This window comes from Desertibacillus haloalkaliphilus (assembly GCF_019039105.1).
Taxonomy (GTDB): domain Bacteria; phylum Bacillota; class Bacilli; order Bacillales; family KJ1-10-99; genus Desertibacillus; species Desertibacillus haloalkaliphilus.
In genome coordinates, this window is the sequence record NZ_JAHPIV010000001.1 from 178,616 (window position 1) to 236,286 (window position 57,671).

At 40.4% G+C, this 57,671-nt stretch carries 56 protein-coding genes and 2 other annotated features (1 of these 58 cut by a window edge); of the genes, 7 read left to right on the plus strand and 49 right to left on the minus strand.

What is annotated here, in order from left to right; translation table 11 throughout:
- Nucleotides 1–183: 183 nt before the first annotated feature.
- From KH400_RS00830 to KH400_RS00960, 27 genes are all read right to left on the minus strand, one after another.
- Nucleotides 184–759 carry a TVP38/TMEM64 family protein gene (locus KH400_RS00830; RefSeq protein ID WP_217221286.1) on the minus strand — a complete coding sequence of 192 codons (576 nt, stop codon included), beginning with the start codon at nucleotides 757–759 and terminating at the stop codon, nucleotides 184–186.
- 42 nt (nucleotides 760–801) lie between these two features.
- Nucleotides 802–1,071, minus strand: a complete 270-nt coding sequence (locus tag KH400_RS00835) for a DUF1294 domain-containing protein (protein WP_246589107.1) — start codon at nucleotides 1,069–1,071, stop codon at nucleotides 802–804.
- A 219-nt stretch (nucleotides 1,072–1,290) separates the two neighbouring features.
- Nucleotides 1,291–1,650 (minus strand): 50S ribosomal protein L20, encoded by a 360-nt coding sequence (gene rplT, locus KH400_RS00840; protein ID WP_217221287.1) that lies wholly within the window; start codon nucleotides 1,648–1,650, stop codon nucleotides 1,291–1,293.
- Between the two features lie 56 nt (nucleotides 1,651–1,706).
- Nucleotides 1,707–1,907 (minus strand): 50S ribosomal protein L35, encoded by a 201-nt coding sequence (gene rpmI / locus KH400_RS00845; protein WP_217221288.1) that lies wholly within the window; start codon nucleotides 1,905–1,907, stop codon nucleotides 1,707–1,709.
- 40 nt (nucleotides 1,908–1,947) lie between these two features.
- Complete coding sequence (gene infC / locus KH400_RS00850) at nucleotides 1,948–2,451, minus strand: translation initiation factor IF-3 (protein ID WP_217221289.1); 504 nt, start codon at nucleotides 2,449–2,451, stop codon at nucleotides 1,948–1,950.
- Nucleotides 2,452–2,573: 122 nt separating this feature from the next.
- Nucleotides 2,574–2,698: a sequence feature (ribosomal protein L20 leader region), on the minus strand.
- A 61-nt stretch (nucleotides 2,699–2,759) separates the two neighbouring features.
- Nucleotides 2,760–4,922 (minus strand): sensor domain-containing protein, encoded by a 2,163-nt coding sequence (locus KH400_RS00855; protein WP_217221290.1) that lies wholly within the window; start codon nucleotides 4,920–4,922, stop codon nucleotides 2,760–2,762.
- Nucleotides 4,923–5,247: 325 nt separating this feature from the next.
- Nucleotides 5,248–7,188 carry a threonine--tRNA ligase gene (gene thrS / locus KH400_RS00860; protein WP_217221291.1) on the minus strand — a complete coding sequence of 647 codons (1,941 nt, stop codon included), beginning with the start codon at nucleotides 7,186–7,188 and terminating at the stop codon, nucleotides 5,248–5,250.
- Nucleotides 7,189–7,276: 88 nt separating this feature from the next.
- Nucleotides 7,277–7,507 (minus strand) — a binding site (T-box leader).
- A gap of 80 nt (nucleotides 7,508–7,587) precedes the next feature.
- A complete protein-coding gene (gene ytxC / locus KH400_RS00865) occupies nucleotides 7,588–8,469 on the minus strand; it encodes a putative sporulation protein YtxC (protein WP_217221292.1) in 882 nt (293 codons plus the stop codon).
- 423 nt (nucleotides 8,470–8,892) lie between these two features.
- Nucleotides 8,893–9,999 (minus strand): cyclic dehypoxanthinyl futalosine synthase, encoded by a 1,107-nt coding sequence (gene mqnC, locus KH400_RS00870; RefSeq protein WP_217221293.1) that lies wholly within the window; start codon nucleotides 9,997–9,999, stop codon nucleotides 8,893–8,895.
- A 156-nt stretch (nucleotides 10,000–10,155) separates the two neighbouring features.
- On the minus strand, nucleotides 10,156–11,082 hold the full coding sequence (gene dnaI / locus KH400_RS00875; protein WP_217221294.1) for a primosomal protein DnaI: 927 nt from the start codon (nucleotides 11,080–11,082) through the stop codon (nucleotides 10,156–10,158).
- A gap of 3 nt (nucleotides 11,083–11,085) precedes the next feature.
- Nucleotides 11,086–12,519, minus strand: coding sequence for a replication initiation and membrane attachment family protein (locus tag KH400_RS00880; protein WP_217221295.1), 1,434 nt, complete (start codon nucleotides 12,517–12,519; stop codon nucleotides 11,086–11,088).
- A 100-nt stretch (nucleotides 12,520–12,619) separates the two neighbouring features.
- Nucleotides 12,620–13,090 carry a transcriptional regulator NrdR gene (gene nrdR / locus KH400_RS00885; protein ID WP_217221296.1) on the minus strand — a complete coding sequence of 157 codons (471 nt, stop codon included), beginning with the start codon at nucleotides 13,088–13,090 and terminating at the stop codon, nucleotides 12,620–12,622.
- Entirely contained in the window at nucleotides 13,071–13,217 is a 147-nt protein-coding gene (locus KH400_RS00890; RefSeq protein WP_217221297.1) for a hypothetical protein, read from the minus strand. Before KH400_RS00890 ends, nrdR begins: the two co-directional genes overlap by 20 nt.
- A 99-nt stretch (nucleotides 13,218–13,316) precedes the next feature.
- Nucleotides 13,317–13,700, minus strand: a complete 384-nt coding sequence (speD, locus tag KH400_RS00895) for an adenosylmethionine decarboxylase (protein WP_246589108.1) — start codon at nucleotides 13,698–13,700, stop codon at nucleotides 13,317–13,319.
- Nucleotides 13,701–13,984: 284 nt separating this feature from the next.
- Nucleotides 13,985–15,016: a glyceraldehyde-3-phosphate dehydrogenase gene (locus tag KH400_RS00900; protein WP_217221298.1), complete on the minus strand. Its 1,032-nt coding sequence runs from the start codon at nucleotides 15,014–15,016 to the stop codon at nucleotides 13,985–13,987.
- 333 nt (nucleotides 15,017–15,349) lie between these two features.
- The gene (coaE, locus tag KH400_RS00905; protein WP_217221299.1) at nucleotides 15,350–15,958 is read right to left on the minus strand and encodes a dephospho-CoA kinase; all 609 of its coding nucleotides are present in this window, start codon (nucleotides 15,956–15,958) and stop codon (nucleotides 15,350–15,352) included.
- Between the two features lie 18 nt (nucleotides 15,959–15,976).
- The gene (ytaF, locus tag KH400_RS00910) at nucleotides 15,977–16,615 is read right to left on the minus strand and encodes a sporulation membrane protein YtaF (protein ID WP_217221300.1); all 639 of its coding nucleotides are present in this window, start codon (nucleotides 16,613–16,615) and stop codon (nucleotides 15,977–15,979) included.
- A 62-nt stretch (nucleotides 16,616–16,677) separates the two neighbouring features.
- Entirely contained in the window at nucleotides 16,678–17,502 is an 825-nt protein-coding gene (gene mutM, locus KH400_RS00915; RefSeq protein WP_217221301.1) for a DNA-formamidopyrimidine glycosylase, read from the minus strand.
- 42 nt (nucleotides 17,503–17,544) lie between these two features.
- Nucleotides 17,545–20,178: a DNA polymerase I gene (gene polA, locus KH400_RS00920; RefSeq protein WP_217221302.1), complete on the minus strand. Its 2,634-nt coding sequence runs from the start codon at nucleotides 20,176–20,178 to the stop codon at nucleotides 17,545–17,547.
- A 495-nt stretch (nucleotides 20,179–20,673) separates the two neighbouring features.
- Entirely contained in the window at nucleotides 20,674–21,606 is a 933-nt protein-coding gene (gene hflC / locus KH400_RS00925; RefSeq protein WP_217221303.1) for a protease modulator HflC, read from the minus strand.
- Nucleotides 21,607–22,560, minus strand: a complete 954-nt coding sequence (gene hflK / locus KH400_RS00930; protein ID WP_217221304.1) for an FtsH protease activity modulator HflK — start codon at nucleotides 22,558–22,560, stop codon at nucleotides 21,607–21,609.
- Between the two features lie 146 nt (nucleotides 22,561–22,706).
- Nucleotides 22,707–24,131, minus strand: coding sequence for a two-component system histidine kinase PnpS (pnpS, locus tag KH400_RS00935; protein WP_217221305.1), 1,425 nt, complete (start codon nucleotides 24,129–24,131; stop codon nucleotides 22,707–22,709).
- Nucleotides 24,124–24,843: a response regulator transcription factor gene (locus KH400_RS00940; protein WP_217221544.1), complete on the minus strand. Its 720-nt coding sequence runs from the start codon at nucleotides 24,841–24,843 to the stop codon at nucleotides 24,124–24,126. The genes pnpS and KH400_RS00940 overlap by 8 nt, the downstream gene beginning before the upstream one ends.
- Before the next feature lie 159 nt (nucleotides 24,844–25,002).
- On the minus strand, nucleotides 25,003–25,947 hold the full coding sequence (gene mdh, locus KH400_RS00945) for a malate dehydrogenase (RefSeq protein ID WP_217221306.1): 945 nt from the start codon (nucleotides 25,945–25,947) through the stop codon (nucleotides 25,003–25,005).
- Between the two features lie 36 nt (nucleotides 25,948–25,983).
- Entirely contained in the window at nucleotides 25,984–27,252 is a 1,269-nt protein-coding gene (gene icd / locus KH400_RS00950; RefSeq protein ID WP_217221307.1) for an NADP-dependent isocitrate dehydrogenase, read from the minus strand.
- Nucleotides 27,253–27,355: 103 nt separating this feature from the next.
- The gene (gene citZ, locus KH400_RS00955; protein ID WP_217221308.1) at nucleotides 27,356–28,471 is read right to left on the minus strand and encodes a citrate synthase; all 1,116 of its coding nucleotides are present in this window, start codon (nucleotides 28,469–28,471) and stop codon (nucleotides 27,356–27,358) included.
- Between the two features lie 225 nt (nucleotides 28,472–28,696).
- Nucleotides 28,697–29,170: a DUF441 domain-containing protein gene (locus tag KH400_RS00960; protein WP_246589109.1), complete on the minus strand. Its 474-nt coding sequence runs from the start codon at nucleotides 29,168–29,170 to the stop codon at nucleotides 28,697–28,699.
- A 223-nt stretch (nucleotides 29,171–29,393) separates the two neighbouring features.
- On the opposite strand from KH400_RS00960, the gene ytvI reads away from it, so the two are divergent.
- The gene (gene ytvI, locus KH400_RS00965) at nucleotides 29,394–30,506 is read left to right on the plus strand and encodes a sporulation integral membrane protein YtvI (RefSeq protein WP_246589110.1); all 1,113 of its coding nucleotides are present in this window, start codon (nucleotides 29,394–29,396) and stop codon (nucleotides 30,504–30,506) included.
- A 53-nt stretch (nucleotides 30,507–30,559) separates the two neighbouring features.
- On the opposite strand, the gene KH400_RS00970 is transcribed toward ytvI, so the two are convergent.
- From KH400_RS00970 to dnaE, 8 genes are all read right to left on the minus strand, one after another.
- A complete protein-coding gene (locus tag KH400_RS00970) occupies nucleotides 30,560–30,955 on the minus strand; it encodes an FxsA family protein (protein WP_217221309.1) in 396 nt (131 codons plus the stop codon).
- Nucleotides 30,956–31,016: 61 nt separating this feature from the next.
- Complete coding sequence (gene pyk / locus KH400_RS00975) at nucleotides 31,017–32,771, minus strand: pyruvate kinase (RefSeq protein ID WP_217221310.1); 1,755 nt, start codon at nucleotides 32,769–32,771, stop codon at nucleotides 31,017–31,019.
- Nucleotides 32,772–32,798: 27 nt separating this feature from the next.
- Nucleotides 32,799–33,758 carry a 6-phosphofructokinase gene (gene pfkA / locus KH400_RS00980; protein ID WP_217221311.1) on the minus strand — a complete coding sequence of 320 codons (960 nt, stop codon included), beginning with the start codon at nucleotides 33,756–33,758 and terminating at the stop codon, nucleotides 32,799–32,801.
- Nucleotides 33,759–33,876: 118 nt separating this feature from the next.
- The gene (gene accA / locus KH400_RS00985) at nucleotides 33,877–34,854 is read right to left on the minus strand and encodes an acetyl-CoA carboxylase carboxyl transferase subunit alpha (RefSeq protein WP_217221312.1); all 978 of its coding nucleotides are present in this window, start codon (nucleotides 34,852–34,854) and stop codon (nucleotides 33,877–33,879) included.
- A 25-nt stretch (nucleotides 34,855–34,879) separates the two neighbouring features.
- Nucleotides 34,880–35,722 (minus strand): acetyl-CoA carboxylase, carboxyltransferase subunit beta, encoded by an 843-nt coding sequence (gene accD / locus KH400_RS00990; protein ID WP_217221313.1) that lies wholly within the window; start codon nucleotides 35,720–35,722, stop codon nucleotides 34,880–34,882.
- Nucleotides 35,723–35,874: 152 nt separating this feature from the next.
- Nucleotides 35,875–36,540, minus strand: a complete 666-nt coding sequence (locus KH400_RS00995) for a FadR/GntR family transcriptional regulator (RefSeq protein ID WP_217221314.1) — start codon at nucleotides 36,538–36,540, stop codon at nucleotides 35,875–35,877.
- A gap of 21 nt (nucleotides 36,541–36,561) precedes the next feature.
- Complete coding sequence (gene ystJ, locus KH400_RS01000; protein WP_281418617.1) at nucleotides 36,562–37,797, minus strand: NADP-dependent malic enzyme; 1,236 nt, start codon at nucleotides 37,795–37,797, stop codon at nucleotides 36,562–36,564.
- A gap of 110 nt (nucleotides 37,798–37,907) precedes the next feature.
- Nucleotides 37,908–41,255, minus strand: coding sequence for a DNA polymerase III subunit alpha (gene dnaE, locus KH400_RS01005; RefSeq protein ID WP_217221315.1), 3,348 nt, complete (start codon nucleotides 41,253–41,255; stop codon nucleotides 37,908–37,910).
- A 574-nt stretch (nucleotides 41,256–41,829) separates the two neighbouring features.
- Between dnaE and ytrH the strand changes: the two genes are divergently transcribed.
- From ytrH to KH400_RS01020, 3 genes are all read left to right on the plus strand, one after another.
- Nucleotides 41,830–42,165: a sporulation membrane protein YtrH gene (gene ytrH / locus KH400_RS01010; RefSeq protein ID WP_217221316.1), complete on the plus strand. Its 336-nt coding sequence runs from the start codon at nucleotides 41,830–41,832 to the stop codon at nucleotides 42,163–42,165.
- Nucleotides 42,162–42,665 (plus strand): sporulation membrane protein YtrI, encoded by a 504-nt coding sequence (gene ytrI / locus KH400_RS01015; protein ID WP_217221317.1) that lies wholly within the window; start codon nucleotides 42,162–42,164, stop codon nucleotides 42,663–42,665. The genes ytrH and ytrI overlap by 4 nt, the downstream gene beginning before the upstream one ends.
- A 144-nt stretch (nucleotides 42,666–42,809) precedes the next feature.
- Complete coding sequence (locus tag KH400_RS01020) at nucleotides 42,810–43,019, plus strand: YtzJ family protein (RefSeq protein ID WP_246589111.1); 210 nt, start codon at nucleotides 42,810–42,812, stop codon at nucleotides 43,017–43,019.
- Between the two features lie 154 nt (nucleotides 43,020–43,173).
- On the opposite strand, the gene KH400_RS01025 is transcribed toward KH400_RS01020, so the two are convergent.
- The gene (locus KH400_RS01025; protein ID WP_217221318.1) at nucleotides 43,174–44,115 is read right to left on the minus strand and encodes a DHH family phosphoesterase; all 942 of its coding nucleotides are present in this window, start codon (nucleotides 44,113–44,115) and stop codon (nucleotides 43,174–43,176) included.
- A gap of 141 nt (nucleotides 44,116–44,256) precedes the next feature.
- Here KH400_RS01025 and KH400_RS01030 point away from each other — a divergent pair, with 141 nt between their 5' ends.
- Nucleotides 44,257–44,562 carry a YtpI family protein gene (locus tag KH400_RS01030; RefSeq protein ID WP_217221319.1) on the plus strand — a complete coding sequence of 102 codons (306 nt, stop codon included), beginning with the start codon at nucleotides 44,257–44,259 and terminating at the stop codon, nucleotides 44,560–44,562.
- Between the two features lie 136 nt (nucleotides 44,563–44,698).
- On the opposite strand, the gene KH400_RS01035 is transcribed toward KH400_RS01030, so the two are convergent.
- From KH400_RS01035 to KH400_RS01065, 7 genes are all read right to left on the minus strand, one after another.
- A complete protein-coding gene (locus KH400_RS01035) occupies nucleotides 44,699–46,009 on the minus strand; it encodes a CBS domain-containing protein (RefSeq protein WP_217221320.1) in 1,311 nt (436 codons plus the stop codon).
- Between the two features lie 96 nt (nucleotides 46,010–46,105).
- Nucleotides 46,106–46,354 carry a hypothetical protein gene (locus KH400_RS01040; protein ID WP_217221321.1) on the minus strand — a complete coding sequence of 83 codons (249 nt, stop codon included), beginning with the start codon at nucleotides 46,352–46,354 and terminating at the stop codon, nucleotides 46,106–46,108.
- 294 nt (nucleotides 46,355–46,648) lie between these two features.
- Nucleotides 46,649–47,332, minus strand: a complete 684-nt coding sequence (locus KH400_RS01045; protein ID WP_217221322.1) for a metal-dependent hydrolase — start codon at nucleotides 47,330–47,332, stop codon at nucleotides 46,649–46,651.
- A 622-nt stretch (nucleotides 47,333–47,954) separates the two neighbouring features.
- Complete coding sequence (ald, locus tag KH400_RS01050; protein WP_217221323.1) at nucleotides 47,955–49,073, minus strand: alanine dehydrogenase; 1,119 nt, start codon at nucleotides 49,071–49,073, stop codon at nucleotides 47,955–47,957.
- A 54-nt stretch (nucleotides 49,074–49,127) separates the two neighbouring features.
- Entirely contained in the window at nucleotides 49,128–49,493 is a 366-nt protein-coding gene (locus tag KH400_RS01055) for a hypothetical protein (protein ID WP_217221324.1), read from the minus strand.
- Nucleotides 49,494–49,591: 98 nt separating this feature from the next.
- On the minus strand, nucleotides 49,592–50,353 hold the full coding sequence (locus KH400_RS01060; RefSeq protein ID WP_217221325.1) for an SDR family oxidoreductase: 762 nt from the start codon (nucleotides 50,351–50,353) through the stop codon (nucleotides 49,592–49,594).
- Between the two features lie 242 nt (nucleotides 50,354–50,595).
- Nucleotides 50,596–50,736, minus strand: a complete 141-nt coding sequence (locus KH400_RS01065) for a hypothetical protein (protein WP_217221326.1) — start codon at nucleotides 50,734–50,736, stop codon at nucleotides 50,596–50,598.
- A 142-nt stretch (nucleotides 50,737–50,878) separates the two neighbouring features.
- Between KH400_RS01065 and KH400_RS01070 the strand changes: the two genes are divergently transcribed.
- On the plus strand, nucleotides 50,879–51,319 hold the full coding sequence (locus KH400_RS01070; protein WP_217221327.1) for a universal stress protein: 441 nt from the start codon (nucleotides 50,879–50,881) through the stop codon (nucleotides 51,317–51,319).
- A 38-nt stretch (nucleotides 51,320–51,357) separates the two neighbouring features.
- On the opposite strand, the gene argH is transcribed toward KH400_RS01070, so the two are convergent.
- Nucleotides 51,358–52,743, minus strand: a complete 1,386-nt coding sequence (argH, locus tag KH400_RS01075) for an argininosuccinate lyase (RefSeq protein ID WP_217221328.1) — start codon at nucleotides 52,741–52,743, stop codon at nucleotides 51,358–51,360.
- On the minus strand, nucleotides 52,743–53,957 hold the full coding sequence (locus KH400_RS01080; RefSeq protein WP_217221549.1) for an argininosuccinate synthase: 1,215 nt from the start codon (nucleotides 53,955–53,957) through the stop codon (nucleotides 52,743–52,745). The genes argH and KH400_RS01080 overlap by 1 nt, the downstream gene beginning before the upstream one ends.
- Nucleotides 53,958–54,346: 389 nt before the next feature.
- Between KH400_RS01080 and KH400_RS01085 the strand changes: the two genes are divergently transcribed.
- Nucleotides 54,347–54,664: a hypothetical protein gene (locus KH400_RS01085; RefSeq protein ID WP_217221329.1), complete on the plus strand. Its 318-nt coding sequence runs from the start codon at nucleotides 54,347–54,349 to the stop codon at nucleotides 54,662–54,664.
- 83 nt (nucleotides 54,665–54,747) lie between these two features.
- On the opposite strand, the gene KH400_RS01090 is transcribed toward KH400_RS01085, so the two are convergent.
- The 4 genes from KH400_RS01090 to KH400_RS01110 all read right to left on the minus strand — a co-directional run.
- Nucleotides 54,748–55,587, minus strand: a complete 840-nt coding sequence (locus KH400_RS01090) for an EcsC family protein (RefSeq protein WP_217221330.1) — start codon at nucleotides 55,585–55,587, stop codon at nucleotides 54,748–54,750.
- 17 nt (nucleotides 55,588–55,604) lie between these two features.
- Nucleotides 55,605–56,396 (minus strand): S16 family serine protease, encoded by a 792-nt coding sequence (locus KH400_RS01095; protein ID WP_246589113.1) that lies wholly within the window; start codon nucleotides 56,394–56,396, stop codon nucleotides 55,605–55,607.
- Between the two features lie 33 nt (nucleotides 56,397–56,429).
- Nucleotides 56,430–56,591: a hypothetical protein gene (locus KH400_RS01105; RefSeq protein ID WP_217221331.1), complete on the minus strand. Its 162-nt coding sequence runs from the start codon at nucleotides 56,589–56,591 to the stop codon at nucleotides 56,430–56,432.
- A gap of 254 nt (nucleotides 56,592–56,845) precedes the next feature.
- Nucleotides 56,846–57,671 carry the 3' portion of a 3'-5' exoribonuclease YhaM family protein gene (locus tag KH400_RS01110; RefSeq protein ID WP_246589114.1) on the minus strand. Its footprint extends 113 nt past the window's final position, so the window shows 826 of its 939 coding nt (coding positions 114–939); the start codon falls outside the window, past its right edge — the gene reads right to left on this strand; the stop codon is at nucleotides 56,846–56,848.

Consider the following 57,671-nt stretch of genomic DNA (forward strand, 5'->3'; position numbering starts at 1 on the left):
ACCCCAAACGGTGCTAACCGTTTGCGGCGACGTTAGTCGACGTAGTGGATATCAAGTTGAATGCGGTGTAAGCCTGTTTTCGGCTTACACAAGCAGGCAACATGATCTCCACGGATAGGGTCGAGCGAAGCACCAATAAAAAAGCTCGTTAAGCACCAAACGCCTAACAAGCTTTCTCACCCATCACGTCGAACGAATCGAGAAAAATTCATTCCATTTATAAATGGTATCTTTTCGACCAACAATATAAAACAGAGTTAGCAAAATAGCTAATAACATCAACCCGACACTTAAAGGCATTTCACTAATGATATGTCCAAATGCGGTATATAGGAACGCTGGTGGAATACTTGCTAAAAACGAAAGCCTCGTATATTCCTTAACATTATCGGTAATCTCGATCAAATAAAGAGAAACCAAATGAAAATGAATAAACGGCATTGTTCGTAAAATCATTAGTTGTGCAATATTCAGTGACTCACGCTCACCTAGCCATTTTTGTTGCATCGCTGATAATTTGTTCAGCCAAGTAGGAAACGCATGTACGAAGCTATAGAAAACGACACTCATGACAGTTAAACCAATTAGTGAATAAATCGTTCCTGGAATGACACCGAACAAATAACCACCAAGTAAACATATAAAGACAACAGGAATAAATAAAAACTGTCGAAAGACGTGCAGTAGGATAAAAAAGATTGGAGCCATCCAGCCACTGCCTTCAATAAATAACAAAATACTATCAAAAGAGTGTTCCACCTTGATCCCTCCTTTGTCTATATTATGAGATACTGTAATATCCTATGTCACTATAAAAAACAGAATCAAAGCGATCTGAAGGATGATGATAGTTGGAATGCCGATGGTAAACGTTACATGTTTCGTTTTATGTCGATACCGCTTCATCCCAATATAGATCCCCATCGCTCCACCGAACAGTGCTAGGAAGAATAAGCGCTTTTCAGGCACACGCCATTGGCTTTTTTTCGCTTGATGTTTATCAACTTTCATTGTGACAACGGCGATCATGTTGATGATCATAGCATAGACGAATAGGATCATTGTTACCATAGGTGTAGTACCAAATAGGTTGGATCAATGACGCCCAGCGCTAAACATTTTTCAATATACATGTATACTCTCTCACCCTTTTAAAAAGAAAAAGGCTGTCCGTCAAGTAACAAACACCCGATACAAAACATGTAGAACTTTATTTCAAAAGTTGTACTGTATCTTGTACCTCGGTGGTGTCACTTATGGGACAGCCTCCTATTTTTCTAGCTTCAGCTCTTATGAATTAAGACTTGCTTTAGCTTTTGATGCTAGTTCAGCAAATGCCTTTTCATCATTGATAGCAAGGTCTGCTAGGATTTTACGGTTTACATCAATACCAGCAACTTTTAATCCGTGCATCATACGGCTGTATGAAAGACCATTCATACGAGCAGCTGCATTGATACGAGTAATCCATAGCTTACGGAAGTCGCGTTTCTTTTGGCGACGATCACGGTAAGCATATAGTAATGATTTCATTACCTGACCTTGTGCTGTTTTAAATAATCTATGTTTCGAACCATGATACCCTTTTGCTAACTTTAATACTTTCTTACGACGACGACGAGCGACATAACCGCCTTTAACTCTTGGCATCGTGTTTCCCTCCTTAATACTTTAACAACTTGTATGTTAAAATTTCCAATTAATTATTATTTTTTGTACGTTAACATCTGACGAATACGTTTGAAATCTCCGCTGTGAACCATCGCAGCTTTACGTAGTTTACGCTTTTGCTTTGTTGATTTGTTAGCGAATAAGTGACTAGTGAAACCATGTGAACGTTTCAGTTTCCCACTTCCAGTTTTCTTAAAACGCTTTGCAGCGCCTTTATGTGTCTTCATTTTAGGCATTTCTAGTTCCTCCTTTAAAAATCTTCTAGTCGGGCCAACCTTATTTCTCGTTCTTCGGTGCTAAGATTAAGAACATGCTGCGGCCTTCCATTTTGGGTTTTGCTTCAATTGAGGCAATGTCTTCACATTCTTTAGCTAAACGTTCTAACACGCTTTTACCAATTTCTGAATGAGTGATCGCACGTCCGCGGAATCGAATTGCAGCCTTTACTTTATCCCCTTTTGAGAGGAACTTTCTTGCATTACGAAGCTTTGTATTGAAATCATGGTCCTCAATGTTTGGACTTAAACGTACTTCCTTCACATTAATGACCTTTTGCTTTTTACGAGCTTCTTTTTCTTTCTTTTGTTGTTCAAATCTAAACTTACCATAGTCCATAATGCGGCATACAGGTGGTTTAGCATTCGGTGCAACCATTACTAAATCTAGATTGGCGTTTTGCGCCATACTTAAAGCCTCTTGTTTCGACTTCACACCAATTTGATCACCATTCGCACCAATTAGACGTACTTCGCGGGCACGGATACCCTCGTTGACCATCATGTCTTTACTAATAATTAGCCACCTCCAAGGTTTTTAACGGATCAAAGCATTTGAAAAGCACGAGCGCCTCAGTCAGCCCCGACTAAATTGTTTTACATTTACGCAACCTATCGATGTTGAAGCAAATAAAAAAAGTGTCGGCACATACTTCGCCCACACTCTATTTTTCGATCATCTTACATCGTAAACCTGTCAACAACATGTTATGCGTCAAGCAGGTGAGAAGCGGGCGCTTCTGCTTGCTTTGTGTCCAATATTAAATTACTTAATCACTTTACCATAGCTATTTTACCCTGTCAAACGTTTTTTTAGTCTGAATCATTTACCTTTCTAATCAAACGCTTCGCCTCATCAGCTGCAACCGGCTTACTAAACAAATACCCTTGCATTTCATCACAGCCTTCACCCGTCAAAAAATCAAGCGCTTCGTTTGTTTCGACGCCTTCAGCAATCACTTTTAGACGCAAGTTTTTGGCCAAATTAATGATCGTCGTGACAATCGCACGGTCATCAAAATCAGTCGTCAAATCACGAACAAACGATTGATCAATTTTTAACGTTGAGATTGGGAATTTTTTCAGGTAAGCAAGTGACGAGTAACCTGTACCAAAATCGTCAATGGAAATTCGAATCCCTAGCTGATTTAACCTTTTTAAGATCGTTGTTGTTTCCGTCGAATACTCCATCAAACTATTTTCAGTAATCTCTAGTTCTAATGACTTTCCCTCGACACCTGTTTCAGCTAAAATCGCCTCAACCATCTCAACAAAGTCACGACGTTGAAAATGTGTCGTTGCAATATTTACACTAACACGAAGGTCTGTGATCCCCGCATCTTCCCAGCACTTCACCTGCTCGCATGCATGTTTAAGCACCCATTCTCCTAACGGGACAACAAGGCCTGTATCTTCAGCAACAGGGATGAACTCTCCTGGGGAAATAAATCCTTTCGTTGGGTGCTGCCAACGAATGAGCGCTTCTACTCCACATATTTTCTGATTGCGTAAATCAAGCTGCGGTTGATAATAAAGAATGAACTCATCATTTCGTAACGCCTTTCGCAGATCCATCTCGATTTGCAACTTTTTCAGCAAATTACGGTTCATCACAGATGTATACACTTGATACGTATTACGTCCACGTTCTTTAGCTGAAAACATCGCCGTATCTGCATTTTTTAATACTTCCTCTGGGTTTTGCCCATTTGTAGGAAATGAACTCACACCAACACTTGCGTTAAGAAAATATTCGATATCATTAACTTGAAATGGGCGTTTAAACACCGAAAATATCTCATCAATCATGGCTGAAAGCTTGCTTTGAGTATAACCCTCCACTACGAAGACAAATTCATCTCCACCTAAATGAAATAGCGAGAAATCAGGACTATAGCGCTCTAACCCCACGATTTTTAAACGTTCGCTAACCCTTAAAAGAATTTCATCACCAACAGAATGACCTGAAGAATCGTTGATGTATTTAAAATGATCAAGATCGATCATCACAACAGTAAACGGCTCTTGACTGGCTTTAGCATCACTCATCCGATCCGTTAACTGGCAGAGCAACTGGCTTCGATTGGGCAAGTCTGTTAACGGATGATGGTACGCCATATGCTCAACAGTCGACTCGTACCTCTTTACTTCCGTGATGTCATTGATGGTCCCAACCACCTCTGTAACATCTTCACCAGCAAACATCGGGGATAACGTCACATGAAAGTATTGGTCACCACTTGGGTATTCAAACGTGACCACCTCACCTAATAGAGCCTCATGAAGGTACTCTTTAAAAACTGTAACGACATCCGCCGGAAAGATCTCAGAAAGTTCCTTACCGTACACATTATTGGTTTTCAAACCAAATTTATTTGCGAGCTTTCCTTCGAAAAAGGTTAATGTAAATGGTTGATCTGCTTTTTTACGTACTTTAAAAACAGAATTACCAATATTCTTAATAACCTCCTCATAATCATTTCGTACGGATTGTCTAAGCCTTTCTTCTAGAGCCTTTCCCTTGGTAATATCAGATTGGATCGCTATATAATTGTAATCGTTCGTTGTCTGATCAAGATATGGGATAATTTTAGTTTTCACCCAATAATAACTTCCATCCTTTGCCTGGTTTTTCATTTCGCCTTCCCAGGCGTGGCCGCTTGAAATCGTCTGCCACATGTTTTGGTAGAATGCATCTGAATGGTAGCCAGATTTTAAAATTCGATGATTTTTCCCAAATAGCTCTTCTCTTTTATATTTTGAAATGGCACAAAACGTGTCATTTGCACTAATGATTGTTCCATTATGGTCCGTAATCGTGATAATCGTTGAATCATCAAGAGCATTGATGATATCTTTTAGTTCATTGAATGTGTGAAAGATAGATGAATCTGTAACATTTTCACTGAGCTGATTATGTAGTGTTGCAAAAATTTCTTTTAATCCTTTATCACTTACCTTAGGTCGATGCATCATCTACCCCCTTAACTCATTAACAAGAGGACATTCATCCTACTTTATCTAGCATACGAATGATCACTCACTCGTTTTATTTTACATCTTATCGCTTTTTTCTAGTACAAGCAACAACATTTGTAACATGCTACCTTTCATCATTGAGTTGAGAAGGATGCCCATTTAAGGAAACAAAAAAACTGCAAGCGTCATGCGAGACTGCTGAAAAAGTAACAGGCAGGTCAATTCAGGAAGAGTAATGGCTTCGCACATTACATAAAGGGCACTGAAAAAGTGAATTCCACACTTTTTCAGTGCCCTCCGTCATGCTTACGTTTTTTCGCAATTATTTTGAACGGTTAGCAATATCTGTTGTAATCGAGTCAATAAATGCATCTAATGTCATTGATTCAGATTTTTGCTCACCGTATTTTCGAACATTAACAGCTTGTCCTTCAATTTCTTTATCACCTAGGACGAGCATGTAAGGAACCTTTTGCATTTGTGCTTCACGGATTTTATAGCCGATTTTTTCATCACGCGTATCAACCTCAACACGAACACCAGCTTTTTGTAGCTGCTCTTGTACTTGTTTTGCATAATCAAGGTGAACATCAGCTGAAACAGGGATCACTTCCACTTGTACAGGTGCAAGCCACGTTGGGAAGGCCCCTTTGTACTCTTCAATTAAGAAGGCAACAAAACGCTCCATTGTTGAAACAACGCCGCGGTGAATGACGACTGGGCGATGCTCTTTGCCATCCTCACCGATGTACGTCATATCAAAACGGTTCGGCAGGTGGAAGTCTAGCTGTACGGTTGATAATGTTTCATCTTTTCCAAGTGCAGTACGAACTTGAACGTCAAGCTTCGGTCCATAGAACGCCGCCTCTCCTTCAGCCTCAACATAATCAAGACCCATGTCATCCATCGCTTCTTTTAACATATCTTGTGCCTTGTTCCACATTTCATCGTTATCAACATACTTTTCCTTATCTTCAGGATCGCGGTATGATAAACGGAAGTAATACTCATCTAAACCGAAGTCTTTGTATACTTCTTGAATGAGTTTCACGACTGAAATAAATTCTTCTTTGATTTGATCAGGGCGACAGAAGATGTGAGCATCATTTAACGTCATTGAACGTACACGTTGCAACCCTGCAAGAGCGCCTGACATTTCATAACGATGCATCGTACCAAGCTCTGCGACACGAAGTGGTAAGTTACGGTAACTACGGAGCTCGTTATTATAGATCATCATATGATGCGGACAGTTCATTGGACGAAGCACTAGCTCTTCATTATCAATTTGCATCGGTGGGTACATATTTTCTTGGTAATGATCCCAGTGACCCGATGTTTTATAAAGGTCGACATTCGCTAAGTGTGGTGTATACACATGCTCATAACCAAGGCGTTCCTCTAGATCAACAATATAGCGCTCGATCGTACGACGAACCGTTGACCCTTTTGGAAGCCACACCGGTAAACCTTGTCCAACTTGCTGTGAAATCATAAATAATCCAAGCTCTTTCCCTAGCTTACGATGATCCCTTTCTTTCGCCTCTTCTAACAAACGTAGGTACTCATCAAGCTCCCCTTGCTTCGGAAAAGCCGTTCCATATATACGTTGTAACATTTGATTGTCACTGTTTCCACGCCAGTACGCACCAGCAATGCTTAACAGCTTAATCGCTTTGATTTTACCTGTTGACGGTAAATGCGGCCCACGACAAAGATCGAAAAATTCACCCTGGTCATAAATGGTGATAAGTTCACCCTCAGGAAGCTCCTTGATCAATTCAATTTTTAAGTGATCTCCAATTTCCTCATAGATGCTTAACGCTTCTTCACGTGTGACGACACGACGCTTAATTTCAAGGTTCTCGCTAATAATTTTCTTCATTTCTTTTTCAATTTTAGGCAAGTCCTCAGGCGTAAGTGTGTGCTCCATATCAATATCATAATAGAAGCCATTTTCAATGACTGGTCCAATCCCGAGTTTTACATTTGGAAATAAACGTTTAATCGCTTGAGCCATCAGGTGAGCTGTACTATGTCTAAACACCTCTAAGCCCTCGTCAGAATCAAGTGTAACAATCTCAATGCTTGCATTTTCTTCAATGCTACGCTTAAGATCAACAACGTTGCCGTTCACTTTTCCGGCTACGGCTTTTTTCTTTAACCCTGGGCTAATTGAAGCGGCAATATCTTCTGTTGTTACTCCTTTTTCAAACTCCTTTACCGCCCCGTCTGGAAATGTAATTTTGACTGCTTCTGCCATGCTGCTTCCACTCCTTCTTATTAATTCAACTGTTCTTGATGTGCTCATTATTAAGTAAATGGACATTAAAAAACACCCATCCCTACAAAAAAGGGACGAGTGTTGATCTCGTGGTTCCACCCTTGTTCCCGTAGTTGATCAGTACGACCTCCTACGGCTCATGGATCAGAATAACGGTCTGTAGCCGTCAGCAGATACTAATGGTTCCCTGCTGAAGTTCTGAGGTGGTAAGTCAATATTCGTGTTAGGAAGCTCACAGCCTTAGACTCCCCTCTCTGAAAACCGTAACATTCACTCTTGTCCTCTTCAATACTTCTTATCATCTTAAATTCATTTACTATGTAGTATTATATGAATTTAAGATAATAAAATCAAGCGCACAATGAACTTTTTCCTAATTCATTGCAAAAGCGTATCTTGATGCTCACCATACGTAAACTCACGAAGGTGATGAAGAGATACTCTTTCTTGAAACACGGTTTGAATCGTCTGAATCACGCCATCATCAACCGTATTTGAATACAAGAAAATTTTCTTTGGTGACATACTCACAAGTGGGCTAATCACCATCTCTTCAATCGGCACCCCATCCTCAAAGCGCAGCTCCTCATCAAGATATTCACTAATTTCAGAAGGCGTCAGCTTTCTAAACTGCTGATCATAAAAGCTAAACGATTCCTTATGAACGAGGTGAATCACATCGACTTTGGCAGGCTTCACTTTAATAAAAAAGCGAAAACTCTCAACCATATTTTGATACTCTTGTTCGAGCATATATTCATCAATAGCAATTTCTACACAATCAATCAGCATTTCACCATACGCTTTCAACCGAAACGTTAAAAACGGATCATAATAAAGGGTAGAATCTTTCCTTAGGCATGACGCAAACGCTTCATAAATGAGCGATTCCCTAGCGTAGAACTTCTTAATGCTGCGGGGCAAATCTTCACGGTCACCTTCAATAATAGAACGCGCAATCGTTACGATCTGATTTTTCTCCTCGGGATCTTTAAAATAAAACATGGACTCTATAATATTTAATAACCACTCTTCTTCCTTCTCGGCAATGATGTGGTTCGTTAAGATCGATACAATTAATGGTTGTACGGTTTCATAGAAATGATCATCATGCTTATCATCCGTAATCGTAATGATTTGGTCATGCAAACATTCTACAGTACTGTGCAAGCCAAGTGATTTATATTTTTCAGTATGTAGCTTTAATTGTTCAAATACTTGTCTACACTCATCTTTTTCCTCAAAATGAATCGAAATCAATACAAACTCCTCCTTGTTACTTACTCGTCAATTGCATATATAGTTGATCGTTCGTTGGTTGGTCTCTTATCAAAATGTCTCTATTACATACCTATGAGGACAATGCAGAAAAATGATTTAAATTTTTTTGAATTAAAGGATAAAATCAGGACCTTGAGATTGTTAGTTTAGTTACTACGATTAGGAGTATGGCGATCCATGTTATTGCTTAGGAGGATCACCCATTCTCATCCAATAACGGAACCTAGATCCACTTCCCTTTGATAGTAAGCATTTTTATCACAAATAGAGGAACCAAGAACCACAAGATCCCTCTCCCCCTCCAAAGGCGGTGCGAGCAAGCACACTCCTCCACTTATCAGTTCAACACAAAAAACCCTGTTGGTTTTGCTCACCAACAGGGTTTTTACGCAAAGGTATTATTTAATTTTGCATAACAAAATCTTTTTCAGTCGCCTCTTCACTATCAAAACGGCGGACGACTTCATACTTTGTATTTCGTTGTACAGGTATTTTACCTGCTTCTCTAATTAATTGTAAGATCTGATTCGTATTGACTTTATGTGTTGTGCCGGCAGCTGAAACTACATTTTCTTCCATCATCGTTGAACCAAAATCGTTGCAGCCATAGTGAAGTGATTTCTTCCCTACTTCTGGCCCCATTGTCACCCAAGATGATTGGAAGTTTGCAACATTATCAAGGAAAATACGAGAGATCGCAACGTTTTTCAAATACTCTTCCGGTGGTGTCTTCTCACCAGGAAGGTTTGTATTTTCAGGCTGGAACGTCCATGAAATAAAGGCAAGGAAGCAATCTGATTCATCTTGAGCATCACGAATACGTTGCAAGTGAAGCGCACGTTCTTCATACGTTTCACCTAACCCTATCACCATAGTTGCTGTACCGTGCATACCGACTTTTTTCACCATCTTCATGCATTCAATCCATTCTTTCCACGAGCTCTTGATGCGACTCACACGCTTTCTTGTCTTGTCTGTTAAAATCTCAGCACCGCCTCCAGGAACAGAATCCAATCCTGCTTCTTTCAACTCTGTTAAAACTTCCTCTAGTGACAAGCCTGATACTTCAACAATCTTCCAAATTTCAGCTGGTGAGAATGAATGCATCGTAATATCAAAACGCTCTTTAATATTTCTTAATAAGTCCGTATAATAACTTAATGGAAGATCAGGGTTTGTCCCGCCTTGCATTAAGATCTCTGTTCCATTGACATCCATTGTTTCTTGAATCTTTTTATAAATTTCTTCATCGCTTAGGACATATCCATCTTCATGACCAGGTGGTCGGTAAAACGCACAAAAGCGGCAATACGTGTCACAAAAATTTGTATAGTTTACATTACGACCAATGACAAATGTTGTTTCTGGTTCTGGGTGCCATTTTTTCATAATTTCATTGGCAACTTCTCCGATTTTTTCAACTTCATCACTCTCATAGAGCTTGATTGCATCCTCTATCGTGATCCGCTCACCTGTACGTGCACGTTCTAAAATGTGATCTATGCTCATGTAGATAAACCCCCATTAATATAAAAAGCTAGTTTAATAGTATCACAGATTGGTGACGATTTCTTGTCTTAACCTCAAAAAATAAATTTGCAGAATCATCGAAAAAAGTGATTATAAAAGCTAAAAACCTTTACAATCACTTCTAGAATCATCCTACTATGAACGACGATTTCTACCTTTAATAAAAATCGGCTTCGTATAATGACGGATTCGTTCCATAATACGCTTGGCCTTGAGCTGTTCAATCCCACCTTTTTCCGAGTAGGAAAGATGTTCCTCCAACTCATCTAAATCATAATTTGATGTATACAGCGTTGGGAGCTTCTCCATCATACGATATTGTAAAATGACACCTAACACCTCATCACGAATCCAACTTGACATGTTTTCAGCGCCAATATCGTCAAGGATTAAAACTTGGGCACGTTTGACCTTTTCAATTTTCTCATTAAACGTTCCATCACCTAATGAATTCTTAATCTCCCTGAAAAAATCCGGCGTGTAGACAAGCAATGTTTCAATGTTACGATCAGCAAGCTCTTGAGCTATAGCACCCATAATATACGTTTTACCAACACCGAATTGACCATAAAAGTATAATCCGCGGCCATCTTCCCCAGGCTGGGCATTGATGGCGAATTCAAGTGCAGCAGCACTTGCTGTCATCCGTTCATTATCTTGATCGAGTTGGTCGAAGCTAGCCTGAAGAATTTCCTTCGGGACGTGCAAACTTTTAATCAGTTCTTGCTGTTGCTTCCGTTCGTCATACTTTCGCTTAAGCTCGCACGGGTTATATTGAAGCTCAATTCGACCGCGACCTTCGATTAATTCAGGTTGATAGCCTTGGATCATGTTTTTACAAGCGTCAAGTCCAGGGCACGCATCACAATTTGTGCGCTCACCTTTAAATTCAAATAGCTTAGTTAAGCTTCTTTCGATGACTTCTGTTGTCACGGTCGGGTGTTCTTTCAAAAAGGCTTGGATGCGCCGATCTTCATATAATTGCTCTTTTAACGTATCATACTGTTGCATGAAATCACGGTTTTTCATAAACTGTTCCATTGCTGACTTGATTGATTCCACATTTTACTCCTCCTTTTTCTTTTTTTGAGCACGAAGCTGATTCATCAACAACTCAAACCGCTCTTTCTCTTTTTGTAACTCACCGTCGTCTTTCTCTTCTTGTACAGGTTGTTGCCCTTGCTCTTCCGTATTAAACCATTTCGGTAATTTATCTTTTCGAACATTTTGTTTTCGGTTCGCTGAACGCTTCGGTTGATTCCCTTTGTTTTGTTTCCATTCCAAGGTTCGTCGATATTCTCGTTTTGCAAACTCCATCGCTTCACTTACAGTTTTCATATTTTTACGCGACCAATGCCCAGCAATTTTATCAACCAATGGTTTTGTTAATTTCATATCATTTGTCTTTAAAATATAATCGATCAGGACATTCGCTACACCTGGTAATAATTGATAATCCAACAGCAAACCCTCAACTAATTTTACATCAGGAAGTGGAACCTTCGCCCCATCTGAACGGTTCTCAAGCAATGATAATGGTGAAGTTGTTTCATACAACTTAATCATTTTCTCTTCTTCGGTGACAGGCACCTTATCATCCATAAGACGATGGTCTGCAGGCTGTGTTCGCAGCGCTAACGATGGTGGTTCATTTCCATATTCAATGCGATACCACTCCTGGACCCGTTTGCGAAGTTCCTCTACACTAATCTCATCATCATGAATCGCTGCTTGTTGGACAATCTTACTCATCTCTAATGGTTCGATTCGATAAACAAACGCAAGACGAATAATGGCGTCCTTTACTTCAGGTGTTAACATCGCTTCTGAGGCCACAAAATCAGATAAATCAGCAAGTAGTAAATCAAAATCAAAAGCTTGCTCAGCAAAGACGAGCTCACCTTGGCCATTTCTAGTAATAATATCTTTATTCTTGTCCAAAGAAATAGCTTCTGTGAGCTCAGATTGATGATTGGCGATAATTTCAGAATGGTGCAATGAAGAAAAGACTTCATCAAATCCATGTGTCACTTCTTCATACTCATCTTTATTTAGTTTGTCGACCATAAACCGCTCACGCGTCGCCCGATATTTGCTTTTCCCTAGCCGATTATATAAATAAACACTTAATACATCATTTGTAAAAAAATGCTGCGGAGACATCGGGGGCTGTAGCTCATATAAATAGCGCGTTGCATCTTCTTCTGTTTTCTTATAGGTCTTCACGAGACCGATCGCTTCTAGCTTTTTCCGTTCCTCAAAAATCGCATCAAGATCCATACCCATCATCGTCATTAGGCCACGATGAGTTTGGTCGTCACTCCAAAAGCTGTCCCTTTCAAGCTGCGAAAACAAGGTCATATATAGGCTATAGGCGAGAGCACCAATTAAAGGCTGGTACAATAATGTCAATACCTTTTGATCCAAATCCGTCAAATGGTCAACCGTCCGTACAGTATAACGATCAACGGGTAGTAAATGTTTCCAGTGCCAGTTCATGTTCCCCACCTTTCGTTCCAAACTTTCCGATTAACATGACTTATTCATATGATTTATTTGCAAAAAAAGAGCTTTAAGTCCTTTGCCTTAAGCTCATCTTTTACGAATGTTTTGATTCATCACGATTGATTAATTCTTTTAATTCTTTAATGAACACATTAATATCTTTAAACTGTCGGTAGACCGAGGCAAAACGTACATATGCCACATCATCAACGTGCGCCAGACGCTCCATCACCAATTCACCAACCTGGTGACTATTAACTTCTGATACCCCTTTATTACGGAGGTCACGTTCGACCCCATTGACTATGTCCTCTAATGTTTCTAGAGATACAGGACGCTTCTCGCACGCTCGAATGAGACCACGGAGAATTTTTTCACGGCTGAATTCTTCACGCGTCCCCTCCTTTTTGACAACAACCAATGGTAGCTCTTCGACAATTTCAAACGTTGTGAACCGATGCTGACATGATTCACATTCACGTCGTCGTCGAATCGAACGTCCTTCATTGCTTGGTCTCGAATCAAGTACTCGTGTTCCGTTATAGTTACATGTCGGACATCGCATTATAATCATCTCCACTTGAGTTCACTTCTACTTCTTCTACGGTTTTTATGAACATTAAACCTTCTTTAATTAATAATATAGAAAAAAGCACACCATGACAAGAAATCATTCGCAATCGAACGCTCATCTTGCAGGTCCTTATCAAATTCCTTTCTATCATTAATACCCACCTTTAAAACTAAACAAAAAAAGAGGTGTGACTCACACCTCTTTTTTGACTATACCATTATAATGCTTCAACTTTTGGTTTTCCAACTTTAATTGGTCCAATTCCCCTCGGCACCTCGACAACTTCAGACTTCTTTGCGCCTAGTGCCTTTGATATATAATTTGAAGCGACATTTGGGTCAATGATGTCTCCACACGTATAAACGTCTATGCTTGCATAGCCATGTTCCGGAAAACTGTGGATGGTTAAATGTGATTCTGAAATAATTACCACTCCACTTACTCCCTGCGGGGCAAACTTATGGAATGCGACTTCCCTTACTTCCGCTCCTGCCTCTAATGCAGCATCGACAAATGTTTGTTCAATGAAGTTCATGTTATTCAACTTTTCTATGTCACAATCCCATAACTCTGCAATGACGTGACGTCCCATCGTATCCATAAGTTGAATCCCCCTTGTTAAAAAATTTTCATGCCTTCTTAAGCATGCAGGAAGAGCGATTACCACGGGGGAAAGTTAGTCCTAAGAGGTCCTAACCCTTAGAGTAATATGCTCTTCCTATGTTGCTTTCGTCGAAGTTCACGAAAAATAGTATACTTGTTTTAGAATCGATTTGCAATCATCTTTTTCAAACAAGTAAATGATGCATTGTTACACAAACATAAATCATTCGTGTAGGGGAACAACCTTATTTTCTGTTACCTATACCTTTGTTATGCACGATGTTAAGAGATACCAATCTCTGCTTTTTTAGGGAGTGCTGTTGCCACGTGTTTCACTAAATCAACCACTCGGCAAGAATAACCCCATTCGTTGTCGTACCACGCTAACACTTTGATTTGTTTATCAGCCATGACCATCGTAGATAAGCCATCAATAATTGATGAATTTTCATCGCCGTTAAAATCGACAGATACGAGTGGGTCATTTGTAAACCCTAGAATACCTTTTAATTCACCTTGAGAGGCTTTTTCTAACTCAGCATTAATTTCTTCAACGGTTACATCGCGACGAACATTAACTACAAGGTCAACCAATGACACATTCGGTGTTGGCACGCGTAATGCCATTCCATTTAACTTTCCTTCTAATTGTGGAAGAACTTTTGAAATTGCTTTAGCTGCCCCTGTTGAAGTCGGAATAATCGATTGTCCGCAAGCACGTGCTCTTCGTAAATCTTTATGAGGATTATCAATATTTTTTTGATCATTAGTGTAGGCATGAACCGTTGTCATCATACCGCTTTCAATTCCGAACTTTTCATCAATGACTTTAGCTACTGGTGCCAAGCAGTTCGTTGTACATGATGCGTTAGAAATAACATCGTGTTGCTCCGGATTGTAATCCTTTTCATTCACGCCCATAACAATCGTAACATCTTCGTTTTTACCAGGAGCGGTAATCACAACTTTTTTGGCACCTGCTTCAATATGGTAGCCAGCTGTTTCTTTAGATTTAAATTTACCTGTTGCTTCAACAACAATATCTACACCTAATTCATCCCAAGGTAATTGCTTTGGATCACGTGAACTTAAAAGCTTAACCGCTTTATTATTGATAAGAATTTCGTCTCCATTTGGTTTAACTTCCCCAGAAAAAGTACCGTGAATACTATCGTACTTAATTAAATGAGCAAGAGTCTCTGCTGGATAACTTGCATTAATTGCAACGACATCTAATTTATCATCAAGAATTGCTTTTCTAAAAACCATTCTCCCAATTCGTCCAAATCCATTAATTGCTATTTTTGCGCTCATACTCACAAACTCCTCCTCGTCACCATTTATGTTATACTAAATGATTTTTTCTACGAATTAGTATAACATATAATATGCAATTGAAGTGAGAAATTTTAATAAAAGATGAAAAATTATTAACAATTAGGCAAACAATACCAACAATGACCTACTCAAACCTTTTCACAAGCAATTTAGTAAGCCTAATCGCAAAGTCGATTGTCCGTCCACGACTAGGACGAGTTAGACATCACTTCGCCTGCATGAATGTGTTATCCGAGTTAATAAAAAAACTGCCACAAAGGTATATTCCCTTCATGGCAGTTTAGCCTCACGCTTAGAAGCGACACTATTTCAGTCAACATCATGTACAGTAATGTTCCACTTTTTTAAAATCTCAAGAAGCTGCTGCTTCGTTTCATCTCGCGACCCATTATTATCAATTACCTCATCAGCAAGACTTAGCTTTTCTGCAATCGGCATTTGTGAACGAATACGACTTAATGCCTCCTCGCGTGTTGATTGATCGCGTTCCATAAGTCGCTGTAATTGGACATCAGCATCGACATAGACAAGAATAATTTTTTCAACCATATGTGTAAGCTCATTCTCAAATAATAAAGGAAGGTCATAAACAATCAGTTCCCTTCCTTCTTTTTCGTATGATTCTTTTTGCTCAAGCATTCGCTTACGAATCGCTGGATGTACAATGGCATTTAACGCATTTCGTTCCTCTTCATCGTTAAAAACAATTTCTCCCAACTTTTTTCTCGCAATGGTTTTATCCGAAGCTAAAATCGTTTCTCCAAAATGGTCCACGATTTTTTGGTACGCTTCTTCACCTGCCTCAACGACTTCACGTGCAACGAGATCAGCATCAATGACTGCAATCCCATATTCTTTGAGCAGGCGTGTGACCGAACTCTTCCCACTGGCAATACCGCCTGTTAACCCTACAATCATTTTCTTTTTTCCTCCGTTTTAAAATAAATTCCAACATCCTAATAAAATTAATAACACTCCTGGGATAAAGGAGAATTTTTTTACCCAATAGGAGTCAGCAAAGAAATTCCCGCTTTTCATACCAAATGTTACGAACAACGCACTCATGCACGCAACTGACACCGCCATCCATATCGGAGAAAAGCCGATTAATGCAGCACCAATCCCTGCACCAAAGGCGTCTAATGAAAGGGCAACACCTAATAAAAAAGCTTCGCGCCCTGTGATTGTTCCAGAATCATCAAAGTCAGCGACCATCGGTTTACGCAAAATTTTTACGACGACGCCGAGCATTTTTATTTCGAAATTGATAATCACTCGATCTTCCTTATTTTTCTTCTCTTGTTTCGCCGGTTTATACACTTGGTACAACGCCCATGCACCAATGAGGATAAGGATGATTCCCCCTAACGCTTCAGCAAATGCAGGCGATAAGTAGCTTTGAATCGCTGTGCCAAAACCCATGGCAATTAAAATCGAGATGGCGGAACATGAAGCGATAAATAAAAGTGATTTAAATGGCAATTTCATTTTTCGAAGTCCATACGTTAATCCGACACCGAAGCTATCTAAACTGACAGCAAGAGCTAGAAGTAATAAAGAAAGAATCTCTACCATAGTGAAAAGCTCCTTCCACCTACTGATACGATAGTATATGGTAGGAGCCTATCCAATGTACATTATTTTTGGCAATTCAAGCAATAATGCGTACCTCTCCCACCGACAACGGTTTTCGCTATAATCGTGCCACATAGCTTGCATGGCTCATCTTTTCGTCCGTATACATAGAGCTGTTGCTGAAACATCCCCATTTCTCCTTGACCATTTACATAGGACTTAATGGAGCTTCCACCTTGGTCAACAGCCTCTTGTAATGTGGCAATGACCTGCTGGTGAAGCTTAGTAATCTCAGCAAACGTCAACTCATTCGCTAGACGTTCAGGGTGAATACCCGCATGAAACAGTGCTTCATCGACATAGATATTACCAAGACCAACCACCGTTTTTTGATCAAGTAAGGCCACTTTCACTTTTCTTGTTGTCTTCTTGAAAGCATGAGCGAGGAGCTCGGGTGTAAACTCCGAAGAAAATGGCTCAACCCCTAGCTGTTTAAGTGGAAGGTAATCTTCCTCTGTTCCTTTCTTAAATATATGCATCGTTCCAAACTTTCTAACATCTGAATAACGAAGCTCACTCCCATCTTCAAGTTGAAAAACAACATGGGTATGCTTATCAAGCGGGTCATTGGGCTGATAAACGCCATAGCGACCTTCCATTCGTAAATGAGACACTAACACATCGTCAGCAAAAATGAACTTAAGGAACTTACCGCGTCGCTCGATCGATTCGATCGTCTGTGCTTGAAGCGCGAGGCGAAACTCCTCGGTATCATCTGGTCGTTTAATGATTTTTGGCCAAAAAACTTGCACGTCACGAATCGTTTTCCCAACGACTAATTCCTGTAACGTTCGTTTAACCGTTTCTACTTCAGGTAATTCAGGCATATTTCGTTCTACCCCTTTATATGATCAGTTGCTACTCCAAGCCTACTTTGCGTCATACCATGTCGGTCCATAGTCTAGGTCGACCTTGAGTGGTACCGCAAGTTTGATTGCATGTTCCATCACTTCAGGAACAAGCGTTTTTACTTTTTCGATTTCATCTTCTGGTACTTCAAAGATTAATTCATCGTGTACTTGTAAAAGCATTTTTGTTTTCAACTGCTCTTCTTCAAGTCGTTCATTGATGTCAACCATCGCTTTTTTAATAATATCAGCGGCTGTCCCTTGAATCGGTGTATTCATCGCTGTACGTTCAGCAAAGCTACGTTGATTGAAATTACGGCTTGTAATCTCTGGTAAATAGCGGCGACGTTCAAGCATCGTCGTCACGTAGCCTTTTTCCCTAGCCTCTTCAACAATCGTATCCATATATTGTTTGACACGAGGGTAACTCTCAAAGTAACGTTCAATAAACTCAGCCGCTTCTTTCCGTGTAATCTGTAGATTTTGAGAAAGGCCATAATCACTAATCCCATAAACGATCCCAAAGTTAACTGCTTTTGCGCTACGTCGCATCAAAGATGTGACCTCTTCTTCACTCACATGAAAGACATCCATCGCCGTCTTCGTATGAATATCCATATCCTCATTAAACGCAGTGATCAACTTCTCATCATTAGCGATATGGGCAAGCACACGCAATTCAATTTGCGAATAATCAGCAGCAAGAATGACCGAATCTTGCTCAGTTGGTACGAATGCACGACGAATCTTTCTACCTTCCTCAAGGCGAATCGGGATATTCTGCAGGTTTGGCTCAGTTGAACTTAGACGGCCCGTTTGCGTGATCGCCTGATTAAACATCGTATGGATTTTATTTGTATCGTTATGAACAACCTTTAGTAACCCATCAATATATGTCGACTTAAGCTTGCCGAGCTGACGATAGTGAAGGATTAACGAAATAATCTCATGTTCGTCTTTGAGCTTTTCTAACACATCCGCAGACGTTGAGTAACCGGTCTTGGTTTTTTTGATAATGGGTAACTCTAATGTCTCAAACAACACCTTACCCAATTGTTTTGGTGAATTTATGTTAAAATCTTCACCCGCTAACGTATGGATCTCCTCCTGGAATTTAGTTAGACGCTCGTCTAATTCCTCACCCATCTGTTTGAGTATCTCAACATCGACCGTTACACCGGTTGATTCCATCTTTGCTAGAACGATCGACAATGGCATCTCCAAATCAAAGAACAACTCATATTGTTTATTATCCCGTAACTCCTGTTCTAAATCAGCTCGCAATGAGTAGAGAACATTCGCCTTACGAACAAGATGATCTGACAACTCCTCTTCATTTGGTACGTGACGCTTAGCTCCCTTTCCGTAGACTGCTTCATCTTCATGGACCTGCTGCTTACTTCCTTTTCGTTTCGCGATGGACGCAATTTCATGGGTCGATACAGATGGATCTAACACATAGGAAGCGATTAATAAATCGAATACCACCCCTTCTAAAGCGACACCTTTCCAGCCAAGTGCAACGATTGCGCGTTTCGCATCAAAAATATATTTTTCCGCTTTTGGATCACGTGCCCAATCAAGAAACACTTGTGATGATAACGCCACATCAGTCGCAATAAAATAGCGGCCCGTTTCGTTCACAATCGACATCCCTAGAATATCTGCCTCATGGTAATTTTCATCTAGCACCTCAACGACCATCGCAGCAGGCTTACGAAGGTGCTCTTCTTTAACTTCTGTGACGATTTCAAAGTTAAGTTCATCAAATGACGCTTCTACTTCGTCTTCATCTTCGCCTGAGAATTTAGTGAGCAATGATTTAAATTCCAGCTCTTTAAATAGCTCAACTACCTTATCGGTATCATATTCGCCGAAAGATAACGTTTCAAGATCAACATCAACGGGAGCCTCACGAAAGATTGTCGCTAGCTCCTTACTCATCAATGCTTGCTCACGATTTTCTTCGAGCTTCTCCTTCATTTTCTTACCAGAGACTTGATCAATCGACTCAAGAACAGCTTCCACAGAGCCAAATTGTTTAAGAAGTTTCAATGCTGTTTTTTCACCGACTCCAGGTACACCCGGAATATTATCGGAGTTATCCCCCATCAATCCTTTCATATCAATGATTTGCTCTGGACGAATCCCATACGTTTCATCGATCAACGCCAGGTCATATGTATCAACATTTGTAATTCCTTTTCGTGTAAGGGCAACGGTCACATTTGATGAAACAAGTTGTAGCAAGTCTTTGTCTCCTGAATAGACTTTTACCTCCCAACCTTTTTCTTCCGCCTCTTTCGCAAGCGTTCCGATAATATCATCGGCCTCATAGTTCTCAATCTCGACACGTGAAATATTAAAGGCATCTAATAGCTCGCGTAATAACGGAAGCTGTTCTGATAATTCACCAGGCGTTTTTTGACGACCGCTTTTATACTCACCATACGTTTCGTGACGGAACGTCGTTTTGCCCGCATCAAAAGCGACAAGCATATGGGTTGGCTTCTCTTCTTCAATTACTTTCAATAGCATTGTTGTAAACCCTAGGACGGCATTGGTGTATACACCCTTTTCATTGTTCAACAACGGCAATGCAAAAAACGCACGGTAGGCAATGCTATTCCCATCAATTAAAACTAATTTATTCAATCGTAAACCCCTCTCTCTTCTGAACAAAAGATTAGTACTAGTATTTTATCATATTTCCATATAGAAATGCGTAAGGCGCCCGTTTATCGGCGACCAGCACTGGAGGGCCGGCAATTTGAAGCGCTTTTTTGCTTCAATTGACGGACCGAAGTGACCTCGAGACGATGGCGCCTGCAGCTAGACCATATAGAAATGCGCAAGGCGCCCGCTTCAATTGACGGACCGAAGTGACCTCGAGACGATGGCGCCTGCAGCTAGACCATATAGAAATGCGCAAGGCGCCCGTTTATCGGCGACCAGCACTGGAGGGCCGGCAATTTGAAGCGCTTTTTTGCTTCAATTGACGGACCGAAGTGACCTCGAGACGATGGCGCCTGCAGCTAGACCAAAAAAAGCTAGGACAAAAGGTAAACAGCCTTTTGTCCCAGCCTCGATTTTACTAGCTTTGTCCCGAGTCCTTCTTGGACAGTCCAATTCATTTGCAAAGGTGAGGTGTTAATCTACATACCCCATAAGGATACGTGCATATGGTGAATCTGACGGTAAGACGATAACCGTTTCGCCATCAATGGTTTCTTCATATGTTTGCAGCGTACGATACAAATTATAAAACTCTGGGTCTTTTCCAAATGCTTCATTATAGATTTGGGCCGCACGTGCTTCCCCTTCACCGATAATCTCATTTGCATCAGCTGTTGCTGTTGCTTCGATTTCTTGTACTTCACGATCGGTATTCGCACGGATTCGGTTCGCTTCCGCATCCCCTTGCGATAAATAATCCTGTGCCGTCGATTGCCGCTCTGAAATCATTCGACGATAAACCGCTTGCTCGTTCTCTTCTGGTAAATCTGTTCGTTTCATTCGAACATCTGTTAATGAAACACCATAATTATCTCGGGCTAACAACTCATTCACTTGCTCAAGGACACGCTCATTAAAGTTTCCACGTGCTGATTTTTCCTCATTAATAATTTCATCATAGTCTAATTGCCCTAACTCAGCTCGAATCACAGAAAAAATAAAATTCGCCATGATCGATTCTGCATTTTGCAACGAACGGGCATTGGAAATCATTAAACGCGGGTCATCGACTTTCCATACCGCATAATTATCAACTAGCATTCGCTTTTTATCACGTGTATTAATCTCAGCAGGAGTCACATCATAAACCATTTGATACTTTGGAATTGAGGTGACTGATTGGATAAACGGAATTTTATAGCTTAAGCCAGGTTCCTCTTCAATTCGAACAACCTCACCGAATTGTCGAACAACTTTGTATTCACCTTGCTCTACAATAAAGAGGTTACTGATGATCGTTGCTACAATGGCAATAATAATAACAAGAACAATCCCAGCACGAATGTAAGGTTTCCACTCGTCTCCTGATCGACGTTCATTGATATCAACAATGTTATCATCACTCATTTAATTCGCACCCCCATCAGTCGCTCCAGCATTTCTTTCGAGCGGTCGTATCGGTAAATAACTTACCGTATCATTATTGCTATCCATAATATAGATTTCGGTTCCTGGTAGAACGCGCTCTAACGTTTCGAGAACAAGGCGCTGGCGTGTCACTTCTGGGCTAGCAATATATTCGTCATACAACGCCTCAAACATAGCGACATCCCCGCGCGCTCGTTCAATACGTTCGGCTCGTGTCCCCTGTGCCCGAGACATAATCGCATCTTTTTCCCCTTCTGCTTCATTAATTAACTGATTTCGATATCGCTCCGCTTCATTAATCTTCGTCAGACGCTCTTCACGCGCATCGGTCACCTCTGTAAATGCACGGCGAACCTCTTCAGTTGGCAATTCTACATCTTGCAGTTTAACATCCATAATTGTGATCCCAATCTCATAGGTATCAATGAGCTCGGTTAACCCCTCACGAACACTTGCCTCAATTTCTGGACGCTGATCTGTTAAGGCATCATCAATTCCTGAACTTCCGATCACACTCCTCAGTGAGGCCGAGGTTGCATTGTACAACACTTCTGTCGGTTGGTTTGTATTAAATAAGTATTGTTCCGGATTCGTGATCCGCCACTGAACAACGAGATCTGCGAATAAGATATTTTCATCACCTGTAATCATTTTCGCTTCATCTGTGTATGACGTCACCTCACCATCGCTTTCATCATAACCAACGCGCAAGCTAAATGTTTCTCGCGAAAGAACTTCAACCTTTTGAATCGGCCAAGGTAATTTAAAATGCAGTCCTGGTTCACTCACTTCCTCATCAACTTTACCAAATGTAATTAGTGCTGCTTGTTCTGATTCATCGACTGTATACCAACCGGTTACTAAAAATAAACCGAGAATGGCCACACCGATTAATGCAACAAACCCAATAATGATTTGCTTGATGCTTACCATCTATTTCCCTCCTTAAATCCTTCCATCTCTATGTACGTTTAGATAGAGCAGTATGTTTCAAAAACTTTTATTCTAACACTCTTTAATTATAGTATAGTTTATTTCCAAAACATAGGAATAATTAACAAAAATGGTAAGAGGGAACCTCATTTGTCTTGATGTTGCTGCTTTTGAAAACTGATACTAAATGTTGTTCCATTCCCTAACTCACTTTCAACATCAATTTTGGCCTGATGAGCTTCTACTAAGTGTTTGACGATCGCTAACCCAAGTCCCGTTCCGCCAGAGTTGCGGCTACGGGCACGGTCGACACGATAAAATCGTTCAAAAATTCGTGGCAATTCCGTATTGCTAATACCAATCCCAGTGTCAGTCACGGTTAGCACTACATCACTTGCCACTTCATGAACAGAGACATGAATCTTTCCTTCTGACGGTGTGTACATAATACTGTTATTAACTAAATTAATGACAATTTGTTTTATACGAGTTGGATCGCCATCAATAACAGCATTGCCCTCATACGTGTGTGTTAGCTCAATGTTTTTCTCTTTAGCTTTGGCCTCTAATAAAAGGACAGCGTCCTTGACGATGGTAATTACATTTGTTTTCTGAAATTCCAGCTTAAAGTAGTCTTGTTCAATTCTGGACAACTCAAGTAAATCCTGTATTAAATTTTGAAGCCGTTCACTTTCTTTCAAAATAATTGTAATAAATTGCTCACGAACATCCTTCTGGTGGATCGCACCATCTATTAACGTTTCAGAAAACCCTTTAATCGAGGTTACCGGCGTCTTTAACTCATGTGAGACGTTTGCTACAAAGTCTCGACGAACTTGTTCTAATTTTTTCAACTCGGTTATATCATGGAAAACAAGTACGAGACCACGAAGTCGGGAATCGTCACCAACAACCGGAGCGCCATATACTTCCACATGGCGAACCTCTATGTGCGAGGTCAATTCCACTTGTTTGCGACATTTCTCCTCAGTCATAAAAATATCTTGAACCATTTTTATAATTTCTTTTTGTTTGATCACTTTATAATAAAGTTGATTCACCCATTGGTCTGTTTTTTCTGAAAACATCTCCTTACAAGAGCGGTTCATTAACGTAATGTCACCTCGCACATTGATAAACAATAAACCACTTCCCATGTTCTCAATTAACGTTTCTAACTCTGCTTGTTGCGACTGATGACTTTTAGTGATCTGGCCTAAATTTTGTGCTAACACATTGATCGATTGACTTAACTGTCCAACCTCATCATTTTTCCATTCATGGATTCTTGCCTTAAAATCCCCTTTCGCTAATTGTTGAGCCACCGTCTTCGTCTCTTCAATCGGCTCGATCATTTGTTTAAAGATTTTCACACAAAGTGATGAAATGACGAGAAACGCAAACGTAAAACTACTAATAATGACAACCCACAGCAGTTGCTCGCTATAGAGAGATGCTTCATTAATATAAAAATCGTTAACAATTAGCCCAATAATTAGCCCTAGTGCTACTAATACTAGAAAAATCACTGTTAAGAAGGCAATAATCAAACGATTTCCAAATTTATTCATCTCGTTTTGGCTCCTCGAGTTTATATCCTAATCCACGAATCGTTTTAATATAGATTGGTTTCCTTGTATTAGGCTCTATTTTTTCTCGTAAATGACTTATATGGACATCAACAATTCTTGTATCACCAACAAACTCATAATTCCAAACCGCATTTAATAGTTGATCTCTTGTTAACACTTTCCCTTTATATGTAGCAAGGTAAAGTAATAACTCAAATTCCTTTGGGGTTAATTCTAACGGTTCATTCTTAAGTAACACTTCAAAGTTTTCAGGATAAATCGTCACATCTCCAAATGTAAATGTCGTTGTTTTCGGTTTTTCTGGTACTGGAGCTTGTTGAGTATGTCCGACTCTTCGTAAAATTGCTCTCACTCTCGCAACAACTTCCCGCGGACTAAATGGTTTTGTCATATAATCATCAGCACCTAGCTCTAAGCCGAGTACTTTATCAAATTCATCATCCTTAGCTGTCAGCATTAAAATCGGTGTTAAGACATGATTTTGCCTCATTTGTTTACATACTTCTAACCCATCCATTTCAGGAATCATCAAATCTAAGATCGCCAAATCAAAACCTTGTGTCTGTGCAAGTTCGAGTGCAGTCACTCCATCAGAAGCCGTTACAACTTCATAGCCTTCTTTTTCTAAATTAAAGGTTAGCAACGTAACAATGGACTCTTCATCATCAACAACTAATAATCTTTTTGTCATCATATTCACCTGCTTTTTCTATTTATAATTCTCCCTTGAACTTATCTTTTTTATTATATCAAATCAACATGGCTATGCTAGAAAATGGGAACCTTTACTAGAATAAAAGCCAAACTGAAAAAAGAAGAAAGGTACGCTGACCTTCCTTCTTTCTTTCCTTTATTCTTTTGGTAAAGCTTCCATTACACTCCGAACGGAAGCGACAGATTTGTCTAAAGCCGCTTTTTCATCATCAGTTAATTCTAACTCAATGACTTTTTCAATTCCGTCTCCACCTAGAATAGTTGGGACACCAAGATATAAATCTTTATATCCATATTCACCTTCTAGGTAAGCAATGGTCGGTAGAACGCGCTTTTTATCTTTGATAATTGCTTCTACCATTTGTGTAAGTGAAGCTGCTGGAGCGTAGTAAGCACTTCCGTTTCCAAGAAGACCAACAATTTCGCCCCCACCTTTACGAGTGCGCTCAACGATTTCATCAAGACGCTCTTGTGGAATTAATTTTTCAAGTGGAATACCGCCTGCATATGAATAACGTACGAGTGGTACCATGTCATCACCGTGTCCACCAAGAACAAACCCAGTAATATCTTCAACGGAAAGGTTCAATTCTTGTGAAATAAACGTACGGAAACGAGCTGTATCTAACACACCAGATTGACCGATTACACGGTTTTTCGAAAAACCAGACTCTTTATAAACCGCATATGTCATCGCATCAGCTGGATTAGTCAATACGATAATGTAACAATCTGGAGAGTGCTTGACGACTTCTTTTGTTACAGACTTCATAATACCAGCATTTGTGCTCACAAGGTCATCACGGCTCATGCCCGGCTTGCGCGCAATTCCAGCTGTTATAACAACAACATCAGAACCAGCTGTGTCTTCATAGTTAGCTGTTCCAATTATGTTAGCATCCACACCTTGAACTGGGGTAGATTCTAACATATCTAAGGCTTTCCCTTTCGTTGGGTCTTCCATTTGTGGAATATCAACTAGTACGACATCTCCTAGTTCCTTTTGCGCAACCATTAGTGCCGTCGTAGCACCTGTAAAACCACCGCCAATAACCGAGATTTTTCTACGTTTAATAGCCATGCGTTTCCACTCCTTTCAATCGTTGTTCATTCCATATTAAAGGTTCTTGATTAACTCATCTGCAAACTCAGAACACTTCACTTCTGTTGCACCGTCCATGAGACGTGCAAAGTCATAAGTAACAACTTTACTTGCAATCGTCTTGTCCATTGAAGCCATAACCTTATCTGCAGCCTCATGCCAACCAAGGTGACGAAGCATTAATTCACCAGATAATAGAACTGATGATGGGTTCACTTTATCAAGACCTGCATATTTAGGTGCAGTTCCATGTGTAGCTTCAAAGATAGCATGTCCGCTTTCATAGTTGATGTTCGCCCCTGGAGCGATACCTATACCACCTACTTGAGCAGCTAATGCATCAGAAATGTAATCACCATTTAGATTCATTGTTGCAACAACATCAAACTCAGCAGGACGAGTTAAGATTTGTTGTAAGAAGATATCAGCAATCGCATCTTTAACGATGATTTTCCCTGCAGCTTCCGCTTCATCTTGTGCTTTATTCGCTGCATCTTTTCCTTCTTTTTCAACGATTTCATCATATTGAGCCCACGTAAATACTTTATCTCCGTATTCTCTTTCCGCAAGTTCATAACCCCAGTTCTTGAAGGCACCTTCTGTAAATTTCATGATATTCCCTTTATGAACTAATGTTACGCTCTTACGGCCTTCATCGATTGCATACTGAATCGCAGCACGAACAAGACGCTCAGTACCCTCTTTTGATACTGGTTTAACCCCGATACCAGATGTTTCAGGGAAACGGATATTTGTCGCTCCCATTTCATTTTGAAGGAAGTCGATTAATTTCTTTACTTCTTCAGAACCTTCTTTAAACTCAATCCCCGCATAGATATCTTCTGTATTTTCACGGAAAATAACCATGTCAGTATCTTCTGGACGTTTAACAGGAGAAGGTACACCTGTGAAATAACGTACTGGACGCAGACAAGTAAATAGATCTAGTTTTTGACGTAAGGCAACGTTTAATGAACGAATACCTCCACCAATTGGAGTTGTTAAAGGTCCTTTAATTGCAATTAAATATTCACGAATTGCTTCTAGTGATTCTTCTGGTAACCATTCGCCTGTTTGGTTATATGCCTTTTCCCCTACTAAGATTTCTTTCCATTCGATTTGCTTTTCACCGTTATACGCCTTCTCAACCGCAGCATCAATAACACGTGAAGCAGCAGCCCAAATGTCAGGACCGATCCCATCTCCTTCAATGTAAGGAATCACTGGTTTATTCGGTACATCTAGTTTCCCATTATTAACCTGAATTTTTTCTCCATTTGCCATAACTAATTACCTCCCTACTAAAATTACGTACGACAACGATATGCTCGTCTATCGTTACGATTTATATGTACAAGGAGGGAAAATCCCTCCTAGCTACCACTAATTATCGTTGGTCGATTGGCACATATACTTGCTTTTCTGGACCAACGTACTCTGCGCGAGGACGGATTAAGCGGTTGTTGCTATACTGTTCTAAAATATGTGCTAACCATCCTGATACACGACTCATTGCAAAAATTGGTGTGAATAAATCATGTTTAATACCAAGACTATGGTATACGGAAGCAGAGTAAAAATCAACATTTGGCAATAGACCTTTCTCGCTAGTCACCATGTTATCAACTTTCGTTGACATCTCATACCATTTTGTTTCACCGGTAATTGTCGTTAATTGTTTAGACATTTCTTTTAAATGCTTCGCACGAGGGTCTCCATTTTTATAAACTCTATGGCCAAATCCCATAATTTTCTCTTTGTTATCTAGAGCTTTGCGGATATATGGTTCAACGTTATCCACGTCACCAATTTCCATCAGTGTTGCCATTACAGCTTCATTTGCACCACCGTGTAATGGTCCTTTTAACGCTCCGATCGCTGCTGTAACCCCGGAATAGACATCCGATAATGTTGCTACACACACACGAGCAGTAAATGTTGAGGCGTTCAACTCGTGATCTGCATGAAGTACGAGCGCTTTATTGATTGCATTTTCTGAAATTTCGTCAGGCTCCTTATCGTTTAGCATGTAAAGAAAGTTCGCAGAAAAGCTTAAATCTTTACGAGGTGATACAGGCTCTTTCCCTTCTCGAATTCGAGAAAACGCAGCAATGATTGTTGGCACCTTCGCCTGTAGACGAATTGCTTTCTGACGATTTGCCTCTTCACTCATATCATCAGCAGCTTCATCATATAACCCTAAGCTTGAAACTGCTGTACGAAGAGCAGCCATCGGATGTACTTTCTCGATCGGATACGCTTTCATTTGTTCGAAAATTTCTTGAGGCACTTCTGCATTTTCAGCAAGCTGTTGTGTCAGCTCAGTAAGCTCAGCTTGTTTCGGAAGTCTCCCATTCCAAAGCAAGAAGATTACCTCTTCAAAGCTTGCATTGTTAGCCAAATCATCAATATTATAGCCTTGATACGTTAAAACGTTATCAATAATAGAACTTACACTTGACGTTGTTGCAACAATCCCTTCGAGACCACGAGTTGTACTCATTTCAACCTCTCCTTTACCCTAATTTACTTTAGCTCCCACAGCAACATTTGTGAAAACTATTATGCAAACAATCTTTCATTAACGCTATGTAGGAAGGAAGTCTTTCAATCAACTTAATTATAAACATTTTTTAAAGTTTTGTGAACGTTTTCCTGAAAATCTTTGTTGTATTTCTAAAAATTAGATAAGTTATATTTTTCAGAAAATAATTTAGAAGGATGAGAGTTATCCCCCCATCGATCCGAAAAACTCAACGACTCTCATTGCTAAATATGCGATACCCGCGCCAATTAGTGGACCAACTGCAACTCCATTAAATAAAGCTACCGCTAATATCGTACCAAATACTAACGCCGCAGTAATATGAGGGTCATTTTGCAATAATTCAATCCCGTTTGAGGCAATTAACGCAACAAGTATTCCCGAGCCAAGTGCAATCCACGCATATGAAGATTTAACTGCCTCGGTTAATTGTTTAAAGCCAATTTCACCAGTTACAATCGGGACTAGCACTGCAATCGTAATCACTGTTACTCCCCAATTAATTCCTTTTTGTTGAATAAGAGGGAATAATTTATCGCCAATTCCAATCCATTTGATTACTAATAAGGCCATAACAGCAACCATTAAAGATTGATTTTTCACAATCAAGCTGATTGCTAGTAAGACAAACATAAATAGTGTTGCTTGTGATATCAAGTTAACTGTCCATCCTTCCTCATAGGCAATCCCTTTTATAGAATACCATATTTTTTATCGATTAGCTATGTTTTGTATTAGGTGATAATCCACGCCTATTATAGTACAGACTCCTTACACACATATCCTTTGCTGTACAAGCATAAACATGAATATTGGAATCGTACATGTGCATCACCGTCTCGATCAACGGACACTTTTTAGGTTGAGGAGGTACAAAGAATTGAACCACCATATCCTCACATTAAGCATGAGGCTAATCATTGTCGTTGGTACAGTGATTGTCGTTATTACCGGAGGCTACTTTCTTGCAAGTATCACATACCCTTTTATCATTGGCTTTATTGTTGCATTTCTCATGAATCCGTTTGTTAATTTTTTGGAAGGTCGCTTGCAAATCCCACGGGTTTTAGCTGTTATTATTACTCTCTGCCTTCTCTTTGCTGTCGTTACAGCGATGGTAACGTTACTCGTTGCAGAAATCATTTCAGGATCAAATTATTTAGCACAGTCTGTTCCCAATCACTTTCAAACATTAGTGCACTACCTTGAGACATTTTTTGTCGCCGAAATCTTACCGATCTATCATCAGTTTTTAAGTTTATTTAACACGTTAGACATTGGTCAAAAAACGACTGTCATGAATTATATCCAATCGTTTAGTTCACAGATTGCTACAAATGTAAGCAACTGGATTCAACAAGTCTTAACTGGATTATCAGATCTGTTACTCTCTTTACCAAACCTGGCAACGGTTTTAATTTTTTCGTTTTTAGCAACATTTTTTATAAGTAAAGATTGGTACAGGTTGACAAGTATGATCGAAAAAACGACGCCTAAAAAAGTGGTGAAAAGCTTCAAACATGTATTGTATGATCTAAAACAAGCCTTTTTTGGTTTTATGCTCGCACAATTAACTCTGATTTCAATGACATGTATGATCGTGTTGATTGGTTTGTTTATCCTAAAAGTGGAGTACCCTGTCACCGTCGCACTCCTGATAGCGATTGTTGACCTTATTCCTTATTTAGGAACAGGGCTGATTTTTTTACCGTGGATGATTTATACATTCTTTTCAGGGCAATTGCCGTTAACGATTGGACTTGCCACCTTATATGCAATTGTTTTACTTCAACGGCAGTTAATGGAGCCGAAAATTCTGGCTCAAAACATTGGAATTGATCCGCTCGCTACTTTAGTTTCATTATTTGCTGGCTTCCAACTCTTCGGATTCCTTGGGCTACTCATTGGTCCAACCGTTCTTATTCTCATTCGAACCTTGCACCGCGCTAATGTTTTTATTGATCTAAAAAATTTTGTAATCGGAAAAAAATAAGGGCCCTCTTAAGCCGTTGAAGCTAAAAGGGTCCTTACTTTTTTTATATGAAGTTACCGCCTTGTAATAAAGACAAAGTTGCCATTTTTGATCATCTTCTCGAACAGTTTTTGCAAAAAGGCTTTAACAATCGCTCTTGTTTGCGGAACGAGTAAGAAAAATCCAAACAAGTCCGTGATAAATCCTGGAGTCAATAATACGACGCCACCTATTAGTATGCAAATTCCGTCTAGAATCATGCCACTTGGAATTTGTCCTTGCTGTGCTTGCACTTGCGCTAATTGAATCGCTTGCATCCCTTCTCGTTTGGCGAGCCACGCCCCTAATACACCAGTGAGAATAATTAACAGCACTGTTGGCCAAATCCCGATTAAGTTTCCTGAAAGAATTAACACACCAACTTCTGTTGCCGGTACGATAATTATCAATAATAAGAGAATACGTCCCATGAACTCTTTCCCCTTTTAGAAAAAAGAGAAGGAGATACATCTCCTTCTCTTTTTTTATTCATTATAAAACACTTGCTTGTCCTCTGTAAATATGGCCACGTGAGCTATCAACAGTCACCTGTTCACCATTAGAGAATGTTTCTGTCGCAGTCGTTACACCTACAATGACAGGTACACTAAGGTTTAGACCGACAACAGCTGCATGAGACGTTAAACCGCCTTCTTCTGTAATGACCGCTGCTGCCTTCTCAAAAGCAGGGACCATTTCACGATCCGTGCCAGGTGTAACTAGGATCGCACCTTCAACCATTTTCTCATTTGCTTCTTGTGCATCTTTGGCAACAATAACTTTACCTGTCGCTGTTTTACGGCCGATTCCTTGACCTTTTGCAGCGACTTCGCCAATCACATGCACTTTCATGATATTAGTTGTTCCTGTTTCACCGACAGGTACACCAGCAGTAATTACAACAAGATCCCCGTGGTTCACCATATTTGACTGTAGGGATGTTTGTACTGTGACTTCTAACATTTCATCCGTTGACGTCGCGGTATGTCCTTGTAAAGGCATCACACCCCATACAAGCGCTAACTTACGAATTACCTTTTCCTGACTCGTTACCGCAATAATCGGTGAGCGCGGGCGATATTTTGCAACCACACGGGCCGTATAACCACTTTCCGTTGCTGTTAAAATCGCTGCTGCTTGAAGGTTGAATGCGGCATGGCTAACAGATTGACTGATCGCACTCGTAATTGATGTTTGACTCTCTTTGACGCGTTGATTTAACATCTGTTCATAATTAAGTGCTGTTTCTGTCTTTTTAGCAATGTTACTCATCGTTTGGACCGCTTCAACTGGATAGTCACCAGCCGCTGTCTCACCCGATAGCATAATTGCATCTGTGCCGTCAAAAATCGCATTGGCTACATCACTTGCTTCCGCCCTTGTAGGACGCGGATTACGCTGCATCGAATCGAGCATTTGTGTAGCTGTAATCACCGGTTTCGCGACCTCATTGCATCGTTTAATTAACATCTTTTGCACAAGCGGTACTTCTTCGGCTGGAATTTCAACACCAAGGTCACCACGTGCCACCATTAACCCGTCAGAAACTTCAAGAATTTCTTCGATATTATCGACACCTTCTTGGTTTTCGATCTTTGGAATAATATGGATATCTTCAGCGTTATGTTTTTCTAATAGCTCACGAATTTCGAGTACATCAGAAGCACGTCGTACAAATGAAGCGGCGATAAAATCAACACCTTGTTCAATCCCAAAACGAATATCATCAGCGTCTTTTTCAGTGATTCCTGGTAAGTTCACACTTACATTTGGAACGTTAACGCCTTTCTTATTTTTAAGCGTACCATTGTTTAAAACTTTTGTTTTCAGCTGGTCGCTTCCGACCTCAGTGACTTCTAGCTCAATGAGCCCATCATCAAGTAAAATTTTAGACCCGACATGAACATCATTGACTAGGCCTGGATAAGTAATCGAAATTTGGTTTTCATTTCCAACTACTTCATTCATTGAAACAATAAGATCTTGTCCTTGTTTAAGCTCTGCTGAACCACCTTCAAGGGTTTGAGTTCGAATTTCAGGGCCTTTCGTATCAAGAAGAATGGCAACGGTCTTCCCTACTTCTTCTGCTGCTTCACGAATGCTCTTAATGCGAGCACCATGCTCTTCAAAGTCTCCATGGGAAAAGTTTAAACGCGCCACATTCATACCGGATTCAATCAGTTGCTTTAACTTGTCTTTACTTTCACTCGCTGGGCCAATCGTACATACGATTTTCGTCTTTCTCATGAGTGTCCTCCTCGATCTTCGTAATATTTATATCGATAATTCTTGTGATAATTTATACATTTCACTGTCAATTTCATGCTTTTGCGAAAGTGCATCTGCAATGTCATGATAAACAAGTTTGTTGCTTTGAATACCAACCGTTTTACCTGCTTTTCCTTCTAATAAAAGTTCTACCGCCTTGGCGCCAAGTCGACTTGCAAGCACACGATCAACCCCAGTTGGAGATCCACCACGCTGAATATGCCCTAGTACGGTCACGCGTGTTTCAAAATCTGTTGCTTCTTGTATCTTTCGGCCGATATCAATACCACTGCCAACACCTTCAGCAACAAGTATAATACTGTGTTTTTTACCACGATTGCTCCCGCGCTGCAATCTTTTTACAATATCTTCCATTTGATAATCTTCTTCTGGAATGAGAATTGATTCAGCACCGTCTGCAAGACCTGCCCAAAGAGCGAGGTCACCAGCATCTCGTCCCATCACCTCAACAACATATGTACGTTCATGGGAGGTAGCCGTATCACGAATTTTATCAATCGCATCAATGACCGTATTTAGAGCGGTATCAAATCCAATTGTAAAATCAGTCCCCGGAATGTCATTATCGATTGTACCTGGTACACCGATTGTCGGGAAGCCGTGCTCTGTCAGTTTCTCCGCACCGCGGAATGAACCATCTCCACCAATAACAACTAACCCTTCGATACCAAATTTATTTAGCTGCTCAATCGCTTTCTTTTGGCCTTCTTCGGTCTGAAACTCTTTACACCTCGCCGTATATAACATCGTTCCGCCCCGATGGATAATATCGCCGACAGAACCGATTTCAAGCTTTTGAATGTCTCCAGAAATGAGTCCAGCATAACCGTAATAAATCCCATACACCTCAACATCATGATAAATGGCTTTACGAACAACTGCACGAATGGCTGCATTCATACCTGGAGAGTCTCCTCCACTCGTTAGGACACCAATTCGCTTCATAAGTTATCCTCCTCTACTATAAACTGCAATATTCAAAATACCACGTTCAAATTCGTAAAACAATAGCATTCATCACAAATAGGAAAAGTGCTTCCCTTATTTCAAGAAGCACTTTTCCTTATTTTGCGCCAATGATATCGTTTACAAACGCAAATTGTCCAATATTTTTGTATTTTTTATAACGTGATTCAACGAGCTCCTCTTTTGTCAGCTTTGACAGCTCATCGAGAGACTTTTTAAGAACACTATCAATACTTTTCGCTTGCTCATCTACATCACGATGTGCTCCACCCTTCACTTCGGGTATGATTTCATCGATGACATCCAATTTCTTTAGATCTGGAGCCGTAATTTTCATCGTTTCAGCGGCCTTTTGCGCCAGTGTTGCATCTTTCCAGAGGAGAGCGGCAGCGCCTTCTGGAGAAATAACTGAATATGTAGAATTTTCAAGCATGTGAATGTGGTTTCCAACACCAAGTGCTAATGCACCACCACTTCCACCTTCTCCTATGACAACACAAACAACCGGAACCGTAAGACCAGCCATTTCTAATAAATTCTTAGCAATCGCTTCACTTTGTCCGCGCTCTTCAGCTGCCATCCCTGGATAGGCCCCTTTAGTATCAATAAAGCAAATGATTGGACGGTCAAACTTTTCTGCTTGTTTCATTAAGCGTAATGCTTTACGGTATCCTTCGGGATGAGGCATTCCGAAATTACGTCTAATGTTTTCTTTGGTATCTTTTCCACGTTGATGGCCAATCACAGTGACTGGTGTACCATTATACTTGGCAATACCGGCAACAATCGCCTCATCATCACCATAGAAACGATCCCCATGCATCTCAAGGAAATCCGTAAACAGACGGTCGATATAATCGAGTGTCGTTGGTCGTTCGCCTTGACGCGCAATCTGCACCCGCTCCCATGGACGCAAGTTTCCATAAACATCCTTTTCAAGCTGCTGTAAGCGGTTCTCAAGCTTTGTAATCTCATCGGTAAGGTCAATATCCTTTTCCTCTGTAAATGCCTTTAATTCGGCAATCTTATCTCGTAATTCAATAATTGGTTTTTCAAATTCTAGTTCTCCTGGCATCTTGTTCACCTCCTACACTAAAACATTATTGATGAATATCTAATATCGTCGTTAATGTATCCTTCATTTCCGCACGTGGTATCACGCGGTCTAGTTGTCCATGCTTAAGTAAAAATTCTGCTGTTTGAAAGTCATCTGGCAACTCTTGACGGATCGTTTGCTCGATAATACGACGTCCCGCAAAACCAATTAACGCACCTGGTTCGGCAAAATTATAATCACCAAGGGAGGCAAAACTAGCAGATACCCCGCCTGTTGTCGGGTGTGTCATGATTGAAATAAATAACCCACCGTGGTTGCTTAACTTCTTTAAGGCTGCACTCGTTTTCGCCATTTGCATTAAACTAAGAACACCCTCCTGCATTCTAGCACCGCCAGAGGCTGAAAATAAAATAAACGGCATGTTATTTTCGATCGCCCGCTCAATCGCTCGTGCAATTTTCTCACCAACAACTGAACCCATGCTTCCCATCCGAAACCGTGAATCCATAACCCCAATGACAGCAGAGTAACCATTGAGCGTCCCTTCACCTGTTACAATCGCTTCATTTAGGTTCGTTTTTTCACGGTCCTTTTCGAGTTTCTCTTCATAGGTTGGAAACTCTAATGGATCGCGTGCAATCATACCTTGATCATATTCTATAAATGTACCCTCATCAAATAAACTATCGATTCGTTCATATGCCGTCATCCGGTGGTGGTAGCCACAAGAATCACAAACGAGCAAATTCTTTTTCAACTCTTTTGTATACATGATCGAACGACAAGATGGACATTTGCTCATTAGCCCTTCTGGAACTTCCTGTTTTGCCCGTTCAGAAGGTATCGTTGCATACTTTTTCTTTTTCGAAAAAAAGTCTTTTAACACAATCACACCTCTTAACTTTCGTTATATGAACTCTTGAATTTGCTAACAACAAAAAACGGTTCAGACAACCGTCTAAAATTATACCTTATCTTATCACAAGCATCTGCAACGCTTCAATCGGTTGCCACTTACGAACGTACAAGAAATTACGCTCAAAATCGACTATTTTCTAAATGGTATTCAAGCGAATTCAATGCCCTGCTTTTATCACCCGCCACTAATGCTTCATAAATCTCTTCGTGCTCTGCAATTGAAATCAGTGGTCTGCCTTCACGTTGCAGGGACGCTTTAATCGCCACTTTATTGTATTCAACTAACGGGATCCATAAATGAAGAAGCAATTGATTTTGCGACGACTCTACAATTGTTTTATGAAATAAATAGTCTTCTTCGACCGGAAAATCACCGTGACCCCACTCTTGCTTTGACCGTTTAATCAATGATCGGAGCTCCTCTAATTGTCCAGGTTTGATACGATCACAAGCCAAACGCAGAGCCTCTAATTCAACGATCTTCCTCGTTTCCGATAAGTCTTTACGCGCCTTTTCATCGGTCAGGATAAAGGATAGGATGACATCCACTAAACGATAGCTCCCACCTTTTTTAATAAACGTTCCTTCACCGCGTCTTGTTTCAATCAAATCTAAAAGCTCTAACGCCCTGAGTCCCTCCCGAACAGACGAACGTCCCACCTGAAGACGATCGCTTAGCTCTCGTTCAGATGGGAGTTTGTCACCACTTTTTAGCTGGTCATTATGAATGATTTGATTGATTTCTTTGATGATTTCAATATAGACTTTATCTGGTTTTGACGACATTTGTCGCTCAACACCTTCTCTCTACTCTTCAATAATTGCCAATTTTCTTGTTTTTTCAGCAACTTGTTGTGGATCAACCGTTTTACGAGCAACTCCTGTTTCCATGGCTGCTTTTGCAACAGCCGCTGCAACAGCAGGTGCCACCTCAGGATCAAACGGAGCAGGAATAACAAAGTCTTCCGAAAGTTTGTTCTCAGTGACTAAATCTGCAATGGCGTACACAGCAGCCACCTTCATTTCTTCGTTAATATGTGTCGCATGTGCGTCAAGTGCTCCTCGGAAAATCCCTGGGAAAGCAAGTACGTTATTCACTTGGTTCGGGAAGTCCGAACGTCCTGTTCCGATCACTTTTGCTCCTGCAGCCTTAGCGTCCTTGGGCATAATTTCTGGATCAGGATTAGCCATCGCAAAAATAATTGGATCATCATTCATGCTTTCGATCATTTCTTTTGTTAGCGCACCTGCAACAGATACACCAATAAATACGTCGGCACCCTCAATCACATCACCTAATTCACCTTCTAGACGATCACGGTTCGTTACAGCTGCCATTTCTGCTTTAATGTCATTCATTCCATACGGACGATCTGCATAGATGGCGCCTTTTGAGTCACATAAAATAATGTTTTGAACGCCCATGCTTCGCAGTAATTTGATAATTGCAACTCCTGCAGCACCAGCACCATTAGCAACAACTTTAATTTCTGACATTGATTTTCCTGTTAACTTAAGTGCGTTAATGAGTCCTGCTAACGTTACAATCGCTGTTCCATGTTGATCATCATGAAACACTGGAATATTCGTTTCACGCTTAAGACGCTCTTCAATCTCAAAGCAGTTAGGTGCGGCAATGTCTTCTAAGTTAACCCCACCGAACGTCGGCTCAAGCAGCTTAACCGTTTCAACGATTTTATCAACATCTGTTGTATCTAAACAAATCGGAAAGGCATCAACACCTGCAAATGATTTAAATAGAACAGATTTTCCTTCCATAACTGGAAGAGCTGCTTCTGGTCCAATATTTCCGAGCCCTAACACGGCTGTTCCATCAGATACAACAGCAACCATGTTACCCTTCATCGTATATTCGTAAACATTTTGTTTATCCTCAAAAATCTCCTTACAAGGTTCAGCAACTCCGGGTGAATATGCTAGGCTTAAATCACTAGCATTTCGTACTGGAATTTTTGATTTTGATTCTAATTTCCCTCGGTTCACGCGATGCATATGTAGTGCTTCTTCTCTTGTCGTTGACAACAGAGTCACTCTCCTTCTTCATTCGGTTTAGTATATCTTTACAATGGTGATTGGTCTGACCACCCATAAACTTCTTTTATTATAACAAATCACTGATAGCTGTACACCCTTTATCCCCTATTTAAAACAACATTTTTTTCCCCCAAAAGCCTCTGTAACTGTTCCAGACAAGCCGCTGTTCCACTGACACGATAATCGTCCGACAAACGTCGTAGTTGACGATCATGATCATAGTAGAGTACAACCTCAATCGTGCCTGGAAATTGTTTTAACGTCTTCTGTACGTTTAGTAAAATTCCTTCCTGTTCATGTCTAGGTTCAATCTTTAAAAACAAGCGCTCAGGCTTTGCTGATAACTGTGACACTGCACCAACTTTTTCGGCAAAGAACTTCAATGCTTGCCCTTGCTGTTCACGTTTACCTTCAATAAAGACAAGTTCCCCTTTCTTGATCACATTTCGATACGCCTGATAGCTTCGCGGAAAGATGACAACCTCAAGCTCCGCAGACTCATCACTGACCACGGCAAATGCCATTTCTTCTCCCTTTTTCGTATTAATTTTCTTCAGTTGATCAATGAGCCCTGCAATACGTTGGGTAGATCGCCCTGTTTGTTGTTTTACAGCTGCGATCGTGCTACGGGAATAAGAAGCAAGAATTTCCTCATATTCACTAATTGGGTGACCTGATAGATAAAATCCAAGAACCGATTTTTCATAGTCTAGCATTTCAATATGTTGAAAGGGCGGGACATCAATATATATTGGCTTGTCATCATCTGAGCGAAATAACTCACCTTTGCTTTTTGACTCTTGCTTACGCTGACCGAATTCAATCGCTTCTTCTAGTGTTGCAAGTAACTGTGCCCGGTGGTACCCAAATTCATCAAAGCAACCAGCAATGATCAAGGACTCAAGGGCCCGTCGGTTGACATGCCGCAAGTCAACACGAGTACAGAAGTCAAATAAATCACGGTAAGGAGACGTCCGCTTTTGAATAATTTCTGCAACTGCACGGCTACCAACACCTTTGATCGCAGCTAATCCAAATTGAATCGAGTGTTCCTTGACCATAAATGCCCCTTGACTCCCATTAATCGATGGCGCTACTAGCGGGATCCCCTGTTGTTTTGCTTCAAACACATATTGCGAAATCTTATCATCAAGCCCAATCGCATTCGTTAAAAGCGAACTGTAAAAGGCTAATGGGTAATTGGCTTTCATATATGCAAGCTGATAGGCAATCACACTGTAGGCGACTGCATGACTGCGGTTAAAACCATAATTAGCAAATCGAACAATTAAGTCATAGACAGCCTCAGCCGTTGCCTGTTCGTATCCTTTATTTATTGCTCCTTGAACAAAGTGAACACGTTCCTCTTCAAGAACCTCACGTTTTTTCTTGCTAACCGCACGCCGTAATAAATCGGCCTCCCCTAATGAAAAGCCAGCCATTGTGGCTGCTATCTGCATAATTTGTTCTTGATAAACAATAACCCCATACGTGTCTGCCAAGATCGGCTTAAGGTCAGGATGTGGATACGTCACTTGTCGTCGCCCGTGTTTACCTTCAATGTAATCAGGAATGTGCTCCATTGGACCCGGACGGTAGAGGGCATTAACGGCAACAATATCTTCAAACCGGTTAGGCTTTAGTTTTTGAAGTACACTACGCATCCCTGCTGATTCTAGTTGAAAAACACCCGTCGTCTCTCCTCTACCTAGAAGCTCGAACGTCTTCGGATCATCAAGCGGGAGATCTTGAATGATGACCGTTTCCCCTGTTTGCTGTTCAATCATTGTGACCATTTGTTCTAAAAGAGTTAAATTTTTCAACCCTAAAAAATCCATCTTTACTAATCCTAATTCCTCTAATACATCCATCGGGTACTGCGTTAGACGAACCCGGTCATGTCCACTTTGAAGGGGAACAACTGCTGTCAACGGATCTTGACTAATAACGATCCCTGCTGCATGTGTTGAAGCATGGCGTGGGATGCCTTCAATTTTCGATGCCAATTGAAACAATCGTTTCAATTCCTCAGACCGACTGATCATCTTTTTCAGCTCAACATTCCCTCTGACCGCTTCACTGAGGGTAATCCCCGGGGAACTCGGGATTTGTTTAGCTGCCGAATCGATTAATCGTTGCTCAAGCCCGAGCACACGCCCAACGTCACGCAAGGCCGCTTTAGCTGCCAAGGTACCAAAGGTAATAATTTGAGCGACATGGCTATGTCCATATTTATTGACGACATAATCAATCACTTCCTCACGCCTACGGTCAGGAAAATCGATATCAATATCAGGCATGGAAATTCGCTCAGGATTCAGGAACCTTTCAAACAATAAGCGATAACGAATTGGATCGACGTTCGTAATCTCTAACACATATGCCACTAGTGAGCCTGCCGCAGAACCACGTCCTGGTCCAGTGATCATCCCTTGTTGGTGGGCATAATTCATAAAATCCCAGACGATTAAAAAATAATCAGTATAATTCATGTCATTAATGATGCTAAGTTCGTAGTTAAGTCGTGCCCTAATTTCTTCTGTAATTACCGAATATCGTTTCTTAAGGCCTTGTTCACACAGATGTTGTAAGTATTCTTTGGCACTACCCTCCATAGGAAGCGGATACTTCGGTAACACCTCCTGACCGAATGGAATCGTTACATGACAACGGTCAGCTATTTCACCACTACGTTGACATGCTTCAGGGACGTCTTGTAAATTCTGTTCGATCTCACTCTCTGACATCAAATAATCGAGACTAGCAACTTCCCGGTGTTGATCAGTGACTTGCCTTCCTTCACCAATCGCTAGTAAACATTCATAGGCAACATGATCGCCTTTATCTACATAATGAACATGATTTGAAGCCACGAGCAAACAGTTTGTCCGATTCGACAACGCTGCAAGGTCACTGATCAGTTGTTTTTCGATCGCTGTTTTCGAAGGCTGAATTTCAAGGTAAACATTCTCCTCACCAAAAAGAGACTGATAATTGCTAACACATTCATTAGCTTGTTGAAAGTCACCATTCATCAAGTGCCCTTGTGGTTCACCACCATGAAACGAAGCGAGCGCAATTACGTTCTTTGTAGGTATGAGCTGTTCCTTTTTTAAAGTTGGCTCATGATATTCATTTGTTTGCGCAAGACTTGCAAACTTCATCAATTGCTCATACCCTTGATTATTTTTGGCTAGGAGAACGAGTTTGTGTCTACGGTCTCCTTTCTCCGTTGTCGTCACATCAACTTCAATACCAATGATCGGCTTTATTCCAGCCTCTATACACGCTTTATAAAACGGGACCACACCGTACATGACATTTTGGTCGGTAAGTGCTAGCGCTGAAAAGCCCAACTGCTTCGCTCGAGCAACTAAATCATCAACCCTTGCTGCCGCTTTTAACAAACTATATTCACTATGAACATGTAAATGGACAAACCCCACTTGCATCTTCCCCTTTTTTTCTTCTCTATATTTTATAGATTATGCTTTCTTTTCCTTCTTAATTGTTACCGTTCCACACGAAATGGCTCAGCCATTACCCAAAATCACTTTTCCAGCCACCATTTTCTTGAAAGGCTCTGTTATCGTTGAATGTTGATATTGGGCTCATTTTATGGAAGATATGAATGAAATCCTATGAGAAAATAAATTTTCTCCATGATTTCATTCATATCTTCCAACTTTCAGTCCCTGAAAGGCGTGCGAAACTATGCTTTCGCACGAAATGAGCCCAATATCAACGAGCATCAACACTAAACTTTAACACAGCCTCTTGAAAAATCGATACCACTCCTTGGAGTGCGCTAGCATACAAGGGTGAGTACACTGAAGTGAGAGAGGTCTTTCGTGATGTACTACTTATTAGTATGAAGAGGCTTGGTTATGAAAACAAGCATATCTTCCTGAGAGATTCAATATAAATAGATAAAGAGATAAACCTTCTAGATCGTTCGCATGACTAAGGAGTTTTAAGATGAACTAGCAACCAAACCACTTGTAAGTGAGGTGTTTTTGTATGGACCGAGACTTTATCGCGACCCTTGTCATAGACTTTTTTGTTGCTTTTGGTGTCATTATCGGAGGGGCTTTAATTGGTGGAATTGGTGCGTTTTTAATCGGCAACCCCCCATTAAAAACGATACATGATCTAGCCGCCAGCCTAAAAATCTGGGCACTCGTTGCAGCGATCGGAGGAACATTCGATGCGATTACTAGCTTAGAACGTGGTCTATTTTACGGAACACATGATGATATTTTCAAAACATTATTTATGATCTTCGCTGCCCTTTGTGGTGCTCATACAGGTACAACTCTCATTCAATGGATCACGCAGGAGCATATCGGTCAATGAGGATCCCCCCATATTATCAGCACCCGGGATGGCAACGGTTTCTCGCCGGGGTCGTGATCGGCATGCTTATTGGCTGGTTATTTTTTCTTTATCATTTTGGTCACGTACACGAGAAGCTAGTCATAGAAATAAGGAAGCAACAGATGACAATCGAAAATCAAAAGAAAGATATCGAAACATTGCGCAGTGATCAAAGAAGGTTAAATGAGGAAAATCAGAAGAAACTAACGATCCAGGACATAGAGATCGAATTTACGAACGAGCGCAAATTAAGGTTAAACGAATTAACACTCTATGAACTCAGACAAAAAGCGATTGATGAATTAAACTTTCTAAAAAACAAAGACATCGAAACTGTCGCTGAAACAAAAGATTTAATGATTCGAACGATTGAAAATAAGGTGTTTGAAATTGAAGATAGCCGCTATCAGCTCAATGTGGAGGAGCTTTATTTATTTACAACACTTGAAATGCACATGAAAATAGAACTCGTTAACTAAAAGAAATGGTATAAAAATAAATATTATTTTTGAATTTTGTTAAAAATAAACTCATTCGCATTCATTTTCCGTTATAATATAAGGAAGTTGATTACTGATCCATATGGCTTTATAATCCATCTATTCTTTTGGGAGGTGTTACAATTGGATGTAACAGGTAAAGAAATGATCATTAATCGCAAAGAAATGGCTCTAAAAAAAGTAGACAAAATCAAAGCGGGGTACTCTGCGTTTGCCGAAACTAAAGAAGTCGCTGATTTTATTAAAAAAGAATTAGCTAAAGAAAATATCGAAGTATACGAAGACAATACGGAATTAGGTTCTTGGTTTATCCCCAAAAACAAAAAGGACTAAAATAATAGAGGCTGTCCCATAAGTGACTTCTCATCTACAACAATATGTATAACTTTCCAATCAAGTTATACATATTGTTCAGATGGCTGTTTCTTAACCGGGAGAGCCTCTATCGTCTTTTATTATTGGCATCCTCTAAACGACGAACAAATGGTTACCCCTGTAAACATAGTTCATCTAATTCACGAATGATTTCTTCTGTCTCTTCCCATGATGATGCTTTAGCTCCTGAGGCTAATGGATGTCCACCACCACGATAACGAGTTGCGATTTCATTTACATGCGGCCCCTTTGAGCGTAAACGTACACGTATGTTTCCATCTGGCTCCTCAACAAAGAAGACCCATGCGCGCATTCCTTCGACATCTGAAAAGGCATTAACTAATTGTGACGATTCACTTGTAGTAACATCAAATTGTTGTAAGATATCCTTTGTAAGCGACATAATCCCTAACCCCGAGTCTAAGACATGGAAATGTTGCAAAACATACCCCTCAAGTCGAGTCAGTTTTAACTCCTTCCGGTAAAGGCTGGAATAAAATGCCGTTTGATCAAAGTTTTCCTTCACTAGCTCACTCGTATACCGCAACGTTTTTGCTGTCGTATTCGGATAGCGAAAGCGTCCTGTATCTCCAACAATTCCAGCATACAGCAACAGTGCTGTTTCTTGACTTAAACGAAAACCGTCCTTCATACCATGCTCGAATAATTCATAAATCATTTCACTTGTGGAACTCGCTTGCGTATCGACCCAAACGAGATCGCCATATGGTTCTTCATTGGGGTGATGATCAATTTTGATAAGATAGTCCGCAGATTGATAGCGTTTGTCACTAATTCTTTCCGAATTGGCGGTATCACAAACAATTACTAAGGCACCGTCATAAACAGCGTCTGAGATTGTGTCCATAGTCGCTAAAAAAGTTAACGATGGCTCTTCTTCACCGACAACGTAAACGTTTTTGGTAGCATCATAGTCTTTGATAAGTGTAGCGAGAGCGACTTGTGATCCAATCGCATCAGGATCTGGTCGTTCGTGCCGATGGATAATGATTGTGTCATAGTCGTTAATTTTAGAGATAATCTGTTCATGCATGGCTAATATAACTCCTTATCTTTTCATTAGTAAAATACAACCTCATCGGAGGAATCACCATTTGATTCCGCTAGCAATTCAGTATAAGACAAGGTACAATGGATGTATATCTATGTATGCTAGCAACGGGAGGAATGTAGGATGGCTTTTACGATTTTAATCGTTTTTTCAGCAGTATTCTTTTTCTTTTATAAAATTAAACATTGGCGTTCTAAAGCACCTGTTGAAAAAAGATGGCTGCAAACGAAAGCAAATATGGCATTGGGATCGTTTCTTGTTGCCTTTGGATTAAACTTACTCGTCTATACACGAGGGACAATTGATATTGTCATCGGGTCAATCTTCACACTGTTAGGCCTTGCAAATGTTATCTTAGGTTACAAAGCCTATCGCCACTATTTACCGCAAGTTATTGCCGAAGCAGAACAAGCAACAAAGAACGCTTAACCTCTAAAAAAGGGCTACCCCATTAGTGGCTGCTCACCTCGAGTAAGGATTCTTATGACTCCTAAGGTGACGGTTCCTTGACTTGGGACGGCCCTTTTTTTGTACAAGCAATCACGCATCATCATGTATATATGAGCTATGCACGATCTAACAATTGTGCCATCATTAAAGCCTTTCCAACAATAGCACCATCATGATAGATTTCAACATCAATTTTTCCATGCTTACGTCCAATTTCTAACACTTTCGGTTCGATTTGAATCATGCTTTCAATTTGGACAGGTTTTATGAAATAAATCGTAATGTTCTCAACGACAAGGTCACCTTTTTTATACTTTCGTAATACACGGCTCCCTGCCTCTGTAACTAATGTAGTTAACACACCGTATGAAATCGTCCCGAGCTGATTGGTCATTTGTGGGGTCACTTCACACTGGTACGTATAGTTTTCTTCACTTGAATCTTGAAAGCGGCTCGTAATTAAATCATCAATCGTATCTCCAACATGCGGCTGACGTTGAATCATTTGCAACGCTTTTAAGACATCTTGGCGACTAATCACCCCAATTAATTTTCGGTACTGATCAACAACAGGCAATAATTCAATCCCTTCCCAAACCATCACATGTGCAACAGAAGCGACCGATGTTTGCCCATGAACAGTAATTGGGTTTTTCGTCATCACCTTCTCTATCGGCGTTTGCCGGTTTTCTCCCATGACATCTTTAGCTGCAATCATCCCTTGAATTTTCATTTTGTCATCGATCACAGGATATCGACTATGGCCAGTTCTTTCATTAAGCTCATGCCATTTTTCCACGGTGTTATCCGTCGTTAAGTAAAACGTGTCTTGTAGGGAAATAAGCACATCATCAACAAGAACAATTTCCTTTTTAATTAATTGGTCATAGATGGCGCGGTTGATCATCGCGGCAACGGTAAATGTATCATAAGTCGTAGAAATGATCGGTAATTCAAGCTCGTCAGCTAACTTAATTACTTCATCACTCGTCTCAAAGCCTCCAGTGATCAATACCGCTGATCCTGCTTCAAGCGCAAGCTTATGGACTTGATCACGGTTCCCTACAATTAATAGATTTCCCGCTTCAACATAACGCATCATCGCTTCCTGCTTCATCGCACCGATCACGAAACGGTTTAGGGTCTTATAAAGCCCTTGACGCCCGCCAAGGACATGTCCATCAATAATATTAACAATTTCTGCATATGTTAACTTCTCAATGTTTTCTTTTTTCTTTTTCTCAATGCGAATCGTCCCTACCCGTTCGATCGTGCTGACAAGTCCTTGGTTTTCTGCTTCCTTAATCGCACGGTAAGCCGTTCCTTCACTGACGGTTAATGCTTTTGCAATTTGCCTTACGGATATTTTCTCGCCGATACCTAAGTCAGAGATATATTGTAATATTTGCTCGTGTTTTGTTGCCAACTGCCTCACCATACTTTCATTCTTTCAACTGTATTCATTAAATCAGCATAAACTGTATTATACCTATTATACTGTTGAAAGAATCTGACTTCAAGGTCAGCTGTCATATCTCCTTGACTTTCCTGGCATTAACCGCCCTCGACGGCTACTTTCGTGTACCTCTGCTCGCTTCTTTTTGCCATATAACAGGCCTACCATATTCCCTCCGACAACCATTAATGCAAACGCTAGCCACATAAAGGCAAACGTTGTCGCTACTGTATCACCAGAAAACGGCAAACGTGGTAATCCAAAATACAAAAGCGCTAATGCGAGTAATAAACATAATAATAAGCGTTGATTCATATTTTCCACTCCTCTATTAAACGTTGTCCTAGTACTAGTCTATGTTCAGAGCGAAAAAAAAGAAGTATAACTATGACAATACGAGCTCATTACCTTAGATCATTTTATCCTTGGAGAGGCTTATGAAGGACATTTCCTTGCCTTCCTCCGCCTGGTTTGTCCTTCATCTCCTTTATGAAGGACATTTCCTTGCCTTATTCCGCATGGTTTGTCCTTCAATTGAAAAAAGGACTGTCCTTTACTGTAATGGACAGCCCCTTGCAATTTTTGTTTCTGTACGTTAATTCCTTACTATTACAATTCGATTGATTCTCCTGCAGCTAGTGCTTTCCCTTGGCCATTTGATAAACGAGCCGCAAATGCTTCAGGGTCTTGCTCAATGACAGGGAACGTATTGAAATGAATAGGCACCACCTGCTTAGCTTGCACCCACTCTGCTGCTAAAGTCGCATCTTCAGGTCCCATTGTAAAGTTATCTCCAATTGGTAAGAACGCAACATCAATCGAATGACGCTCACCAATCAGCTTCATATCTGAAAACAGTGCCGTATCCCCTGCGTGATAGATGGTTTTATCTTCTGCGGTAAATAAAATTCCACTTGGCATACCGGTATAGACAATTCTTTGGTTCTCTTCTTCCGTATAAGAAGAACCATGGAACGCTTGTGTTAGCTTCACCTTACCGAACTCAAACGTATGCGCCCCACCGATATGCATCGGATGTACATTGACACCTTGCCAGCCTAAGTATGTGGCTAATTCAAACGGGGCAACAACCAATGCATCATTTTTCTTCGCTAGTTCAACTGTATCGCCGACATGGTCGTTATGTCCATGCGTTAGTAAAATCACATCAACCTCGACATCTTCTGCTTTAAGATAGCACTGTCCGTTTCCTGTAATAAAAGGATCGATGATAATGTTTGTACCGTTCGTTTCGATTGCGACAACCGAATGACCATGATATGTAACTTTCATTACTACGTCACTCCTCTTTATCGTTATATCATTCACCTTACTCTCTTTGCTATGTGACCTACAAATTCCTGCATAGAGGAAAATTTTTTGGAACTAGAACCTTCAATCAGTAGCGATGAAAATGAATGAGTAAGGATGATTCTAATATGCTTGAACAATGAATAGCTAGATTAGCTTATTCGCTCGACCCTTACCGTGGAAACAATTGCGATTGCTTGTAAAAGCCCAAAACAGGCTTTCACCGCATTCTCCATTGTTTCCACTACGTCGACTACCGTCGTCGCAAACGGTTAACACCGTTTGGGGTCTCACTACTCTACAAAGTCTCTACTCTCTCTTTTTTAAGGTGATACGAACGGTGGTTGGGGGATACACGAAGGTAGTGCCCGCTTTTTGTTGAAATAATTCAAATGCAATCGTTTCGCCCCGATATCGTACACCCCTAATGGCGCACTCCGTACCCTTTTCCACCACCTTGAAGCAACTTCTCCTCCTCAGTGTACAACCCTCATATTCAATCAAAGGCGGCGCGAGTAAGCCTACTTCTTCGATGATTCACCCTGCTGGCGCACTCCGTACCCTTTTCCACAACAAAAAGGAGGCTCTCCTACCTCCTCATCGTTTACTTCGTCATTAAAGATGCTGCATCACTATAGGCGAGATCATGCGCTTGTGCGACGGCCTGATACGTAACATAGCCATCCAATGTATTGATCCCCTTATATAATGCCTGATTATCTTGACACGCTTTCTTATACCCTTTATTCGCAATTTGCAATGCATATGGAATCGTCACATTCGTTAAGCCGAGCGTTGACGTTCGCGGCACGGCTCCAGGCATATTAGCAACAGCATAATGCAAGACCCCATGTTTTTCATAGGTCGGATTGTCATGCGTTGTAATCCGATCAGACGTTTCAAATATACCACCTTGGTCAATCGCAACGTCAACGACAACAGAGCCATATGACATTTGTTTGACCATATCTTCTGTTACGAGACGTGGTGCCTTTGCCCCTGGTATAAGCACTGCACCAATCACTAAGTCGGATTCTTTCACCGCTTCAGCAATTGTCATCGGATTTGACATGATCGTATTAATATCTGTTCCAAAAATATCATCCAATTCACGCAAACGCTCCGGGTTTAAATCTAGGATCGTTACATCCGCTCCAAGCCCCATGGCGATTTTCGCAGCATTAGTGCCGACGACCCCACCGCCAATGACTGTGACTTTTCCACGTTTAACTCCAGGAATACCGGATAACAGCACTCCCTTACCACCTTTTGACTTCTCTAAAAATTGTGCCCCGATTTGCGAGGCCATGCGCCCAGCTACTTCACTCATAGGTGTTAATAACGGTAATGATCCATTCGGCATTTGCACCGTCTCATAAGCGATTCCGATCACCTTTTTTTCAATTAACGCTTTGGTTAGCTCCGGCTCTGCTGCCAAATGCAAATACGTAAAAAGGATTAACCCTTCGTGAAAGTAATCATACTCCTCTGGAAGTGGTTCCTTCACTTTCATAACCATATCCTTCGTCCAGGCTTCTTTGGCTGTCTCTACAATTTTAGCTCCAGCATCAATATAGTCCGCATCGGTAAATCCAGAGCCTAAACCAGCTCCAGACTCAATATAAACTTCATGTCCTTGAGCGGTTAACGTTATAACCCCTGCAGGTGTCATTGCCACACGGTTTTCATTGTTTTTAATTTCAGTTGGTACGCCAATTCTCATCCAAACCCCTCCTTTTTTATAGTTTAGCTCTTTTTTATCATCGGAAAGAGTTGATTAAGGTTCCCATACCCATGTATATAAGTCGCCCTCACCATTTCGCCAACGCACATCAAGACGCTCTAAATTTTGAAAACGCTTTGCCTTTAACACTGTTACCATATCCTCAATTTCAGCATCCTCCGAAATTTTAAGAAGCTCAGCCATGTTTTCAACCTCTTGCTTTGCTCGCTGGTCTTTTATGACTCGCTCACCGACCTCATATTCATATTTTTCAGGGCTATCATATTCCCATTCATGAATCGTTCCATCTTCAACAACTGTGATTCGGAGTGAAAAATGCTCCATTAATTCAGTAGCTAGCACAGTTGGGGCCAAAAGAAAACTCACCATACCAATGACGATAATCCAAGTTTTTTTCATTTCATTCACCTCTAGTTTTATGATGCGATGAAATGATTTTCTTTATACGTTTTACTTGGAAGGATTACCAAAAATAACTAACAGTCAATCTTTATGTACTAACTTCGATGACGATGAAGAACGTCTACTCCACCAGTCACTTCCATGACTGTCCCTGTCAGCATGTCGGCGTCTTCAGCACATAAAAAAGCAACAGACCGGGCGATATCCTCACCAGTCCCTGGCCGACCAATCGGTGTTTCATTGTCATCAACTCGTCTCGCTTCAGCGATTGAAGCCTCTTTCATATCCCCGATAATATTGCCCGGTGATACCATGTTAACCGTAATCCCGTGTTCAGCCTCCTCAATTGATACCGTCTTCATTAATGAAACAAGCCCAACCTTCGCTGCCCCATAAGCCGAGCGATAGATCCAGGCTGGAGCATGATCAGCCCCTTGAAACCCATATGTAATAATTCGGCCATATTGCTGCTTACGCATAATCGGAATCACTTGCTTTAATAAATGAAAAACGGCACTTAAGTTCCCTTCAATCATTTCGTACCATTCTTCTTCTGTATAATCGATCAATTTCTTTCGTTCAAAAATATAGGGACCAGCGTTGTTAACTAAAACATCAATCCTTCCAAATCGCTCGTACGCTTGCTCAACGAGTGCTTTAAGATCCTCTTTTTTAGTCACATCCCCTTGTACAAATTGTATCCGTCCCAGTTCATGCTCCCATTCCTTCTTTAATCTTTCTACAGCGTCAATATCACTTCGGTAATTAATGGTTATCGAGTACCCTTCTGTCAAAAGTTTTTCAGTTACTTTTTTCCCTAACCCTTTTGATCCAGCTGTAATTAAGGCGTGACGCATAAAAAAATCCCCCTTCCGCAAGATAGCTGAAGATTTTTCACTTATTATGATGATACTATGTTTATGGAAATTAGTACAAAAACTTGACCTACTCTTAATTGCCACTCCGATACATTTTTATGCTCAAACGGTCGGTTTCATGCTGTTCTCAAATTAAGCACCATCCATTAAAAAACTAAAAAGCTGCCATAGATACACCTATAGCAGCTAAACATACATCTTCTCGACTCATATTGAACAAGTCAATCCGTCTGATCATTTAACCCATCGATTGGCGTAATTTGATCACTTGTTCCTTCATGATACATATCAATTAGTTGCTGGCGAACAAGAGCTTCTCCATCTTCATCATAAATGATGCCTTGAAATTTAGGATCTTTCAAGTGTAGCACCCCCTCAACACGATACGACATATCAATTATATTATTAACATTTTTTGAAAGTTTATGACAAAGCATTATTATGAAACGGCTTTCATGGTATAATGTGGGTGTAACGAACTATTGATTACTGGGGGAATGAACAATGGGGAAAACGTATGAAACAATACTTATAGCAGTTGATGGTTCACAAGAAGCAAAAAATGCGTTACAGAAAGCGTTCGATGTTGCTAAAACCGATGAAGCAAAACTCATTATTGCTCACGTTATCGATACACGGACATTTGCAACCGTTGAACAGTATGACCGAACCGTTGTCGCTCGAGCAGAAAAATACGGAAAAGAGCTACTAGAACAATACAAAGCAGAAGCTGAAGAAGCCGGACTTTCAAATGTAGAAACCGTTCTTGACTTCGGTTCACCCAAAGTGAAAATCTCAAAAGAAATCGCAACAAATCTCGAAGTTGACCTCATTATTACAGGGGCAACAGGATTAAATGCCGTTGAACGATTATTAATTGGTAGCGTTTCTGAATATATCACTCGTCACGCACATTGCGATGTTCTTATTGTACGCGGAAAATAACGATAACATTAAATAGAAAAAAGGCTTTAACTTTTACGTTAAAGCCTTTTTTCTGCGATGACTCCCTCAGCTTTTTCAAGGGCTTTTTTCACCTGTTCAAACCCTGTTCCACCTGCACTATTCCGGCGAGCAACAACTGTTTTTGGCTGCAACACTTCATAAATATCCTCTGCAAATAATTCACTTGCTTGTTTATAATCACTAAACGGAAGGTCTAGGAGGAAGATTCCTTTTTGGATACATAATAATACGAGCTTACCAACAACTTCATGAGCCTCTCGGAAAGGCAAGCCTTTATTTGCCAAATAATCCGCTAACTCGGTCGCATTCGAGAAATCAGCGTTCGTTGCTGCTTCCATCGTCTCTTTCTTCACCGTCATCGTTTCGATTATTCCAGTGAAGATTTTTAACGAGCCTTTGACAGTAGTTACAGCATCAAACATCCCTTCTTTATCTTCCTGCATATCTTTATTATAAGCAAGCGGGAGACCTTTTAAAATCGTTAACAACGAAAAGAGACTACCATAGACACGGCCTGTTTTCCCGCGAATTAATTCTGCCATATCTGGATTTTTCTTTTGTGGCATGATACTTGATCCTGTAGCAAACGTATCATCAATTTCAATAAAGTTAAATTCTTGCGATGACCACATAATTAACTCTTCACACAAACGTGATAAGTGCATCATTAGCATCGATGAGCTGCTTAAAAACTCTATGATAAAATCACGATCACTTACCGCATCTAAGCTGTTTTCATAAATGCCATCAAACCCTAACAACTCTGCACTATAATGACGATCGATCGGGAACGTCGTCCCTGCTAGTGCCCCTGCCCCTAACGGTGAAACATTGACACGCTTAAGACTGTCTTGGTAACGGTCATAATCTCGATCAAGCATCCAGAAATAAGCCATTAAATGATGGGCAAACGACACCGGTTGCGCGCGCTGTAAATGCGTGTAGCCAGGGATTAACGTTTCTACATTTCCTTTTGCCTGCGTCAGCAACGCCTGTTGTAACGCTTTTACTTCTACTAGAATTTCTTCAATTTGGTTACGTAAATAAAGATGCATATCGGTTGCAACTTGATCATTACGGCTACGCCCCGTATGTAATTTCCCACCGACTGGTCCAATTTCATCAATTAATAACTTCTCAAGATTGAGATGGATATCTTCATTTTGCACAGAAAATTCTAGTTCTTGTTTCTTTGCTTTTTCAAGGAGTGTCTCAAGACCACCGGTAATGGTTGTTACTTCTTCACTTGTTAGGATGCCTGTTTTCCCTAGCATTTTAACATGCGCTAAACTACCTTGAATATCTTCTTCAACTAGCTGCTGATCGAAGCCGATTGATGCCCCAAAGGCATCAACCCACTCCTCAGCTGTTTTGGTAAATCGACCGCCCCACAGTTTCGTCACTACTGTTTGACCTCCTTCTTCGTATTAACCATGCTATGCACTTGTGTTGGAAGTCCCCAAAGTTGTGTAAATCCAACAGCTGCACCGTGATTGAATTCATCATCGGTCGTGTATGTCGCAAGCTTCTCGTTATATAATGAATACTCTGATTTACGCCCTTCGATAATCGCATTTCCTTTAAACAGTTTCACACGTACTTTACCAGTAACCGTTTTTTGTGTTTCTTTTAAGAATGCTTTTAGTGCATCATTTAATGGTGAGAACCACAATCCATTATAAATGACTTCTTCAAGTTTTTGTTGAATCATTGGTTTAAAGTGAGCCGTTTCGCGCACAAGACAAATGTCCTCTAATTCTTTGTGTGCTTTAATCAGTGTAATCGCTGCTGGGCACTCATACACTTCACGAGACTTAATCCCAACGAGTCGGTTTTCAACATGGTCAATTCGTCCAACACCATGCTCACCAGCAATCTTATTTAAATCTGTAATAAGCTGATCAAATGATGGATATTGTTTTCCATCTAATGCTACTGGCTTCCCTTCCACAAAATCAATTTCTAAAATTTTCGGTGTATCAGGAGTTTTTTCAATTGGATTTGTTAAATCATAAGCATCTTCTGGTGGTGTTGCCCATGGATCTTCTAAGATTCCACATTCATTTGCTCTTCCCCATAAGTTTTGGTCAATTGAATATGGGCTATCTTTACCAATTGGTACTGGTACATTATGCAGTTTTGCATATTCAATTTCTTCTTCACGAGACCAGCTCCACTCACGAACCGGAGCAAAGATTTCTAAATTCGGATTAAGGGCTGCAAATGATACTTCAAAACGAACTTGGTCATTCCCTTTCCCAGTACATCCGTGTGCCACTGCATCAGCACCTTCTTGCTCAGCCACTTCAACTAGCTTCTTTGCAATGAGCGGTCGCGATAATGCCGACACGAGCGGGTATTTATTTTCATACATTGTATTGGCATACAACGACGGTAATACAAATTCATCAGCAAATTCTTGCTTCGCATCAATAACAACAGATTTAATCGCACCTACTGATAATGCTTTTTCTTTAATAAAATCTAAATCTTTTCCTTCACCTACGTCTAAACATACAGCAATAACATCATATCCTTGTTGCTGTAACCATTTAATTGCCACTGATGTATCAAGACCTCCTGAATACGCTAAAACAACTTTTTTCTGACTCATAATGAACCATCCCTCCAAAATATCCTATGTGAATATAAATACTTGAATTATAATTTTTATACATTGTTAATCGAGATAAAAGAGGTATTTACTAAACCTCTTATTTTGTGATGAACCATGTAATTGAATAAGTATTAATTTATTATTCACTACTTTAACAACTATCTTGCTGTTTGGCAATACTTATTCATAAAAAAGTATAAAAATAAATATCCGTTTTTTTCTAAAAGTCCAATGCCCCCCCTTTTTCTGCCTATGTATAAACACCTTTTTACTATTCATACGAAAATAGGTGATCGTTTGTTACAATTCTATCGGTTGTAAAATTCGATGTTGTCATTCATTTTCTGATTATTCTCATGTACAATAACAATAAGGAGTGAGGGATTAGCATGGATTATGAATTTATCTTAGATGAGCGATTAGGAATCTCAATACCACACTTATATAAGCAGTGGAGTCAATATTCACTTGAAACACAAGCCGATATCTTGCTTCGGTGGGAGTCGATTCGTGGCTCGATCCCCGATAAAGTAGAAGAACTAGAGGCAGAAATTAATCGTAAACAAGCGCAGTTAAATGTGGAAGAAAACTTTCAAGTGTCTTGCCAATTAAACCTTGAAATTGCTGAACTTGCATCGATTATTAATGATTTATGGATTTGGTACCGCATCGATCAGGATGTAAGTGCTACACCCGTTCACCAATAACAGTATGCAATATGTATCCACTGTTGGTGGCCATCCGACCATCAAAAAGACCACAATGTTACTATTTGTGGTCTTTTCTTGTTTTATTCATATTTTTCTAGCAGAAACCTCTTTTGATAAAATCGATGAGCAAACTCTGTTACTTGTCGTGTAAATTGATAATTCATCGACGCTCCGAAAGCCATGCCAATGAGCGGTACTCCTTGAATGAGTTTCTTTCTAAGTAGCACGATAAGCATCGCCTTCAACACTTGATTTGCTGGTTGCTGTAGCCACGTAAGCTCAGTTACTGTTTCATCACCTTCATAAAACCAAGTATCTCTGTTTGTCTGTTCACTTACTTCAGCTTCTAATTGATCCCATGCCTGCTTCTGTAGCTCTCTTGGCAAGGACGCTGCATGAAAGACTTTCAATGCAACCATCATCTCATATGGTCGTTTCAAATCATAGCCATAGGTCATCGCAATCAGTTGTACCGATCGTAAATTAATGAAAAATAGTGCGGGAAGGTCTGTACCTAGTAACAAAACGCCTCCCATCCCAGACAATCCTCCCTGGCCAAAGGATAGTAGCCGTTGCTTGGCAACTTGTTGTTGCGCAATAAAATTTAATTGCGCCATGTTCAATTGCTTTAAATCAGAAACATCCTCAATCTCCTCGTTAAAAACGCGCGCTTGGTCAATCAAACGGCTTTTTGCGTCCTGATGATACCTAGAATGCTGGATCATTGCATGTAGATGAAATAACAAACGATCAACCGTCTCAAGAACTTTCGTTTGACGCTTTTTCCCAAGCTTTTCAAAACTAGAGTTGAGTAGTTTTTTGTACGTACGTTCAAAATCGGTTGCCTCTATATTTATAAATTGTTCTTCCCATTGTAAAACCTCATTCCAAACCTTCACTTCACGATCTGTCCAACTCAACGGATCCAATCCCTCCTTTAATGATGACTTACTTGCTGCTTCTGCTTTCCTGCTTGATACATTTGAAGCATGGTCACAAGACGTTGTTCAACGAGGCCAAACACCGTCCCATCTGGGAAATGCCCTTCCTCATCTCTCATTCCAGATGATACTCCTGTTAACAGCTCAATCCCTTCCTGAACCGTCCTCACCGCCCAAACGTGAAACATGCCATTTTGGATCGCTTCGATCACTTCGTTTCGCAGCATTAAATTCTTAACATTTTGTACTGGAATCATGACACCTTGTTCACCAGTAAACCCATTCGCTTTACACGTATAATAAAAACCTTCAACTTTTTCATTCACACCACCGATTGGTTGGATGTCACCCCATTGATTTACCGAGCCTGTAACCGCAATTCCTTGTTTTATCGGCAGTTGGGCTAATAAGGATAATAAAGCAAATAACTCTGTACTTGATGCACTATCACCATCAATTGTAGCATACGATTGTTCAAACGTAATACTAGCTGATAACGGTAATGGTTTGTTCTGTGCAAATTCTCCTTGCAGATAACCTGTTAATGTTAATAAACCCTTAGCATGAAAGGGACCACTTAAATAGGATTCACGATCAATGTTAACAATTCCTTTTTGTCCAAGAAATGTTCGTACGGTAATTTTGTTTGGCTGACCAAAACGATAATCACCAGTATATAAAACAGACAATCCATTGATTTGACCAATAACTTCGCCATCTGTATGAATCATGATCGTCCCATCTTCAATCGATGCTTTAATCTTTTCTTCCTGTTCCCATCGGTCCAACTAAAAATAAATTATAACCATCTTTACGAACATTTAGACCGAAATCAATCGCTCGAACCGCTCGATCTTGACCGATAATTCTGTTAATTGCTGGACTTCTTTTGTCGTTTCAAATGGAAAATTCCTATGATTATAACGTGCCGCTAATTGATCATTTTGTACGCGCAGTGCGTCTATTAAATGCTGCTTCTTCATGTGATAACCCCCTTAGGTCCCCTTACGAGTTTATGACTATTTTACTCGGAGAACGATACTCGGGACTATGATCTGTGACACAATTTACCAAATAATCATAAAGATGTAACAATTTTCCGAAGGATTTTAAAAATCTGTCCAAAAAGGAGTGTTTTTTCCTTATTTGAACAGATAGATCTCATCTTATGAATAAAGAGTTTCTGTAAATGGGAAAAGGAATAAGGTTCCTTCACCTCATCCAGCAGGTTCCGCCCTTATCCTTTATAAATTCTTCGTTTTAGCATCGGTGAATAATTCCACTCATCAGCTCCACTCTCATTGACTGCCTGCATCGCATTCATTTTGGCATCGATTTGATCAAGATAATGAAAGAATACGGCTGCTGGCGTTTTCCCAGAGACTGCACTCCCCCACCCCCAATCGACATCACCATGATGGCTCAAAATGCAATGTTTCACAGCTGCTATATCTGGGTCATCCGAAGCAAAGCCAAGCTCCCTCGCTGCGTCGTTAATCATCTCAATCCCTAAGATAATATGGCCCATCAATTCACCTTCTGTTGTATATTCAGGAGCAATTGGGTCACTCAGTTCTTTTATTTTTCCAATGTCATGTAACATACATGTCGCAAGCACATGGTCTTTATTGACGAACGGGTATAACGACAATAATTGCACCGCTCCATGACATAGCGTGACGATGTGTTCAAGCAACCCCGCATAATAAGCATGGTGAAGTTTCTTACCTGCAGGGATTGTCGTAACTAAATCACGAACGTTCTTATCGCCAAACAAGCGCTTGATGATTTGCGCCAATTGGGGCGATTCGATTTCATCAATAAATAAACGAAGATCATGCCATAGCTCTTCTCTCGACACATTTGCATGAGGGATTAAATCAACTAATTTTACTGGATCGTCCTCTACGGCTAAACGAATTCGCTGAATGTTTAATTGCTTTTGATTGCGGTAAAAATGAACGATCCCTTCCACCTTTACGACTGCTTTTTTTTGAAGTATTTCTTTTTGCTGTGCCGTGATATCCCATAATTTAGCTGTTATTGTCGTCTTACGATCAACC

What these genes read in the sequence shown, in the direction of transcription:
- KH400_RS00835 (WP_246589107.1), bottom strand. Translation starts at nt 1,071, where the DNA reads ATGGTAACAATGATCCTATTCGTCTATGCTATGATCATCAACATGATC.
- rplT (WP_217221287.1), bottom strand. Translation starts at nt 1,650, where the DNA reads ATGCCAAGAGTTAAAGGCGGTTATGTCGCTCGTCGTCGTCGTAAGAAA.
- rpmI (WP_217221288.1), bottom strand. Translation starts at nt 1,907, where the DNA reads ATGCCTAAAATGAAGACACATAAAGGCGCTGCAAAGCGTTTTAAGAAA.
- infC (WP_217221289.1), bottom strand. Translation starts at nt 2,451, where the DNA reads ATGATGGTCAACGAGGGTATCCGTGCCCGCGAAGTACGTCTAATTGGT.
- KH400_RS00855 (WP_217221290.1), bottom strand. Translation starts at nt 4,922, where the DNA reads ATGATGCATCGACCTAAGGTAAGTGATAAAGGATTAAAAGAAATTTTT.
- thrS (WP_217221291.1), bottom strand. Translation starts at nt 7,188, where the DNA reads ATGGCAGAAGCAGTCAAAATTACATTTCCAGACGGGGCGGTAAAGGAG.
- mqnC (WP_217221293.1), bottom strand. Translation starts at nt 9,999, where the DNA reads ATGAGCATAGATCACATTTTAGAACGTGCACGTACAGGTGAGCGGATC.
- KH400_RS00880 (WP_217221295.1), bottom strand. Translation starts at nt 12,519, where the DNA reads ATGAACTGGCACTGGAAACATTTACTACCCGTTGATCGTTATACTGTA.
- nrdR (WP_217221296.1), bottom strand. Translation starts at nt 13,090, where the DNA reads ATGCGATGTCCGACATGTAACTATAACGGAACACGAGTACTTGATTCG.
- KH400_RS00890 (WP_217221297.1), bottom strand. Translation starts at nt 13,217, where the DNA reads ATGAGCGTTCGATTGCGAATGATTTCTTGTCATGGTGTGCTTTTTTCT.
- speD (WP_246589108.1), bottom strand. Translation starts at nt 13,700, where the DNA reads ATGGATACGATGGGACGTCACGTCATTGCAGAGTTATGGGATTGTGAC.
- KH400_RS00900 (WP_217221298.1), bottom strand. Translation starts at nt 15,016, where the DNA reads ATGAGCGCAAAAATAGCAATTAATGGATTTGGACGAATTGGGAGAATG.
- coaE (WP_217221299.1), bottom strand. Translation starts at nt 15,958, where the DNA reads ATGATTGTAGGGTTAACAGGCGGTATTGCCAGTGGGAAGAGTTCGGTC.
- ytaF (WP_217221300.1), bottom strand. Translation starts at nt 16,615, where the DNA reads ATGGTAGAGATTCTTTCTTTATTACTTCTAGCTCTTGCTGTCAGTTTA.
- mutM (WP_217221301.1), bottom strand. Translation starts at nt 17,502, where the DNA reads ATGCCTGAATTACCTGAAGTAGAAACGGTTAAACGAACGTTACAGGAA.
- hflC (WP_217221303.1), bottom strand. Translation starts at nt 21,606, where the DNA reads ATGAGTGATGATAACATTGTTGATATCAATGAACGTCGATCAGGAGAC.
- hflK (WP_217221304.1), bottom strand. Translation starts at nt 22,560, where the DNA reads ATGGTAAGCATCAAGCAAATCATTATTGGGTTTGTTGCATTAATCGGT.
- pnpS (WP_217221305.1), bottom strand. Translation starts at nt 24,131, where the DNA reads ATGAATAAATTTGGAAATCGTTTGATTATTGCCTTCTTAACAGTGATT.
- KH400_RS00940 (WP_217221544.1), bottom strand. Translation starts at nt 24,843, where the DNA reads ATGACAAAAAGATTATTAGTTGTTGATGATGAAGAGTCCATTGTTACG.
- mdh (WP_217221306.1), bottom strand. Translation starts at nt 25,947, where the DNA reads ATGGCTATTAAACGTAGAAAAATCTCGGTTATTGGCGGTGGTTTTACA.
- icd (WP_217221307.1), bottom strand. Translation starts at nt 27,252, where the DNA reads ATGGCAAATGGAGAAAAAATTCAGGTTAATAATGGGAAACTAGATGTA.
- citZ (WP_217221308.1), bottom strand. Translation starts at nt 28,471, where the DNA reads ATGAGTACAACTCGTGGTCTCGAAGGGATTGTTGCAACAACGTCAAGT.
- KH400_RS00970 (WP_217221309.1), bottom strand. Translation starts at nt 30,955, where the DNA reads ATGGGACGTATTCTCTTATTATTGATAATTATCGTACCGGCAACAGAA.
- pyk (WP_217221310.1), bottom strand. Translation starts at nt 32,771, where the DNA reads ATGAGAAAGACGAAAATCGTATGTACGATTGGCCCAGCGAGTGAAAGT.
- pfkA (WP_217221311.1), bottom strand. Translation starts at nt 33,758, where the DNA reads ATGAAGCGAATTGGTGTCCTAACGAGTGGAGGAGACTCTCCAGGTATG.
- accA (WP_217221312.1), bottom strand. Translation starts at nt 34,854, where the DNA reads ATGCCAGGAGAACTAGAATTTGAAAAACCAATTATTGAATTACGAGAT.
- KH400_RS00995 (WP_217221314.1), bottom strand. Translation starts at nt 36,540, where the DNA reads ATGTCGTCAAAACCAGATAAAGTCTATATTGAAATCATCAAAGAAATC.
- ytrH (WP_217221316.1), top strand. Translation starts at nt 41,830, where the DNA reads ATGGACCGAGACTTTATCGCGACCCTTGTCATAGACTTTTTTGTTGCT.
- ytrI (WP_217221317.1), top strand. Translation starts at nt 42,162, where the DNA reads ATGAGGATCCCCCCATATTATCAGCACCCGGGATGGCAACGGTTTCTC.
- KH400_RS01025 (WP_217221318.1), bottom strand. Translation starts at nt 44,115, where the DNA reads ATGCATGAACAGATTATCTCTAAAATTAACGACTATGACACAATCATT.
- KH400_RS01030 (WP_217221319.1), top strand. Translation starts at nt 44,257, where the DNA reads ATGGCTTTTACGATTTTAATCGTTTTTTCAGCAGTATTCTTTTTCTTT.
- KH400_RS01040 (WP_217221321.1), bottom strand. Translation starts at nt 46,354, where the DNA reads ATGAATCAACGCTTATTATTATGTTTATTACTCGCATTAGCGCTTTTG.
- KH400_RS01045 (WP_217221322.1), bottom strand. Translation starts at nt 47,332, where the DNA reads ATGAAAGTTACATATCATGGTCATTCGGTTGTCGCAATCGAAACGAAC.
- ald (WP_217221323.1), bottom strand. Translation starts at nt 49,073, where the DNA reads ATGAGAATTGGCGTACCAACTGAAATTAAAAACAATGAAAACCGTGTG.
- KH400_RS01055 (WP_217221324.1), bottom strand. Translation starts at nt 49,493, where the DNA reads ATGAAAAAAACTTGGATTATCGTCATTGGTATGGTGAGTTTTCTTTTG.
- KH400_RS01060 (WP_217221325.1), bottom strand. Translation starts at nt 50,353, where the DNA reads ATGCGTCACGCCTTAATTACAGCTGGATCAAAAGGGTTAGGGAAAAAA.
- KH400_RS01070 (WP_217221327.1), top strand. Translation starts at nt 50,879, where the DNA reads ATGGGGAAAACGTATGAAACAATACTTATAGCAGTTGATGGTTCACAA.
- KH400_RS01085 (WP_217221329.1), top strand. Translation starts at nt 54,347, where the DNA reads ATGGATTATGAATTTATCTTAGATGAGCGATTAGGAATCTCAATACCA.
- KH400_RS01105 (WP_217221331.1), bottom strand. Translation starts at nt 56,591, where the DNA reads ATGAAGAAGCAGCATTTAATAGACGCACTGCGCGTACAAAATGATCAA.